This window comes from Novosphingobium sp. BF6, from assembly GCF_058273105.1.
Window position 1 is genome coordinate 1,279,343 of record NZ_CM177775.1, and the last position, 53,326, is coordinate 1,332,668.

Annotated in this window: 62 protein-coding genes and 2 tRNA genes (2 of these 64 cut by a window edge); 31 read left to right on the plus strand and 33 right to left on the minus strand. The window is 64.7% G+C overall.

What is annotated here, in order from left to right; genetic code table 11:
* From AC4D6D_RS06345 to rpmE, 6 genes are all read left to right on the plus strand, one after another.
* Positions 1-1,046: the 3' portion of a 1-deoxy-D-xylulose-5-phosphate reductoisomerase gene (locus tag AC4D6D_RS06345; protein ID WP_491327212.1), read on the plus strand. It extends 106 nt beyond the left edge of the window; the window shows 1,046 of its 1,152 coding nt (coding positions 107-1,152); its start codon lies off the left edge, out of view; its stop codon occupies positions 1,044-1,046.
* Between the two features lie 31 nt (positions 1,047-1,077).
* On the plus strand, positions 1,078-2,463 hold the full coding sequence (gene rseP, locus AC4D6D_RS06350) for an RIP metalloprotease RseP (RefSeq protein WP_491326942.1): 1,386 nt from the start codon (positions 1,078-1,080) through the stop codon (positions 2,461-2,463).
* Between the two features lie 172 nt (positions 2,464-2,635).
* Entirely contained in the window at positions 2,636-5,284 is a 2,649-nt protein-coding gene (bamA, locus tag AC4D6D_RS06355) for an outer membrane protein assembly factor BamA (RefSeq protein ID WP_491326943.1), read from the plus strand.
* Complete coding sequence (locus AC4D6D_RS06360) at positions 5,284-5,886, plus strand: OmpH/Skp family outer membrane protein (protein ID WP_491326944.1); 603 nt, start codon at positions 5,284-5,286, stop codon at positions 5,884-5,886. Before bamA ends, AC4D6D_RS06360 begins: the two co-directional genes overlap by 1 nt.
* Before the next feature lie 21 nt (positions 5,887-5,907).
* Positions 5,908-6,360 carry a 3-hydroxyacyl-ACP dehydratase FabZ gene (gene fabZ / locus AC4D6D_RS06365; RefSeq protein ID WP_491326945.1) on the plus strand — a complete coding sequence of 151 codons (453 nt, stop codon included), beginning with the start codon at positions 5,908-5,910 and terminating at the stop codon, positions 6,358-6,360.
* A gap of 122 nt (positions 6,361-6,482) precedes the next feature.
* Positions 6,483-6,710: a 50S ribosomal protein L31 gene (rpmE, locus tag AC4D6D_RS06370; protein ID WP_147219326.1), complete on the plus strand. Its 228-nt coding sequence runs from the start codon at positions 6,483-6,485 to the stop codon at positions 6,708-6,710.
* 69 nt (positions 6,711-6,779) lie between these two features.
* Here rpmE and AC4D6D_RS06375 read toward each other — a convergent pair whose 3' ends face one another.
* A complete protein-coding gene (locus AC4D6D_RS06375; RefSeq protein ID WP_491326946.1) occupies positions 6,780-7,172 on the minus strand; it encodes a PilZ domain-containing protein in 393 nt (130 codons plus the stop codon).
* 139 nt (positions 7,173-7,311) lie between these two features.
* Between AC4D6D_RS06375 and AC4D6D_RS06380 the strand changes: the two genes are divergently transcribed.
* A complete protein-coding gene (locus AC4D6D_RS06380; protein WP_147219330.1) occupies positions 7,312-7,866 on the plus strand; it encodes a superoxide dismutase family protein in 555 nt (184 codons plus the stop codon).
* A 34-nt stretch (positions 7,867-7,900) separates the two neighbouring features.
* Here the strand turns inward: AC4D6D_RS06380 and AC4D6D_RS06385 are convergent, their stop codons facing one another.
* On the minus strand, positions 7,901-8,533 hold the full coding sequence (locus tag AC4D6D_RS06385) for a prolyl hydroxylase family protein (RefSeq protein WP_147219332.1): 633 nt from the start codon (positions 8,531-8,533) through the stop codon (positions 7,901-7,903).
* A gap of 177 nt (positions 8,534-8,710) precedes the next feature.
* Between AC4D6D_RS06385 and AC4D6D_RS06390 the strand changes: the two genes are divergently transcribed.
* The 10 genes from AC4D6D_RS06390 to AC4D6D_RS06435 all read left to right on the plus strand — a co-directional run bounded on the left by AC4D6D_RS06390 (position 8,711) and on the right by AC4D6D_RS06435 (position 17,276).
* Positions 8,711-8,787, plus strand: a tRNA-His gene (locus tag AC4D6D_RS06390).
* A gap of 107 nt (positions 8,788-8,894) precedes the next feature.
* The gene (gene ccmC / locus AC4D6D_RS06395) at positions 8,895-9,623 is read left to right on the plus strand and encodes a heme ABC transporter permease CcmC (RefSeq protein WP_491326947.1); all 729 of its coding nucleotides are present in this window, start codon (positions 8,895-8,897) and stop codon (positions 9,621-9,623) included.
* Between the two features lie 55 nt (positions 9,624-9,678).
* The gene (locus AC4D6D_RS06400; RefSeq protein ID WP_491326948.1) at positions 9,679-9,819 is read left to right on the plus strand and encodes a hypothetical protein; all 141 of its coding nucleotides are present in this window, start codon (positions 9,679-9,681) and stop codon (positions 9,817-9,819) included.
* Between the two features lie 2 nt (positions 9,820-9,821).
* Positions 9,822-10,292 carry a cytochrome c maturation protein CcmE gene (gene ccmE / locus AC4D6D_RS06405; RefSeq protein ID WP_491326949.1) on the plus strand — a complete coding sequence of 157 codons (471 nt, stop codon included), beginning with the start codon at positions 9,822-9,824 and terminating at the stop codon, positions 10,290-10,292.
* 10 nt (positions 10,293-10,302) lie between these two features.
* The gene (locus AC4D6D_RS06410; RefSeq protein WP_491326950.1) at positions 10,303-12,294 is read left to right on the plus strand and encodes a heme lyase CcmF/NrfE family subunit; all 1,992 of its coding nucleotides are present in this window, start codon (positions 10,303-10,305) and stop codon (positions 12,292-12,294) included.
* Positions 12,291-12,845: a DsbE family thiol:disulfide interchange protein gene (locus tag AC4D6D_RS06415; protein ID WP_147219340.1), complete on the plus strand. Its 555-nt coding sequence runs from the start codon at positions 12,291-12,293 to the stop codon at positions 12,843-12,845. Before AC4D6D_RS06410 ends, AC4D6D_RS06415 begins: the two co-directional genes overlap by 4 nt.
* The gene (locus tag AC4D6D_RS06420) at positions 12,842-13,276 is read left to right on the plus strand and encodes a cytochrome c-type biogenesis protein (protein WP_491326951.1); all 435 of its coding nucleotides are present in this window, start codon (positions 12,842-12,844) and stop codon (positions 13,274-13,276) included. The genes AC4D6D_RS06415 and AC4D6D_RS06420 overlap by 4 nt, the downstream gene beginning before the upstream one ends.
* Complete coding sequence (locus tag AC4D6D_RS06425) at positions 13,273-13,962, plus strand: tetratricopeptide repeat protein (protein ID WP_491326952.1); 690 nt, start codon at positions 13,273-13,275, stop codon at positions 13,960-13,962. Before AC4D6D_RS06420 ends, AC4D6D_RS06425 begins: the two co-directional genes overlap by 4 nt.
* Positions 13,963-14,066: 104 nt before the next feature.
* Positions 14,067-16,037, plus strand: coding sequence for a potassium transporter Kup (locus AC4D6D_RS06430; RefSeq protein ID WP_147219344.1), 1,971 nt, complete (start codon positions 14,067-14,069; stop codon positions 16,035-16,037).
* A 96-nt stretch (positions 16,038-16,133) separates the two neighbouring features.
* Positions 16,134-17,276: a glycosyltransferase family 2 protein gene (locus tag AC4D6D_RS06435; protein WP_491326953.1), complete on the plus strand. Its 1,143-nt coding sequence runs from the start codon at positions 16,134-16,136 to the stop codon at positions 17,274-17,276.
* A gap of 39 nt (positions 17,277-17,315) precedes the next feature.
* Here the strand turns inward: AC4D6D_RS06435 and AC4D6D_RS06440 are convergent, their stop codons facing one another.
* The 6 genes from AC4D6D_RS06440 to AC4D6D_RS06465 all read right to left on the minus strand — a co-directional run bounded on the left by AC4D6D_RS06440 (position 17,316) and on the right by AC4D6D_RS06465 (position 23,770).
* Positions 17,316-17,969: an inner membrane-spanning protein YciB gene (locus tag AC4D6D_RS06440; protein ID WP_491326954.1), complete on the minus strand. Its 654-nt coding sequence runs from the start codon at positions 17,967-17,969 to the stop codon at positions 17,316-17,318.
* Positions 17,969-18,910, minus strand: a complete 942-nt coding sequence (ftsY, locus tag AC4D6D_RS06445; protein ID WP_147219350.1) for a signal recognition particle-docking protein FtsY — start codon at positions 18,908-18,910, stop codon at positions 17,969-17,971. The genes AC4D6D_RS06440 and ftsY overlap by 1 nt, the downstream gene beginning before the upstream one ends.
* Positions 18,907-20,085 carry a MiaB/RimO family radical SAM methylthiotransferase gene (locus AC4D6D_RS06450; RefSeq protein WP_491326955.1) on the minus strand — a complete coding sequence of 393 codons (1,179 nt, stop codon included), beginning with the start codon at positions 20,083-20,085 and terminating at the stop codon, positions 18,907-18,909. The genes ftsY and AC4D6D_RS06450 overlap by 4 nt, the downstream gene beginning before the upstream one ends.
* Complete coding sequence (dapF, locus tag AC4D6D_RS06455) at positions 20,082-20,900, minus strand: diaminopimelate epimerase (protein ID WP_491326956.1); 819 nt, start codon at positions 20,898-20,900, stop codon at positions 20,082-20,084. The genes AC4D6D_RS06450 and dapF overlap by 4 nt, the downstream gene beginning before the upstream one ends.
* Before the next feature lie 101 nt (positions 20,901-21,001).
* Entirely contained in the window at positions 21,002-22,720 is a 1,719-nt protein-coding gene (locus AC4D6D_RS06460; RefSeq protein ID WP_491326957.1) for a putative bifunctional diguanylate cyclase/phosphodiesterase, read from the minus strand.
* 114 nt (positions 22,721-22,834) lie between these two features.
* Positions 22,835-23,770, minus strand: coding sequence for an isopenicillin N synthase family dioxygenase (locus tag AC4D6D_RS06465; protein WP_491327213.1), 936 nt, complete (start codon positions 23,768-23,770; stop codon positions 22,835-22,837).
* A 142-nt stretch (positions 23,771-23,912) separates the two neighbouring features.
* Between AC4D6D_RS06465 and AC4D6D_RS06470 the strand changes: the two genes are divergently transcribed.
* From AC4D6D_RS06470 to AC4D6D_RS06480, 3 genes are all read left to right on the plus strand, one after another.
* Positions 23,913-24,326 (plus strand): EVE domain-containing protein, encoded by a 414-nt coding sequence (locus tag AC4D6D_RS06470; protein WP_491326958.1) that lies wholly within the window; start codon positions 23,913-23,915, stop codon positions 24,324-24,326.
* Positions 24,327-24,457: 131 nt separating this feature from the next.
* Positions 24,458-24,640 carry a CsbD family protein gene (locus AC4D6D_RS06475; protein ID WP_491326959.1) on the plus strand — a complete coding sequence of 61 codons (183 nt, stop codon included), beginning with the start codon at positions 24,458-24,460 and terminating at the stop codon, positions 24,638-24,640.
* Between the two features lie 258 nt (positions 24,641-24,898).
* Positions 24,899-25,033 (plus strand): hypothetical protein, encoded by a 135-nt coding sequence (locus AC4D6D_RS06480; protein ID WP_491326960.1) that lies wholly within the window; start codon positions 24,899-24,901, stop codon positions 25,031-25,033.
* A gap of 5 nt (positions 25,034-25,038) precedes the next feature.
* On the opposite strand, the gene AC4D6D_RS06485 is transcribed toward AC4D6D_RS06480, so the two are convergent.
* A complete protein-coding gene (locus tag AC4D6D_RS06485; protein WP_491326961.1) occupies positions 25,039-26,352 on the minus strand; it encodes an MFS transporter in 1,314 nt (437 codons plus the stop codon).
* A gap of 177 nt (positions 26,353-26,529) precedes the next feature.
* Between AC4D6D_RS06485 and pgsA the strand changes: the two genes are divergently transcribed.
* Positions 26,530-27,123 carry a CDP-diacylglycerol--glycerol-3-phosphate 3-phosphatidyltransferase gene (gene pgsA, locus AC4D6D_RS06490; protein ID WP_147219367.1) on the plus strand — a complete coding sequence of 198 codons (594 nt, stop codon included), beginning with the start codon at positions 26,530-26,532 and terminating at the stop codon, positions 27,121-27,123.
* Positions 27,124-27,392: 269 nt separating this feature from the next.
* Positions 27,393-28,460 carry an MFS transporter gene (locus AC4D6D_RS06495; protein ID WP_491326962.1) on the plus strand — a complete coding sequence of 356 codons (1,068 nt, stop codon included), beginning with the start codon at positions 27,393-27,395 and terminating at the stop codon, positions 28,458-28,460.
* A gap of 199 nt (positions 28,461-28,659) precedes the next feature.
* Here the strand turns inward: AC4D6D_RS06495 and AC4D6D_RS06500 are convergent, their stop codons facing one another.
* The 3 genes from AC4D6D_RS06500 to AC4D6D_RS06510 form a co-directional block, all read right to left on the minus strand.
* On the minus strand, positions 28,660-29,556 hold the full coding sequence (locus AC4D6D_RS06500; RefSeq protein ID WP_334183634.1) for a hydrogen peroxide-inducible genes activator: 897 nt from the start codon (positions 29,554-29,556) through the stop codon (positions 28,660-28,662).
* A complete protein-coding gene (gene rnd, locus AC4D6D_RS06505; RefSeq protein ID WP_491326963.1) occupies positions 29,553-30,785 on the minus strand; it encodes a ribonuclease D in 1,233 nt (410 codons plus the stop codon). Before rnd ends, AC4D6D_RS06500 begins: the two co-directional genes overlap by 4 nt.
* A gap of 81 nt (positions 30,786-30,866) precedes the next feature.
* Complete coding sequence (locus AC4D6D_RS06510) at positions 30,867-31,121, minus strand: hypothetical protein (RefSeq protein WP_491326964.1); 255 nt, start codon at positions 31,119-31,121, stop codon at positions 30,867-30,869.
* Positions 31,122-31,286: 165 nt separating this feature from the next.
* Between AC4D6D_RS06510 and aspS the strand changes: the two genes are divergently transcribed.
* The 4 genes from aspS to mltG all read left to right on the plus strand — a co-directional run bounded on the left by aspS (position 31,287) and on the right by mltG (position 35,980).
* The gene (aspS, locus tag AC4D6D_RS06515; protein WP_491327214.1) at positions 31,287-33,071 is read left to right on the plus strand and encodes an aspartate--tRNA ligase; all 1,785 of its coding nucleotides are present in this window, start codon (positions 31,287-31,289) and stop codon (positions 33,069-33,071) included.
* A 232-nt stretch (positions 33,072-33,303) separates the two neighbouring features.
* Positions 33,304-33,540 carry an acyl carrier protein gene (locus tag AC4D6D_RS06520; RefSeq protein WP_007013838.1) on the plus strand — a complete coding sequence of 79 codons (237 nt, stop codon included), beginning with the start codon at positions 33,304-33,306 and terminating at the stop codon, positions 33,538-33,540.
* Positions 33,541-33,726: 186 nt separating this feature from the next.
* A complete protein-coding gene (fabF, locus tag AC4D6D_RS06525) occupies positions 33,727-34,986 on the plus strand; it encodes a beta-ketoacyl-ACP synthase II (RefSeq protein ID WP_147219376.1) in 1,260 nt (419 codons plus the stop codon).
* 19 nt (positions 34,987-35,005) lie between these two features.
* Positions 35,006-35,980 carry an endolytic transglycosylase MltG gene (gene mltG, locus AC4D6D_RS06530; RefSeq protein WP_491326965.1) on the plus strand — a complete coding sequence of 325 codons (975 nt, stop codon included), beginning with the start codon at positions 35,006-35,008 and terminating at the stop codon, positions 35,978-35,980.
* 34 nt (positions 35,981-36,014) lie between these two features.
* On the opposite strand, the gene AC4D6D_RS06535 is transcribed toward mltG, so the two are convergent.
* On the minus strand, positions 36,015-36,425 hold the full coding sequence (locus AC4D6D_RS06535; RefSeq protein ID WP_491326966.1) for a sugar transporter: 411 nt from the start codon (positions 36,423-36,425) through the stop codon (positions 36,015-36,017).
* 106 nt (positions 36,426-36,531) lie between these two features.
* On the opposite strand from AC4D6D_RS06535, the gene AC4D6D_RS06540 reads away from it, so the two are divergent.
* The gene (locus AC4D6D_RS06540) at positions 36,532-37,074 is read left to right on the plus strand and encodes a 2'-5' RNA ligase family protein (RefSeq protein ID WP_491326967.1); all 543 of its coding nucleotides are present in this window, start codon (positions 36,532-36,534) and stop codon (positions 37,072-37,074) included.
* Between the two features lie 109 nt (positions 37,075-37,183).
* Positions 37,184-37,260, plus strand: a tRNA-Met gene (locus AC4D6D_RS06545).
* Here the strand turns inward: AC4D6D_RS06545 and AC4D6D_RS06550 are convergent.
* The 10 genes from AC4D6D_RS06550 to AC4D6D_RS06595 all read right to left on the minus strand — a co-directional run bounded on the left by AC4D6D_RS06550 (position 37,217) and on the right by AC4D6D_RS06595 (position 44,262).
* A complete protein-coding gene (locus tag AC4D6D_RS06550; protein WP_491327215.1) occupies positions 37,217-38,878 on the minus strand; it encodes a recombinase family protein in 1,662 nt (553 codons plus the stop codon). The genes AC4D6D_RS06545 and AC4D6D_RS06550 overlap by 44 nt on opposite strands.
* 63 nt (positions 38,879-38,941) lie before the next feature.
* Positions 38,942-39,142 (minus strand): hypothetical protein, encoded by a 201-nt coding sequence (locus AC4D6D_RS06555; protein ID WP_491326968.1) that lies wholly within the window; start codon positions 39,140-39,142, stop codon positions 38,942-38,944.
* A 2-nt stretch (positions 39,143-39,144) separates the two neighbouring features.
* On the minus strand, positions 39,145-39,384 hold the full coding sequence (locus AC4D6D_RS06560) for a DUF2312 domain-containing protein (RefSeq protein WP_021235545.1): 240 nt from the start codon (positions 39,382-39,384) through the stop codon (positions 39,145-39,147).
* Between the two features lie 17 nt (positions 39,385-39,401).
* A complete protein-coding gene (locus AC4D6D_RS06565) occupies positions 39,402-39,863 on the minus strand; it encodes a hypothetical protein (RefSeq protein WP_491326969.1) in 462 nt (153 codons plus the stop codon).
* 43 nt (positions 39,864-39,906) lie between these two features.
* Complete coding sequence (locus AC4D6D_RS06570; protein ID WP_491326970.1) at positions 39,907-42,627, minus strand: toprim domain-containing protein; 2,721 nt, start codon at positions 42,625-42,627, stop codon at positions 39,907-39,909.
* 32 nt (positions 42,628-42,659) lie between these two features.
* Positions 42,660-42,875, minus strand: a complete 216-nt coding sequence (locus AC4D6D_RS06575; protein WP_491326971.1) for a hypothetical protein — start codon at positions 42,873-42,875, stop codon at positions 42,660-42,662.
* Entirely contained in the window at positions 42,872-43,078 is a 207-nt protein-coding gene (locus AC4D6D_RS06580; protein WP_491326972.1) for a hypothetical protein, read from the minus strand. The genes AC4D6D_RS06575 and AC4D6D_RS06580 overlap by 4 nt, the downstream gene beginning before the upstream one ends.
* Before the next feature lie 109 nt (positions 43,079-43,187).
* The gene (locus tag AC4D6D_RS06585; RefSeq protein ID WP_491326973.1) at positions 43,188-43,490 is read right to left on the minus strand and encodes an ogr/Delta-like zinc finger family protein; all 303 of its coding nucleotides are present in this window, start codon (positions 43,488-43,490) and stop codon (positions 43,188-43,190) included.
* Between the two features lie 2 nt (positions 43,491-43,492).
* A complete protein-coding gene (locus tag AC4D6D_RS06590) occupies positions 43,493-43,981 on the minus strand; it encodes a hypothetical protein (RefSeq protein WP_491326974.1) in 489 nt (162 codons plus the stop codon).
* A complete protein-coding gene (locus AC4D6D_RS06595; RefSeq protein WP_491326975.1) occupies positions 43,978-44,262 on the minus strand; it encodes a carph-isopro domain-containing protein in 285 nt (94 codons plus the stop codon). The genes AC4D6D_RS06590 and AC4D6D_RS06595 overlap by 4 nt, the downstream gene beginning before the upstream one ends.
* An 84-nt stretch (positions 44,263-44,346) precedes the next feature.
* Between AC4D6D_RS06595 and AC4D6D_RS06600 the strand changes: the two genes are divergently transcribed.
* From AC4D6D_RS06600 to AC4D6D_RS06610, 3 genes are all read left to right on the plus strand, one after another.
* Entirely contained in the window at positions 44,347-44,883 is a 537-nt protein-coding gene (locus AC4D6D_RS06600) for an XRE family transcriptional regulator (protein WP_491326976.1), read from the plus strand.
* A gap of 225 nt (positions 44,884-45,108) precedes the next feature.
* On the plus strand, positions 45,109-45,639 hold the full coding sequence (locus AC4D6D_RS06605) for a DUF2939 domain-containing protein (protein WP_491326977.1): 531 nt from the start codon (positions 45,109-45,111) through the stop codon (positions 45,637-45,639).
* Positions 45,636-45,827 (plus strand): hypothetical protein, encoded by a 192-nt coding sequence (locus AC4D6D_RS06610; protein WP_491326978.1) that lies wholly within the window; start codon positions 45,636-45,638, stop codon positions 45,825-45,827. Before AC4D6D_RS06605 ends, AC4D6D_RS06610 begins: the two co-directional genes overlap by 4 nt.
* A 45-nt stretch (positions 45,828-45,872) precedes the next feature.
* Here the strand turns inward: AC4D6D_RS06610 and AC4D6D_RS06615 are convergent, their stop codons facing one another.
* The 10 genes from AC4D6D_RS06615 to AC4D6D_RS06660 form a co-directional block, all read right to left on the minus strand.
* Positions 45,873-46,565, minus strand: a complete 693-nt coding sequence (locus AC4D6D_RS06615; protein ID WP_491326979.1) for a hypothetical protein — start codon at positions 46,563-46,565, stop codon at positions 45,873-45,875.
* Between the two features lie 37 nt (positions 46,566-46,602).
* The gene (locus AC4D6D_RS06620) at positions 46,603-47,613 is read right to left on the minus strand and encodes a contractile injection system protein, VgrG/Pvc8 family (protein WP_491326980.1); all 1,011 of its coding nucleotides are present in this window, start codon (positions 47,611-47,613) and stop codon (positions 46,603-46,605) included.
* Positions 47,610-48,023, minus strand: coding sequence for a phage tail protein (locus tag AC4D6D_RS06625; protein ID WP_491326981.1), 414 nt, complete (start codon positions 48,021-48,023; stop codon positions 47,610-47,612). Before AC4D6D_RS06625 ends, AC4D6D_RS06620 begins: the two co-directional genes overlap by 4 nt.
* An 11-nt stretch (positions 48,024-48,034) precedes the next feature.
* Positions 48,035-50,557 (minus strand): phage tail tape measure protein, encoded by a 2,523-nt coding sequence (locus AC4D6D_RS06630; protein WP_491326982.1) that lies wholly within the window; start codon positions 50,555-50,557, stop codon positions 48,035-48,037.
* The gene (locus AC4D6D_RS06635; RefSeq protein ID WP_491326983.1) at positions 50,558-50,698 is read right to left on the minus strand and encodes a GpE family phage tail protein; all 141 of its coding nucleotides are present in this window, start codon (positions 50,696-50,698) and stop codon (positions 50,558-50,560) included.
* 8 nt (positions 50,699-50,706) lie between these two features.
* Entirely contained in the window at positions 50,707-51,057 is a 351-nt protein-coding gene (locus tag AC4D6D_RS06640; RefSeq protein WP_491326984.1) for a phage tail assembly protein, read from the minus strand.
* Between the two features lie 82 nt (positions 51,058-51,139).
* Positions 51,140-51,652, minus strand: a complete 513-nt coding sequence (locus AC4D6D_RS06645; RefSeq protein ID WP_491326985.1) for a phage major tail tube protein — start codon at positions 51,650-51,652, stop codon at positions 51,140-51,142.
* Between the two features lie 40 nt (positions 51,653-51,692).
* On the minus strand, positions 51,693-52,865 hold the full coding sequence (locus AC4D6D_RS06650; protein WP_491326986.1) for a phage tail sheath subtilisin-like domain-containing protein: 1,173 nt from the start codon (positions 52,863-52,865) through the stop codon (positions 51,693-51,695).
* 15 nt (positions 52,866-52,880) lie between these two features.
* Entirely contained in the window at positions 52,881-53,228 is a 348-nt protein-coding gene (locus AC4D6D_RS06655; RefSeq protein ID WP_491326987.1) for a GPW/gp25 family protein, read from the minus strand.
* Positions 53,228-53,326: the 3' end of a phage baseplate assembly protein V gene (locus tag AC4D6D_RS06660; protein WP_491326988.1), read on the minus strand. It continues 456 nt past the right edge of the window; 99 of the gene's 555 nt are visible here — the last part of the coding sequence; the start codon falls outside the window, past its right edge; the stop codon is at positions 53,228-53,230. Before AC4D6D_RS06660 ends, AC4D6D_RS06655 begins: the two co-directional genes overlap by 1 nt.

Sequence of the window (53,326 nt, forward strand, 5' to 3'; positions counted from 1 at the left end):
ACAGCAATGTCGCCGAACTGGCGAAGCTGGCGGTGGAATTCTCCGCCGAACTCGCCGTCGTCGCCGACGAGGCGCGGCTTCCCGAACTGCGCGAGGCGCTCGGCGGAACCGGCATCGAGGCTTCCGGCGGCGCTGCGGCGCTGGTGGAAGCGGCGGCGCGCGGTGCCGACGTTACCGTCGCGGCGATCGTCGGCTGCGCGGGCCTCGCGCCGACGATGGCCGCGATCGAGCAGGGCGGCATCATTGCGCTGGCCAACAAGGAAGCGCTGGTCTCGGCGGGCGAAGTGATGACGGCGGCGGTCGAACGCCACGGCGCCACCTTGCTGCCGATCGATTCCGAGCACAACGCGATCTTCCAGTGCCTTCAGGGTAACAGCCTCGACCATGTCCGCTGGATCACGCTCACCGCCAGCGGGGGTCCGTTCCGCGACTGGTCGCTCGACCGGCTGACCTTGGCTACCCCCGCGCAGGCGATCAAGCACCCGAACTGGGACATGGGCGCGAAGATCAGCGTCGATTCGGCGACGATGTTCAACAAGGGCCTCGAACTGATCGAGGCGCATTACCTGTTCCCGGTCGGCCTCGACAAGCTCCGCATCATCGTGCACCCGCAGTCCGTCGTCCATTCGATGGTCGAGTACCGCGACGGGTCCACATTGGCGCAGCTAGGGCCTTCCGACATGCGCGTGCCGATCGCCTCGGCGCTGGCCTGGCCGGAGCGGATGGACACCCCCTGCGCGCCGCTGGATCTCGCCGAAATCGGCGAACTGACCTTCCGCAAGCCCGACGAAGTGCGCTTTCCCGCCACCCGTCTTGCGCGCGAGGCGGCGGAAGCGGGCGGCGGCATTCCCGCCGTGCTCAACGCCGCCAACGAAGTGGCGGTGGCTGCCTTCCTCGGCGGTCAGATCCCGTTCACGCGCATCGCCGCACAAGTCGAGGACGTGCTCGGTGCCTACTCACCGCCCGCGCCTGCGAGCCTGTCGGACGTACTTGCGGTTGACGGCGAGGCGCGAGCAAGGGCAAGCATGCTGGCCGGGACCGCGTAGCGAACGCGGTCCGAAGAGGATTCCCTGAATAGTGACCGCATCGCCGAACCTTTTAACGACGATTTTCGCGTTCCTGCTGGTACTCGGGCCGCTCGTACTGATCCACGAGCTGGGCCACTATCTGGTCGGGCGGCTGTTCGGCGTGAAGGCGGATGCCTTCTCGATCGGCTTCGGCAAGGAGATCGCGGGCTGGACCGACAAGCGCGGCACCCGCTGGAAGCTCTCGATGCTGCCGCTGGGCGGCTATGTCCAGTTCGCGGGCGACATGAACCCGGCCTCGGCACCCAGTGCCGGGGAAGACGGCCTGACGCCCGCTGAGCGTGCGAAGACTTTCCATGTGAAGCCGCTGTGGCAGCGTGCGTTGATCGTCTTCGCCGGACCGCTGACGAACTTCGTGCTCTGCGTGCTGATCCTGGCCGGTTTCGTCTATGCCCACGGGCGCCTGATCGCGGAGCCGGAGATCGTCGGCTTCTCGGAAACCTCTTCGGCCAAGGCTGCGGGACTTGAGATCGGCGACCGCATCGTCGCCATCGACGGCGACAAGATCTCCAGTGTCACCGAGATTCCCGAGCATACGGTCTACTTCCCCGGCAAGACAGTGAACCTCGCGGTCGAGCGCCAAGGGCGTACGCAGGTGCTGCCGGTCAAGATCGCCGGTGAAGAGGTCAGCGACGATTTCGGCAACAAGGCGAAGATCGGCGATCTGGGCCTCGATTTCGCGGTTCCGGTGGTCAGCGGGATCATGGACGGTTCTCCGGCGGATCAGGCTGGAATGAAGATCGGTGACCGGATCGTTGCCGTCGGTGAAACTCCGATCAACAGCTTCCGCGAAGTTCCGCCGCTGGTCATGCCCAGGGCCGGGCAGCGCACCACCGTCACCGTCATGCGCGGCGGCGAGGCGCATGTCCTGCCGCTCACTATCGGCAGCGCCGTGCAGACGGACGAGAAGGGTCAGTCCGTCACTGTCGGCCGGATCGGCGTCGAATCCGGATTCGGCCGCCTCGAAAAGGTCGGCCCGGTCCAGGCGCTGGGCATCGGTGTCGAGCGCAGCTTTGGCCTGATGGGCACGATCGTCACCGGAATCCGCCAGATCGTCACCGGCGACCGCTCGGTTCGCGAACTGGGCGGCCCGATCAAGATCGCCAAGTATTCGGGCGAGCAGTTCTCGCTCGGTTGGGAGCCTTTCGTAGGCTTCGTGGCGATGATTTCGATTAACTTGGCATTCATCAACTTGCTGCCAATTCCTGGGCTCGACGGCGGCCACCTGGCTTTCTATGCGGCCGAACTGGTCCGTCGGAAGCCTCTGGGACTGCGCAGTCAGGAATGGGCGATCCGAACCGGGGTGGCACTCGTGCTTGCCCTGATGCTGTTCGTCACGGTCAACGATCTGGCATCTCTCCCGATTTTCGGGGGATAGCCTGGAGAATTCATCAACCATCACATTTCCGCCGGGATTGGCTGCTTGATTGGACGTCGTCCATCGGGCAGATGGGCGCGATTGCCTGTCGATATGACGGGTAGCCTGGCGGGTCGGTCGAAGTCCTCGCGAAAGCGAATACGGGAATTTGCGTAGAATGATCGGATTGGAAATGGGTCGCAGCACTGAAGCTCGCCGTGCGCCGCAGCTTGCCATAGTGCTTCTGGGGACCACGATCCTCGCTGGAGCGCCCGAAATCGCGCTGGCGCAGACAGCCCCCGCCCCCACTGCGCCGGTTGCGGCTCCTGCTCCGGAAGCCGGTGAAACGATTCAGACGATCCAGGTCAAGGGGGCCGAGCGCCTCGAACCGCAGACCGTGCTCTCCTATATCCAGTTGCGCGTAGGCCAGCCTTACACCAAGGCTGCAGGCGACGCCGCGCTGAAGGACCTCTACGCCACCGAGCTGTTCTCGGACGCGCAAGTCGGCAACGAAAACGGCGTCGTGACCATCACGGTCAAGGAAAACCCGGTCGTCAACCGCATCATCCTCGAAGGCAACAAGCGCATCAAGGACGACAAGATCCTGCCGGAGATCAAGGTCTCTCCGCGCCAGATCTTCACCCGTTCCAAGATCCGCGCCGACGTTGCCCGCATCATCGAGCTCTACAAGCGTCAGGGCCGCTACGCCGCGACCGTCGAGCCGAAGATGGTCATGCTCGACCAGAACCGCGTCGACATCGTCTTCGAGATCACCGAGGGCGACAAGTCCAAGGTTCGTCAGATCAACATTCTCGGCAACGAGCATTTCTCGGCTGGCGAACTGCGCGCGCAGATGGTTACCAAGCAGGCCCGCTTCACGCGCCTGTTCAGCTCGGGCACCAGCTACGATCCCGACCGCATGGCCTTCGACCAGCAGAAGCTGCGCCAGTTCTACCTGACGCAGGGCTATGCCGACTTCCGCGTGGTTTCGGCCGTGGCCGAACTGACGCCGGACAAGAAGGACTTCATCATCACGTACGTGGTGGAGGAGGGTAAGCGCTACAAGTTCGGCGACGTGAAGGTCGAAAGCCAGCTGCGCGACTTCGACGGCGAGAAACTGGCGAAGAACCTGACGATCCATAAGGGTGACTGGTACGACGCGAAGAAGGTCGAGGACACTATCGAGGGCCTGAACGACACCGCCGGTGCGTTCGGCTATGCCTTCGCCGACGTGCGTCCGCAGTACGATCGCGACAAGGAAAACCTCACCATGGGGCTGACCTTCGTGATCCAGGAGGCGCCGCGCGTCTATGTCGAGCGCATCGACATCAACGGCAACACGCTGACGCAGGACAAGGTCGTCCGCCGCGAGTTCCGTCTGGCCGAGGGCGACGCCTTCAACTCGCTCCAGGTCAAGCGCTCGACCAACCGCATCAAATCGCTCGGTTACTTCCAGGAGAAGTTCGAGGTCGAGCAGAAGCCGGGCAGCGCCGAGGACCGCATCATCCTCGAAGCCAACCTCGAGGAAAAGCCGACCGGCGAACTCCAGCTTTCGGCCGGTTTTTCCAGCCTCGAGCGTTTCATCTTCCAGGCCTCGATCCGCCAGCGCAACTTCCGCGGCCGCGGCCAGACGATCGGTCTGTCGGGCAGCTATTCATCCTATTCCAAGTCGCTGGAAGCCAGCTTCGTCGAGCCGTACCTGTTCGACAAGAACGTGTCGCTGGGCGTGGATATCTATCGCCGCGACTACAACAGCTTCCAGTATCTGAACTCCAGCCGTAACACGACTTACGAGCAGTCAACCACCGGCTTCCAGGTTCGCGCCGGTGTGCCGCTGACTGAATACTTGACTGCGATCGGCCGTTATACGCTCAACTATGACAATGTGACGCTGGACAAGGGCACGTACTATTCTGTCGATCAGAATGGCAACTATACTTGCGATTCGCTCCGCGCTGGTCGTTATCTCTGCGATGCCATCGGTAAGCGCCTCAGTTCGATCCTCGGTGGATCGCTGATCTACGATAATCTCGACAACCGCATGCGCCCGACGCGTGGCGAAACCATTTCGGCCAACGTCGATATTGCTGGCCTGGGCGGCGACGTGAAGTATTATCGTATTCGCGGCAATGCGGCGAAGTATTGGCCGGTCGGCGGCGGCTTCATCTTCTCTATTCTGGGCGAGGGTGGCCTTATTAAGGGATGGGGCGGCAACGACATCCGCCTGAACGACCGCTTCTATCTGGGCGAGCCGGATATTCGCGGCTTCGGCATTCGCGGTGTCGGCCCCCGTGTGCTGCGTCAGTATTACACGGCAGATTCCAGCGGGGCCTATACTGTCAAGGGACAGGATTCCAACGACGCGCTGGGCGGGCGCTATTACTACAAAGCGCGCGGGGAGCTTGAGATTCCGCTCGGTTCCGGCGCCCGTGAAATGGGTCTGCGTCCTTCGATCTTCGTCGACGCAGGTGCCGTTTGGGCGATCAAATCGCCGCAGCTTAACGACAATTGCCATGAGCCGGGTTCGCAGGGATGCTTTGTGGGATCGCGTGATTCGAGCGGCAACCAGCTCTATACCCAGACGGCTGCAGACGGTACGACCTCAACCACGACGAGCGCGACCAACACGGTTACCGGCGGCGCCAATGTGGCTATCGGCAGTTACACCAACTTCACCGAAAGCTTCCTTGGCAACACCTGGAAGCCGCGCGTCGCCGTTGGTTTCGGCGTGAACTGGAACTCGCCTTTCGGGCCGTTCCGCATCGACATCTCCAAGGCGCTGCTCAAGTATGACGGCGACCGGACCAAGACCTTCACTTTCAACGTGGGAACTCAATTCTGATGAACATGCTTCTCAAGTCCGCCGCTCTCGCCTCGGGTCTGGCGTTTGTCGCTCTCGCCCAGCCCGCGCTGGCGCAGGCCGTGCCCGCGTCGAAGGTGGCCGTCGTCGATCTCGATCGTGTTGCGCGTGAGTGCAATGCCTGCAAGACGGCCAACCAGTCGCTGCAGCAGCAGATCCAGGCTTTCGAAGCCCGCCGCAACCAGCTCCAGACTTCGCTTCAGCCTGAAGCGCAGGGCCTCGAAACCGCTGTCAAGGCGCTGAACGGCAAGCAGCCCGACGCCGCGCTGCAGACCCGCATCCAGGCCTACCAGCAGAAGGAACAGCAGGCCGGCCAGGAACTGCAGGGCCAGCAGCAGCAGATCCAGCGCAACCAGGCCTATGTCGGCCAGCAGATCCAGGCGCAGCTCCAGAACCTCTACAAGCCCGCCATGCAGAAGCGCGGTGCCAACGCGCTCGTCGAAGTGGGCCAGACGCTCGCCTACGATCCGGCGCTGGACGTCACCACCGACGTGCTGACTGCGCTCAACGGCGCGCTGACCTCGATCAACACCACGGCACCGGCTCCGCAGCAGCAGCCGGCTCCGGCGGCCTCGGGCCGTTAAGGGCAGCGGCGGGTTAAAGCGATGAGCGATTCGACCGAGTTCGTCTACGACACCGCGAAGATCCTGGCGGCCCTGCCGCATCGCTACCCGATGCTGTTGGTCGACCGTGTGGTCTCGTTCGACGAGAACGAGATCCATGCGGTCAAGGCCGTGAGCTTCAACGAGGACTTCTTCCAGGGGCACTTCCCTGGCCGTCCGATCATGCCCGGCGTCCTCCAGATCGAGGCGCTGGCGCAGGCGGCGGGCATCCTGGCCATCGAATCGCTCGGGCTGGCCGGAACCGGCAAGCTCGTCTATTTCATGGCGATCGAGGAAGCGAAGTTCCGCAATCCGGTGACGCCGGGCAACCTGCTCGACCTGCGGGCCGGCTTCGTCCAGAAGCGTTCGCGCGTCTGCAAGTTCTGGGGCAAGGCCGCGATCGGCGACAAGGTGACTTGCGAAGTCAATTTCACCGCGATGATTGCTGATGCCTGATCGGGCGGGGGGAAGGCTCCGGCCGTCCCCTTGACCCTTGCTTTTTCGGGGGCTCCCGTGTAAGGGCGCCGCTTTCCCAAGCAGGCCGGTCGGAACCGGCCATATGCGAAGAGAGATACGACATGAAGGCCGATACGCATCCCGACTACCACATGATCACCGTTCAGATGACCGACGGTTCGACGTTCCAGACCCGCTCGACCTGGGGTAAGGAAGGAGACACGCTGGTTCTCGACATCGATCCGACGTCGCACCCGGCCTGGACCGGCGGCAAGGCCCAGCTGCAGGACGGCGGCCGTGTTGCCCAGTTCAACAAGCGTTTCGGCGGTCTCTCGCTCAAGAAGAACTGAGCGAAATCCGTTCACGAACACGAAGAAGGCGGTCCTTGCGGGCCGCCTTTTTTGTTGCGTGAAAACGTTTCAGGCTTCGAGGCCGAAATCCATCAATTCGCGCCAATCCAGCCGCTCGGGCGGAACCGGGCGCAGGAATTCCATCCCGGCGGTATGCCCGCGCACCCAGCGGACCACAGCTTCGAGTTTTGCAGCTTCGAGCTTTGCCGTTTCGGGGGCGATGCTGTCTTCAAGGCGAATGGAAACGAACGCGCCCTGGCGCAGCCAATCGGTGCGATCGTGGTTACCCGGGGCGCGTATGCAGCATCCGTGGGTGGATACGTCGGCCAGTTCGACTTTCATAACGCCGCCGCGCGCTGATTCCAGGTTTGCGGTATAGCGGGTCGTGTGACGATGTTCGCGGCGCCGCTCCTCGCTGCTCCGCGCCGGGCTGGGCATGAGCCTTGCGATCGGTGCTGTCACTGTGCGATGTCCCTGGCGTCCCGTTGAAAATTCGGAGCCTTTCTCCGTCAATAGGATTAACGGATTGTCACCGCGCCGCCGTCCCGGGCCCTCTATCCGGCCGCAATCGGGAATGCCGGCGCGCAGTTGGAGAAGCGTAATGACCCGTACCTTCCGCATCCTTGCCGCATGTGGCGCCGCCGCTCTGGCGACTGGTGGTCTCGCAGCGCAAGCGTCAGCCGAGGAAAAGGCGGCGCCTGCGTCGGTCCGCGCCGATGTCATCGGTCTCGACGGCAAATCGCTGGGCACCGTCACGCTTCAGGAGACGCCATCGGGTGTGCTCGTCGCCACCGACCTGAAGGGGCTGCCTCCAGGCGACCACGGGTTCCATTTCCACGAGAAGGGTATTTGCGAGCCTGCACAGAAGTTCACCACTGCCGGCGCCCATTTCGCCGGTGGCGGCCACATGCATGGCCTGATGGCCTCGGGTACGCCGCATGGCGGCGACATGCCGAATCAGCATGTCGGTGCCGACGGTACGCTCAAGGTGCAGGTGCTGAATACCGGGGTGTCGCTGGGGACGGGCGGGAAGTCGCTTGTCGACGCCGACGGCTCGGCCTTCGTCATCCACGCCGACGCAGACGACTATACCAGCCAGCCTGCGGGCAATGCCGGTGGTCGCATCGCCTGCGCGGTCGTCAGCGCGCCGCAGTGAGGTGAAGGGGGGGGCGATCGTTTGTCGCTCCCCGTCATCCCCAGGGGCGCTCGCGATACCACTGGGTGATGACGTACTTGAAGCCCTTGCGCACTTTCATGGCGTGATGGAGCGTAGCGCCGTTGAGCGCACCGTCGGGCTTCCGGTTGTTCCAGGCGATAAGCTTGCCGCGCTCGGGCTGGATCAGCTTGTCGATCACCTTGAAGCGAGTCGCGCCGCCAGCCTCGACATCGTTGAGATAGACCATGAAAGTCCAGGTCCGCTGCCCGGCCACCGAGCAGTACCTGTCGTAATCGGCGTTGTTTGGCTCGAAGTAATCGGTGTGCGCCTTGAACTCCTGTCCTACCTCATAGCGCTGTCCCTGGAGTGGTTCGGCATGGGCAAGGTCGATTCGCGAGAGGGCGGCAAGTTTGTCCGCCAGTGCCGCTACGGAGGGTTCGCTGCGGGAAAGATCGCAGGTCGAACTGGTGCGGAAGGCATCGTCTCCGTTGTAGTTGGCGATCGTCGAGGGGCGATGCTGTGCCTCGATCATCGCCACCAGCTCGTCGCATTCCGCGGCATCGAGGAAATCGCGCAGGACGAAGAGGTCCAGCCGCGAGGACGGGAAGCGCTGCACGCCGGGGTGCGAAAGCAGGATCTGGGGGGATGATTCGCCTGGAGCTGTCATGGCGTACCTTTAGCGGGGCGCGTCGGGCGGGAAAATTGCAGGAGTTTTCGCCAAATCCAATTTTTTGCTTTGCAAGACGGCAAACCTTGTGCAAAGGGCGCCCTCCGCACCGAGCGCTGCACAGCGAAACGGAGCGGACTTCGGAAGACATGACGTATGGCTCATGTTTCCCGTGTGGCGATTGTAGCTCAGTTGGTTAGAGCGCCGGTTTGTGGTACCGGAGGTCGTGGGTTCGAACCCCATCAATCGCCCCATTTCTCTTTTTTCTATCGCAATATCTGGCATTTGTCGGGTGAAAAGCCCCGTGCTTTGGCATAGGCTACTTGCTCCTTCCCTTGCGCACGATAGAACCCCTCCTGACATGCACGGCCTTGCCAATCCCGCTCGTTTCCTGCGCATCGCCCGCTGGCTGATGCCGCTCTGCATGGGGGCGGGATTCGTCCTAGCCTGCGGAGCGCTCGGCTGGGGGCTGTTCTTCGGCCCGGCCGAACGCCTTCAGGGCGAGACGGTGCGGATCGTCTACCTTCACGTACCGGCGGCCTGGCTCGGCATGGCGGGCTGGATGGGCATTGCGGCGGCCAGCTTCACCGAACTCGTATGGCGCCATCCGCTGGCGGGTATCGCCGCGCGGGCCTGCGCAGTGCCGGGGGCGGTGTTCACCGCCGTCTGCCTCGTCACCGGATCGCTCTGGGGCCGACCGGCCTGGGGCACGTGGTGGGTCTGGGACGGACGCCTGACCAGCATGCTGGTGCTGCTGTTCCTCTATTTCGGCTGGATCGCGCTCTCGCAGGCCAGCGAGGCTGCCGATGGCGGCCAGAACCGTGCTCCAGCGATCTTCGGACTGGTCGGTGCCGTGAACATTCCGATCATTCACTATTCGGTGATCTGGTGGAACAGCCAGCACCAGGCGCCGAGCATTACGGTCGGCAAGTCGGCGATGGCGGGGGCGTTCCTCTGGCCGCTCATGCTGGCGATGCTGGGGTTCACACTGCTCTTTGCAGGCTGCGTGCTGGCACGGATGCGGGCGATTCTCGCGAACCAGCAGGCCGAAGCGCGACTGCGGCGCAAAGCGCTGAGCGACGCCTGGTAGAGACGACAAGAAACGTGACAAAAATAACAGACAAGATGGGGCGAACGAGGATCCGATGCGCGAGGCGATGAACCCCTGGACCTTCGTGATCGCCGCCTATGTCGTGGGTCTCGGCGCCACTCTGGCGATGGTCGGCTGGTCGCTGCTTTCGATGAAGCGGGCCGAGAAGCGCCGCGACAGCGCGAGGAAGCGCTGAACATGAATCAAGCCGTGAAGGGTACGATCAAGGCCAAGCACCAGCGACTGGTGCTGCTGGTCGTCGCGCTCGTGGTGCTGATCGGCGCCGCGCTGCTCGCGGCCTGGGCGCTGCGCAACCAGGCCAGCTATTTCTACGTTCCGGCGGAGATCGTCGCCAAGCCCCCCGAGCCGGGACGCGGTGTGCGGCTCGGCGGCATGGTCGCGCGCGGCTCGCTCAGGACCGAAGCCGACGGCGTCACGATCGCCTTCGCGGTCGAGGACGGCAAGGCGCGCGTCCCGGTGCGTTTCAGGGGCATCGTGCCCTCGCTCTTCGTCGAAGGCTCGGGCGTGGTTGCCGAGGGCCACATGGGCGCGGACGGCACGTTCGTGGCCGACAATCTCCTGGCCAAGCATGACGAGAACTACGTGCCACGGGAAATGAAGGACATGAGCAGGGAGCAGGCCGAGCAGGTCATGCGCGAAACCAAGTGAGGCTGCTGCGATGATTGCCGAACTCGGTCTTGCTTCCCTCTGGCTCGCGGCCGCCCTAGCAGGGCTGCAACTCGTGGCCGGAGCCCTCGCGCTGACGCCGCGAGGGGGGACGCTGGCGGGAATCGTTCGCCCGGTCGCGGCCGTGCAGGGGGCGCTGGCGCTGATCGCCTTTGCCTGCCTGATAACGGTTTTCGCCACCACCGACCTGTCGGTGAAGCTGGTGGCGATGAATTCGCATTCGATGAAGCCGCTGATCTTCAAGATCGCCGGGACCTGGGGCAACCACGAGGGCTCAATGCTGCTCTGGGTCACGGTGATGGGCGTGGCGGGCGGCTTCGTGGCGCTGATCGAGAAGCGCCTGCCGGAACCGATGCTGCTGGCGACTCTGGCCGGACAGGCCTTCGTCAGCCTCGGCTTCTATGCCTTCCTGCTGGTCGCCTCGAATCCGTTCGAACGGCTCTTTCCGGTTCCCGAGGAGGGCAACGGCCTCAATCCGCTGCTTCAGGACCTCGGCCTCGCGTTCCATCCGCCGACGCTCTACCTCGGCTATGTCGGGCTGTCGGTGGCCTTCAGCTTCGCGATCGGCGCGCTCGTCACCCGGCAGGTCGGCCCGGCCTTTGCGCGGGCGATGCGGCCCTGGGTGCTGGGCGCCTGGATCTTCCTGACGGTGGGTATCACCGCTGGCTCCTACTGGGCCTATTACGAGCTGGGCTGGGGCGGCTGGTGGTTCTGGGACCCGGTCGAGAACGCCTCGCTGATGCCGTGGCTGGCGGCGACGGCGCTGCTCCATTCGGTCAGCGTGCTGGCCGCGCGCGATGCCCTGCGCGCCTGGACGGTCATGCTGGGCGTCGTTGCCTTCTCGATGTCGATGATCGGCACGTTCCTGGTGCGCTCGGGCATCCTCACCAGCGTCCATGCCTTCGCGGTGGACCCCGAGCGCGGCTCGTTCATCCTCGCGCTGCTGGCGATCAACATCGGCGGCGCGCTGACGCTCTTCGCGCTGCGTGCAGGCACCGTGACCGAGGGCGAGCGCTTCGCCCCGGTCAGCCGCGAGGGTGCGTTGGTGTTCAACAACGTCATGCTCTCGGCGATCCTCGGCATCGTCCTGTTCGGCACGCTCTATCCGCTGGTGGCCGAGGCGATGGGTGCGAAAGTCTCGGTCGGCCCGCCTTACTTCAACCCGATGGGCGCGCTTTTCGCGGTGCCGATGCTGGTGGTGCTGGCGGTGGGACCGATGCTGCGCTGGCGGCGCGATTCCTTTGCGCGTATCGGCAAGGCGCTGGTGATCCCGGCGATGCTGGTGGCGGCGGGCATGATCGCCATGGTCGCGGTCGGCGGCGTTGGCGTGTTGCCGACGCTCGGCTTCGCGCTGGCGCTGGGCCTTGGCTGGGCGAGCGTGCTGCCGCTGAAGGACCGCAACTTGCGCCGCACGCCGCTGCCGATCTGGGGCATGGTGATCGCGCATTTCGGGATTGCCGTCTCGCTCTTCGGCATGAGCTGCGAAAGCGCCTTCTCGGTGGAGAAGCTCGTTGCGGTGAAGCTCGGGGAGGTCACCGAGGTCGGTCCCTGGCAGGTCAAGCTTGACGCCGTCGAGCCGATGGCCGGGCCGAACTGGACCGCGCTCGAAGCGCGGCTGCTGGTGCGCTATGGCGATCACGGCAGGGTCGTGCAGATCGATCCCCAGTCGCGCAGCTTCTGGGCGCCGCCGCAGCAGACCAGCGAATCGGCGCTGCTGACCCGCTGGAACGGCCAGCTCTATGCCGTGCTGGGCGGTGAGGCGGATGCGAAAAACGGGACTAGCCGCTGGCAGCTCCGGCTCTGGTGGAAGCCGTTCGTGACGCTGATCTGGCTGGGCGGTCTCCTGATCGCGCTGGGCGGCGCGCTGGCGCTCGCGGGCCGGGTCGCCAGCGACGTGCGCCGCATCTTCGCCCGCGAGAAGATCGCCTATCGTCGCGGACGCATGGCACAGCTGGATAGCGGGCAAGAGGGAGGACAGCCGTGAGCGATCCATCGCGTCCGAAGGCACCGCGTTGGGCGATCTGGTTGCCGCTTGTCCTGTTCGTCGGTTTCGTGGCGCTGGTCATGATCGGCCTCTATCGTCCCGCCGACAGGACGGTGACGAGCGCGCTGGTCGGCAAGCCGATGCCTGCCTTTTCCTTGCCTGCCGCGCTGCCGGACCGTCCGGGGCTGGCCGGCGCGGACATCGCCAATGGACGGCCCCATCTCGTCAACATCTTCGCCTCATGGTGCATCCCTTGCCGGGTCGAGGCGCCGCAGCTTGGCGCGCTGGCCCGCGCGGGCGTGCCGATCGTGGGCATTTCGGTGCGGGACAGCGCCGAGGACTTGCAAGGCTTCCTCAAGGACAACGGCGATCCTTACCAGCGGATCGGTGCCGACGACGACGGCAAGGTGCAGCTCGCACTCGGGTCTTCGGGCGTTCCAGAGACTTACGTGATCGATGGCAAGGGCCTGATTCGCTACCAACACATCGGCGAGATCCGCCCCGAACATGTGCCGATGATTCTTGAGAAGTTGAAGGAGGCGGGACAGTGAACCGGTCAGTGCATCGGTCTCTGGCCGCACTGCTGCTCGCCTTGGGGTTCTGCCTCGCCGCGCCTCTGGCCGCGCAGGAGGAGCAGTCGACCGCGCCTTACGCCTATCGCCAGCTCGACGATCCGGCGAAGGAGGAGAAGGCGCAGGCGCTGATGGAGAGCTTGCGCTGCCTCCAGTGCCAGGGCCAGTCGATCGCCGATTCGGATGCCCCGATCGCCGGGTCGATGCGCTCGCTCGTGCGCGAACGGATCGCGGCGGGGGAGGAACCCGAAGCAATTCGCGGCTGGCTGATCGATCGCTACGGCGACTACGTCAGCTATGCGCCGCAGCTTACCACGCTGACATGGCCGCTCTTCGCGGTGCCGCTGGTTCTGGTGGCGCTGGCGGGGCTGCTTCTGCGGGGGCGCTTCCGCCGGGGAGATCCGCGATGACCTGGGCCTTCGTGACGCTGATGGCGATCCTCGCCTTCGCGGCCATCGTCTTCCTGTTCAAGGCGCCCAAGGGCGGCCGCGAGGCCGTGGCCGCCGCACTGATGCTCGGCGTCGCTGGCTATGCCGCGCAGGGCAGACCGGGCGAGGCAGGGGCGCCGAAAGCGCAGGCCGAGGCGCAGAACCCCGCTGCCGGGCAGTTCTTCGTGGAAGCACGTGCCAAGCTCAACGGCGACGGCATTCCGACCGGCAACCGCTGGGTCGTCATTTCCGACGGCCTCGCGCGCAACGGTCATTACAGCGACGCCGCGCAGCTTCTGCGCGGCGCGATCGAGGACAATCCCAAGGATTCCGAAGCCTGGGTGGCGCTCGGCAACGTGCTGGTCGCCCATGCCGAGGGCGTGCTGACGCCGCCGGCGCTCTATGCCTATCGCCAGGCGGCCAAGGCCGATCCCAAGGCGCCGGGGCCGCCCTATTTCCTCGGCCTCGCCATGGCCCAGTCCGGGCAACTGGACCAGGCGCGGGCGCTCTGGGTCGATCTGGTCAAAAAGGCGCCGGAGGATGCGGATTGGCGGCTGCCGGTGGCGCAGCAGCTACAGCGGCTGGATGCCTTCATTTCCAGCCAGTCGGGCCAAAAACCCCAGGCCGAATCCGAACCCGAATCCCAAGCCATGCCGTCAGGCCGATGAACCTTCGGCTAACGGTCGTTGCTAGGCTCCTTTCATGCTGCTAACGGCGGGCGCTTGTTGCGGGGGCGAATGTCGACGCGGCAAAGCCATTACGGGGCGCTGGAATGAGTGATACAGGTTCGGACACGGCTGTCGTCCCGACGGTGATCGATCCGGCAGAGGGGCAACAAGCCCCTGCCGCACAAGGAAATGGTTCCGGGCACGGCTCCGGGAACATCACCAAGCTGGCATTGGGCGCGGTGGGTGTCGTCTTCGGCGACATCGGCACCAGCCCGCTTTACGCTTTTCGCGAAACGTTTGTCGGCCCGCATCCGCTGGCGATCGACGAACTGCACGTTCTCGGTGTCGTCAGCCTGATCTTCTGGTCGATGACGCTGGTGGTTTCGGTGCAATATGTCGGCGTGCTGATGCGCGCGGACAACAAGGGGCAGGGCGGCAGCCTTGCCCTCGTCGCGCTGATCTCGGGCGTGATCCGCAAGAGCCGGTTCGGCCCCCTAGTGGTGCTGCTGGGGGTCTTCGCGACGTCGCTGTTCTACGGCGATTCGATGATTACCCCGGCGGTCTCGGTGCTCTCGGCGGTCGAGGGTCTCACCGTCGTCGAATCGCGCCTCGCGCCGCTGGTCCTGCCGATCGCGCTGGTGCTGCTGATCGCGCTCTTCGTGATCCAGAAGAGCGGCACCGCCAAAGTCGGCGCGCTGTTCGCGCCGGTCATGGTCGTCTATTTCTCGGTTCTCGCGATCCTGGGCATCTACCATCTGGTGCAGATGCCTTCGGTGCTGGTGGCGCTGAACCCGTGGTACGCGATCCAATTCTTCCTGACCGACAAGATTCTGGGGTTCCTCGCGCTCGGTTCGGTCGTGCTGGCCGTCACCGGCGCCGAGGCGCTCTATTCGGACATGGGCCATTTCGGCCGCGGCCCGCTGCGCCTCTCGTGGTTCGCCTTCGTCATGCCCTGCCTGCTGATCAACTATTTCGGCCAAGCGGCGATGATCCTCGGCCTCGACGATTCGGCGGCGCTCGATGCGATGAAGAATCCCTTCTTCAATCTCGCGCCGGAAAACCTGCGTCTGCCGCTGGTGATCCTGGCGACTTGCGCCACGTTCATCGCCAGCCAGGCGGTGATCTCGGGCGCGTTCTCGATCACCCACCAGGCGATGCAGCTGGGCTTCATCCCGCGTCTCTCGACCCGCCATACCAGCGAGCACGAGGTCGGCCAGATCTACATTCCCTTCGTGAACTGGGCGCTGATGACCGGCGTGATCGTGCTGGTGCTGGTGTTCCAGAACTCGTCGAACCTCGCCTCGGCCTACGGTATCGCGGTGACCGGGGCGATGCTGATCGACACCTGCCTGATGGCGGTGCTGGTGATCGTGCTCTGGCGCTGGAAGCTGTGGCTGGCGGTGCCGGTGATCGTGACCTTCTTCGTGGTCGACGGCGCCTATTTCGCCGCCAACGCCACCAAGGTGCCGGACGGCGGCTGGTTCCCGCTGCTGATCGGCGGCATCGCCTTCACCCTGCTGACCACCTGGAACAAGGGCCGTCGCCTGATGCGCGAGCGCATGACCGAGGCGGCCCTGCCGCTCAACGTCTTCGCCAAGAGCGCCCACGGCTCCGCCGCGCGGGTGCCGGGCACGGCGATCTTCATGGCCTCCAGCAATGCGGGCGTGCCTTCGGCGCTGCTGCACAACATCAAGCACAACAAGGTGCTGCACGAGCGCGTGGTGGTGCTGACGGTCGAAGTCCAGGACGTGCCCTATGTCGAGCCTGCCGAGCGCTATTCGGTGACCGACCTCGGCCAGGGCTTCTACCGCATGAACTTGCGCTACGGGTTCATGGAAGAGACCGACATTCCGGTGGCGCTCGCCCATGCCGATTTCTGCGGCGGGGCCTTCGAGATGATGAAGACCAGCTTCTTCCTCTCGCGCCAGACGCTGGTTCCGTCCGCCAAGCCGGGAATGGCGATCTGGCGGGAAAAGCTCTTCGCGTGGATGATGCGCAATGCCGCCAGCGCCATGGAGTTCTTCCGCCTGCCCACCAACCGCGTGGTCGAACTCGGCAGCCAGCTCGAAATCTGATCGTTCCTCTGGTCGAGTGCAGAGCATGGCTTTAAGGCGCGCGCTGCCGGTGCGATTCGCAAGTGATCACGTCCGGCATTTGCGGGGGCAATTTCGATGATGGGGATGAATGCGGGCGTGGCCGGTGACGGCCATGCCGGTTGCGTGGGCGCGCGTGCGTCCGGCGAAGCGCCGGACCGGCCGTGGCTCAGTATTCTGGTGCCGGTCTACAATGTCCGGCCTTTCGTGGAAGAGTGCCTGGCCTCGATCATCGCGCAGATGGCCGGGCAGGCCGGTGTCGAACTCGTCATCGTCGATGATTGCTCGACGGACGGTTCGGCGGACTTCTGCCGGCATATCCTGGACGGCTGCGACATCGACAGCCGCCTTCTGCTGCACGAGGGCAATCGCGGCATCGGCGTTACGCGCAATACCCTGCTGGAAGCGGCGCGGGGCGACTACCTGTGGTTCGTCGATTCCGATGACATGCTGCTGCCCGGAGCGATTGCGGGGCTGCGCAATGTGGTTCTGGCGCATGGCCCCGATGTCGTCCTGTGCGACTACGTGCGGGAGAAGGGCAGGCCCTTCGCGACGTTTTGCGGCAGGAGCGGCGTGGAGAGCGGCGTGCCGATGCAATGCACCGAGACGCTGATTGCGGGCACTTTTGCCCGGCGGCGGCTTCATGCCTGGTCGAAAGTGTGGCGGCGGGACCTGTTCGGCGATGTGATCCGCTTTCCCGAAGGCGCCCGTTTCGAGGATGTCGCGACGGTGCCCTGGCTCCTGCTGGGGGCGAAGAGCTTCGTCTACATGGCCCAGCCGTGGATCTACTATCGCACCCGCAAGACCAGCATCATGGCTCAGCTGAACTGCCGGGGCCGGTTCGACCGCTGCGGCAACGACGAACTTGCGGTGGCCCTGCAAGGGTTCAGCCGGGCGCTGGCGCAGCGACTGCCGGAAGCACGGACGGTTGTAGACAGCGCGGTGGCCGAGTTCTGGGCGCGGGAGTTCGTGAAGATCGTCAAGCGCCTTGCGCGATCAGGGGGCATCGGAATGCAGGGCAAGGGCTGGAGCGCATTCAAGACCGAAGCCCGGCGTTATCGGGAGTTGATGGAAGTCTCGTCGCCGCAGAGTTTCGACGCGGTGATGCGCGCCTATCTGCGCAAGGGGCGGTTCGTGCGGGGCGGGGCGCTTGCCCTGTCGCTGGCGGTCGCCATGCCGCGTCGGATTTCGGTGAATGCGGAGCTAAGTCCGGAAGCTTGAAAGCGAAGGGGGCCGAATGGTCCGGCCCCCCTCATTGCCTCAGTCGTGCGGCGGGTTCTCGATCACTTCTTCCTTGGCCGCCTCGCCCATGCCGTGCTTCAGCACCATCGGCAGCTGCGAGAACGTGAAGACGAACGAGAGTACGGTGAAGCCCCAGAGCTTGGCTTGAAGCCAGGTGTCGAAGCTGACGGTGAAGACCAGCGCGGTGTTCAGTACCGCCAGGAGGACGAAGAACCAGGCCCAGTTGCGCGAGAGCTTCATCCAGCCTTCCTCGTTCAGTCCTTCGAAGGCCGACTGGAGCAGGTATTTCAGCATGGGCTTGCCGCGCATCAGGCCGAAGAACAGCACGCCCGCGAACATCAGGTAGACGGCGGTGGGCTTGATCTGGATCCAGAAGGCGTCGTGGAACACCACGGTGAGCGCGCCGAAGCCGACGATCAGTACGGTGGTCAGCCAGAGCATCGGCGAGATATGGCCTAGGCGCCATTTCGACACGCCGAGCGCGATCACGGTCGCGACCATGAAGGCGATCGTGCCCTTGATGACGGCGGAAACGGTGCCGATCGTATCGCCTTCGCCCGAGGGGGAGAAATGGCGATAGGCGAGGAAGAAAACCAGCAGCGGGCCGAAATCGACGACGAGGTTGACCCAGCTGGACTTGGGCTTCTGGGCAGGAGCGGTTTCAGCGTTCATCAGGCGATCCCTGCGATCACGCGGGCCAAGAGGTCCGGGTTGAAGGGGCGCAAGTCGTCGATCTTCTCGCCGACGCCGATGGCGTGGATGGGGAGGCCGTATTGCTCCGCCGCAGCGACCAACACGCCGCCGCGCGCGGTGCCGTCCAGCTTGGTCATGATAAGGCCGGAAACGCCCGCCACTTCCTTGAAAATCTCGATCTGCGAGAGCGCGTTCTGGCCATTGGTGGCATCGAGCACGAGCACCACGTCATGCGGCGCCTCGGGATTGAGGCGGCCCAGCACGCGGCGGATCTTGGACAGTTCGTCCATCAGTTCGCGCTTGTTCTGGAGGCGACCGGCGGTGTCGACGATCAAGGCGTCGATGCCCTGATCGGTCGCGGCCTTGACCGCGTCGAACACGATCGAGGCGGGATCGCCGCCTTCGGGACCCTTGACGAGCGGAATGCCGAGGCGGTCGGCCCAGACGCCGAGCTGGCCGATCGCGGCGGCACGGAAGGTGTCGCCCGCCGCCAGCATGACCGAATAGTCCTGCTCCTGGAACAAGTGCGCGAGCTTGGCGATCGTCGTCGTCTTGCCCGAGCCGTTGACGCCGATCACCAGGATCACCTGCGGGCGCGGGAAGGCCACGACGTCGAGCGGCTTGGCGACAGGGCGCAGGATCTCGGCGATCTCGCGGGCGACCACTTCCATGATCGCGCGCTCGTCGGCGTCACGCTCGAAGCGTTCGTCGGCGAGGCGGGCGCGGATGCGGGCGGCGGCGCGGGGGCCGAGGTCCGACATGATAAGCGCATCCTCGATATCGTCGAGCTGAGACTCTTCCAGCCTGGTCTTGCCGACGATGCCGGAGAGGTTCTCGCTCAGGCGTTCGGAGGTCTTGCGAAAGCCGCCGAACAGGCGGTCGGACCAGTCGCGCTCAGCCTGCTGGCCTTCGGTACTCATGATTCCAGTATTCCTTCGACTACCCTTGCGGGCGTAACGCGGATCAGCGTGCCGGGCTGCGCATCGGGGGGCAGGCGCACGGCAGCGAAGTTTTCCGCATGGCCTTTCGCGCCTCTTTCGGCAAGCACCGATAGCGGCTGGCCGATAAGCCCGGTGAGCCAGCCTGCCCGGATTTCGGCGATCCGCGCGCGCAGCTCAGCGGCGCGGGCCTTGATCGTGGCGGCATCGACTTGGGGCATGCGCGCCGCCGGGGTGCCGGGGCGCTGCGAATAGGGGAAGACATGGCCGTGGACGACCTGCAATTCCCCGAGGATGGAGAGATTGGCGGCTTGGGCTTCTTCGTCCTCGGTCGGGAAACCGGCGATGAGGTCGGCACCGATGGCGATTTCGGGACGGCGCGTGCGCAAGTCGGTGACGAGCCGCACGGCATCGGCGCGGCTGTGGCGGCGCTTCATGCGCTTGAGGATCAGGTCGTGCCCATGCTGGAGCGAGAGGTGGACATGCGGCATGACCCGCGCCTCGCCCGCCAGCAGTTCGAACAGGGCCTCGTCCACTTCGGCGCCGTCGATCGAGGAGAGGCGCAGGCGTGGCAGGGCCGGGAACGTCGCGAGGATCGCCTCGCAGAGCGCGCCGAGGCGGGGCGCGCCGTCAAGGTCGCCGCCCCAGGAGGTAAGGTCGACGCCGGTCAGCACGATCTCGTTCACGCCTGCGTCCAGATGGACCGCCACATCGTGGAGCACTTCGGCAATGCTGCGCGAGCGGCTGGCACCGCGACCTTGCGGGATTACGCAGAAAGTGCAGGCATGGTCGCAGCCGTTCTGCACTTGCACGAAGCCGCGCGTATAGGCGCGGCGTTCGACGGGGGCAGGGATGACGGGGACGTTCCAGGCACGCGGGTCGAGCTTGGCGGTGTTGGGCACGAGGCCATCGACCTCGGGCATCGCCGCGAGCATGGCACGCTCGACTTCGGCGGCGCAGCCGGTGACGATCAGGCGGGCCTCGGGACGCTCCTTGCGGGCGCGGCGGATCGCCTGGCGGGTCTGGCGCACGGCTTCGGCCGTGACCGCGCAGGAATTGACGACCACCAGGTCTTCCGCGCCGCGCAGCAGGCCGCGCAGCGTCTCGCTTTCGGAAATATTGAGGCGGCAGCCGAGCGAATGGACTTCGACGGTCAATCTGGAATCCCGTAGTCCGCCGCGTCGAAGGAGCCGCGGAACGATTCGGTGGCGGGACCGGTCATGACGATCTCGTCGTCGCCGCGCCATTCGATGGTGAGCGGGCCGCCGGGCAGGGTGACGGTGACCTTGCGATCGACGAGGCCGCGCTTCATCGCGCCGATGGCGGTGGCGCAGGCGCCGGTACCGCAGGCACGGGTGAGACCGGCGCCGCGCTCCCAGACGCGCAAGCTAATGGCATCGCGGGCGGTGACGGCGGCGACATTGACGTTGATGCGCTCGGGGAACAGCGGATCGGTCTCGATCAGCGGGCCGAGGCGGGCCATGTCGATGCGGTAGGGATCGTTCACGAAGAAAATTACATGCGGATTGCCGACATTGACGGCGATGGGATTGACCAGCTCTTCCCAGGCCACCGGCATCGCGTGGGTGTCCATCGGGTAGCCGAGCGGGATCAGGTTCCAGTCGAAGCGGGGCTTGCCCATCTCCACGCTGATGCCGCTGTCCGTCGGCGTCGTGGCGACCATGCCGCCGAGCGTCTCGATGCTCGCGGGGCGGCCGTGGAGCAGGCCGATGGCGCGTGTGGCATTGCCGCAGGCTTCCACTTCGCTGCCGTCGTTGTTGAAGATCCGCATGCGGAAGTCGCCGCGATCGGACGGGGCGAGGACGATCAGCTGGTCGCAGCCGATGCCGGTATGGCGGTCGGCCAGCGCGGCGGCGAGCGCCGCGTCGACGACCGGCAGCGCGCCGGTGCGTCCATCGAGCACGACGAAATCGTTGCCCAGCCCATGCATCTTGGTGAAATCGATCCGCATGGCGCGCGATTTATGCGCTGCGGGGCGTCAGGTCCAGAGGAATGGCACAATCGCAGGCCGGGTAGGAATTGCAGTCGTTCCCGCGCCGCCGATCAGCTTTCCTATCGTTGCGCCCTCGCGGAAGGAAGCGGGGCCTCCGCCCGCGCGCGGGCCGCCGGGCTTTCGGGCGATGCGCTCTGGAAGTCGGCCTCGGGGATCTGCGGGTGGGCAAGCAGGCCATGTTCGCTCAGCCACTCGGCAATTTCGGCTGCCGGGCGTGGCTGGCCGTAGAGGTAGCCCTGTCCCTTGATCTGTTCGTATTGGCGAAGGTGCGAGAGCACTTCGCTGCTCTCTATGCCTTCGGCGGTGACCGGCAGGTCCAGTCCCTTGCCGAGCATGGCGATGGCATGGACGATGGCGGCGCTATCTTTGCTGCCCGTCAGGTCCGACACGAAGCTGCGGTCGATCTTGATGCGGTCGAACGGCAGGCTGCGCAGCATGGCGAGCGAGCTGTAGCCGGTGCCGAAATCGTCGAGGCTGACCTTGATGCCCTGGTTCTTGAGGCTGACGATCAGGGTGCGGACTTGCGCGAGGTTCCGGTGCAGGCAGGATTCGGTGATCTCGATTTCCAGCCGGTGCGGCGGGAAGTTCGCCTCCAGCAGCAGCTTGAGCAGTTTCTGGGCGAACCAGGGATCGCGCAATTGCAGCGGCGAGATGTTTACCGACAATGTGAGGCGCGCGTCCCATCCCCTGGCGTCTTCCAGCGCCTGTGCGATCAGGCTTTCCGAAAGCGCGGCGATGGCGCCGATTTCCTCGGCCACGGGAATGAAGATGTCCGGCGCGACCAGGCCGAGCTGCGGCGCGTTCCAGCGCGCCAGCATTTCGAAGCCGGTGAGTTCGCCGGTCCGGAGATCGATCTGCTGTTCGTAGAACGGCACGAATTCGCCGCGTGCGATGCCCTGGCGGATGGCCTGTTCCAGCGCGGTGCGGGCGCGCATCTCCGCGGCCATCGGCGCTTCGAACCAGGCGAAGCTGTTCCGGCCCTGTCGCTTGGCGTGGTACATCGCCATGTCCGCCCTTTCGAGCAGGGCGGCGGCGTTGCTGCGGGCTTCCTCCCCATCGACGATGCTCGAACCGGCGAGACCGATCGAGGCGGTAACCTCGACGCTGATCGTATCGACCATCGCGCTCCGCCCGATCGCCTCGACCAGCGCTGCGGCGATGCGGTCGATCCGCTCGGTGCGGCTGCCGTCGCATTCGAGGGCGATGGCGAATTCGTCTCCGCCGATGCGGCTGATCAGCGCCTGGATGGGCAGGCAACCGGAAATCCGCCGCGCGCATTCCTGAAGCAGGCGGTCGCCGACCGTGTGGCCGTTGCAGTCGTTGACCTGCTTGAAGTTGTCGAGGTCGATCATCGCCAGCACCACGTCCCTGTCACGCGCGGCGGAGCGGCGGATGAGATCGTCCACCGCACGATGGAAGCTGCGGCGGTTGAGGAAGCCGGTGAGCGGATCGGTCTCGGCGAGACGGCGGGCCTGCCGCTCCGCGCGCTTGCGCTGGCGGATTTCTTCGCAAAGCTGGCGATAGCGGCTCCAGCCGAAGATGATGATGGCGATGTTGAGCAGGAAGGCGTTGAGCAGGAAACGGTCGGGACCCGGTCCCTTGCCGGCCAGCGATTTCAGGACGGCGGGACCGATCGCCGCGCCGGTGGTGACGAACAGCAGGATCGCGGCGGTGACGATGCCGAGAGCGACGACATCGACCTGACGGCCGCTGTCGCTTTCGACATTTTCCGTTTCGGCGCCATTCTCTTCGAATTGCGCGGTCCCGCTTGTCGTCACTGAAGTTCCCCCGGCTGTCCCCGGAGGAGTGCTTAGGCGCAGCGGGCTGAAATATTGGTTAAATCGCGGAGGGAAACGCGCCTTCGGTTCCCGTGATCCGAAGGCGCGCAGGCATTACATCTTCAGGCCGATCTCGCGCAGACGCTCCTGGAGATAGTCGTCGGCGGTGATGCTGACGGGGTAACGGTCCGGGTTTTCGTCCGTGATGCACTGGTCCAGCGTCTTGAACGGGAAGTAGCTGCGCAGATGCAGGAAGAACGGCATCGAATAGCGGCTGTGCGCGGCGCGGTCGCCATCCGGATTGCGGACGCGGTGAGTGGTCGAGGGCAGGACGTGGTTGGTCAGGCGCTGGAGCATGTCGCCGATATTGATGACCACCGCGCCTTCGGGCGGCGCGACCGAGAGCCATTCGCCGTTCTTGCCGAGCAGTTCGAGGCCCGCTTCCTGCGCGCCGAGCAGCAGGGTGATGAGGTTGATGTCCTCATGCGCGCCCGCGCGGATCGCGCCGCCGGCGCCTTCGGCGACCGGCGGATAGTGCAGCAGGCGCAGCACCGAATTGCCGTCCTCGATCGCCGGATCGAACCAGCGGGCGTCGAGGCCGAGGTAGGTGGCGATGGCGGAGAGAATCTCGGCACCGGCCTTGTCGAACTGGGCGTAGAGTTCGGTGAAGGTCTCCTGGAAGCCTTCGACTTCGCCCGGCCAGACGTTCGGCGGCATCGAGGCGGCGAGCGGCGAGCCATCGGGAAGGTCGCGGCCGATGTGCCAGAATTCCTTGAGGTCCTTCTCGGTCGCGCCCTTGGCGACTTCGGTGCGGAACGGGGTATAGCCGCGCGCGCCGCCCTGGCCGGGGATGAAGTGGCTGCGCTTCACATCGTCGGGCAGGGCGAAGAATTGGGCGGTCAGCTCCCAGGCGCGGTCGATCAGGGCCTGGTCGATGCCATGGTCGCGGACCATCGCGAAGCCGAAAGTGCGGAAGCTCTCGCCGATGCGCTGCGAGAACTCGGCGCGGTCGGATTCGAGGCTGAGGACGGGGATCTGGGCAAGGTTCATCATGGTCTTCCAACAAGGCTCGGCGGGTTGTGACCGGTGCTCCGCGAAGAGCGCCGAATCACCGATGTTGTTTCCGCCGATTGAATCGTTATGCCGCCCCCATATAAGTTTATTGCCGTAAGGCGAAATCGAAAGGCACGAGATGGCGAAGCGCTACTGGCTCATGAAGTCCGAACCGGACGCCTATGGCTGGAAGGACCTCGTGTCGGAAGGCGAGGGCACCTGGGACGGCGTGCGAAACCACCGCGCGGCCAATAACCTGCGCGCCATGCAGGTGGGGGACGAGGCGTTCTTCTACCATTCGAACATCGGCAAGGAGATTGTCGGGATCGTCACCATCAGCCAGTCCGGCCTGACCGATCCCAGCGATCCCGAGGGCAAGTGGGCGGCGGTGAAGGTCAAGCCGCTGCGCAAGCTGGCGCGTCCCGTGACGCTGGCCAAGATGAAGGCCGATCCCCAACTCGCCGATATGGAGATGCTCAGGCTTTCGCGCTTGTCGGTCGCCGAAGTGACGCCGCAGGATTGGGACTATATCCTCTCGCTGGCGGGCGCCTGAGGCCGTTGGCTGAATTTTGTCGCCCTCAGGCCACGTTCCGGCGCAGGGGGCGGCAACTTCCGCGCGGGCTGGCGGGTTCTCTCGGTGTGCAAACGGTGGATTTCCGCCGGAACCGAGAAGGAGCAACGATCATGGGCGAACTGAAGGACACCATCAAGGGTCTGGGTAACGAGATCGCAGGCAATGCCAAGCAGGCCCTCGGCAAGGCCCGCAACGACCCGGCCCAGCAGGCCGAAGGGAAGATCCAGGAGAAGAAGGGCGAGGTCCAGCAGGGCGTCGGCAAGGTCAAGGGCGCGCTCGGCGACCGGATCTGACGTTCCTTTCAAGGAAACATCCCGCAAAGGGCCGCCTTCGGGTGGCCCTTTTTCGTTTGAGAGCAGAGACTTGTTAAATGTTCTTCATCCGCCGCTATGTTCGTTTCCGTCCCGGATCGGGATGCCTCTTTCGGGCGAGTGGTCAAAGGTAAACGAAGTCTTAAGCTGGGCGCCATGTCTCGACGCGCCAGCATCCTCGCTCACGGAAAGGCCGGTCATCCGTTCCGGCGGTCCTTGCCCCGTCACGTCTGCCGCGGAGTGAAGTCGCCCTCGGTGGAGGCTGCGGAGGATGCGCGGGCCAAGGCTTATTGGCAGATGAGCGGCGGCGACTGGCGGCGCTTTCTCTCTACCTATTGCGCGGCGCTTGTCGTCGTAACGACCTTCATCGCCTGAGGATGTCAGGGTCGCTTGGCGGCCCGCTCGGCGCGGTAGAGCAGGAGGCCGAGCCAGGCCGAGGCGACGCAGCACAGCGCCACCACCATGAGCTGCGTAACGACCGCCAGCCCCAGCAGCGACATCAGCCCCGTGGCGATGGCGCCGACGACCATGGCGCCGGAATTGACGATATTGTTGGCGGCGATGGTGCGGGCGGTCTGCGACTTGTCCACGAACGTCGTCAGGAAGGCGTAGAGCGGCACCACGAACATGCCACCGCAGACGGCGATGCCGAGCAGGGTCAGCAGCAGCGGGATCGCCAGCGGCTGGACCACGAACGTCCCCACGTTCATCAGCGCTTCCGGCCCGCCATGCGGCGGCCAGGAGGCGCAGACTTCCTGGAACGCCAGCAGGAACAGCCCCATGCCGATCACTGAAAGCGGTGACCAGCGCGCCGAAACAGTGCCCTTGAGCAGCGCGTTGATCGCCACCGAGCCGATGGCGACGCCGACCGAGAACATCACCAGGAACAGGCTGGCCACTTCCTTGCTGGCGTGGAGCATGTTCTTGGCAAGCGGCGGGAAGTGCACGAAGAGCACTGTGCCGATCGCCCAGAACAGGCTGATCGAGCAGATCGCGAGGTAGACCCGGCGATCCTTCATCGTCGTGCGCACGAGATTTATCGAGGAGCGGATGACGTGGTAGTCGATCGGCTCCGGCTTGCCCTGCGGCGGTGCGGGGGGAACCTGTCGGCCCGCGAAATAGCCCACGGCGGCGATCGCCACGACCATGATCGCGGCGGTGTCCACGCTGATCCAGCCTGCGACGATCGTGCCCGCCAGAACCGCGATATAGGTCCCCGCCTCGACCAGTCCGGTGCCTGAAAGCACTTCGCCGTCCTTCAGGTGCTGCGGCAGGATCGCGTACTTGATCGGGCCGAAGAAGGTCGAGTGGATGCCCATGGCGAAAAGCGCGAGCAGCATCAGCGGGATTGCCACGGCGTGCAGCGCAATGCCCTGCCAGGCGAGGGCGAGGCCGGTGCCGCCCACCAGCATGATGACGATCTCGCAGAACTTGACGATGCGGATGATCCGCGACTTGTCGCGCATGTCCGCCATCTGCCCGGCCAGCGCCGAGAGCAGGAAGAACGGAATCACGAAGATGCCCGAAGCCAGCGCGCTGAACCGCGCCTCGGCGGCTTCCGAGTTGTAGACGCCGTAGACCACGAACAGGACCATGGCGTTCTTGAACAGGTTGTCGTTGAACGCGCCAAGCAACTGGGTGACGAACAGGGGCAGGAAACGCCTGGCCCGGATGAGTTGGGTCGTCGTTGTCATGTCGGAGAAATTCGGCGGCCTCGCTTCATCATGGGGGCGACACTTAATGCGGTAAGGCGAGGGCACAAGCCCCGTAAGCCGTTTTTTGCCGAATGGACGGAACAGGCAGCAGACAAGAACAGCGCGATTCACAAGCCAATTCTCGAATCGAAGAATCGCGGCTATGGGCAAGGGAACATGCTGACCTTGCCGAATATCCTCACCCTCTCGCGCATCGTGGCGCTGCCGCTGCTGGCCTTCCTGCTCTGGTGGCCGCGATGGGAGTTCGGCTACGGCCTGGCCTTCGGTCTCTACTGCCTGATGGGCATTACCGATTATTTCGACGGCTATCTCGCCCGGTCGAGCGGCACGGTGTCGAAACTCGGCGTGTTCCTCGATCCGATCGCCGACAAGATCATGGTCGCGACGGTGATTCTGGTGCTTACGGCGCAAGGCATCCTCACCGGGCCTTACGTCGGCGACATGCATGTCATCGCCGGGCTGATCATTCTCGTGCGCGAGATCGCGGTTTCCGGCCTGCGCGAGTTCCTCGGCGGGTTGCAGGTCTCGGTGCCGGTCAGCCGCCTCGCCAAGTGGAAGACGACTTTCCAGATGATCTCGCTCGGCGCCCTCGTGCTCGGGGCGGCAATGCCTTGGTGGAATGTCGATCTCGGCGCGCTGGAGGTCAATGTGCCGCATACCGTGGGCCTGACTACGCTGTGGGGCGCGGCCGTCCTGACGCTTATCACCGGCTGGGACTATCTGCGGGTCGGCCTGAAACACATGGACTGAGCGCGCCTTCGCGCTCACATTGCTGAATTGCGAAAATTGCAGGCGGGTTTGACCTCGTTGCGTTTGGTACAATCGCCCGCACCCGGCAGAGGGCGGCCCATGGGGGCATCATCAGCAAGGAAAATCCCATTACCGCGCCCCGTTCCGTTTCCGCTGCCCCACTTCCAAGCCACGTCAACGGCAAGGAACGCCCCTTCGGCCGGGCGCTGGTCTTCGCGCTGGCCGCTTCTGCGGGGCTGACGGTCGCCAACATCTACTACGGCCAGCCGATGCTCGGCCTGATGGAGCGCGACTTTTCGGGAGCGGCGATCACCTATGTCCCCACCGCGACCCAGCTCGGCTATGCGGCGGGTCTCTTGCTGTTGGTACCGCTCGGCGACCTGCTGGAACGCAAGCGCCTGATCGTGACGCAGTGCATCGCGCTTTCGGTGGCGCTGGCCTTGGTGGCCATCGCGCCGACCGGCGGCACTGTGCTCGCCGCCTCGCTGCTGGTCGGACTGCTCGCTTCGGTCGCGCAGCAGATCGTTCCGCTAGCGGCCAACCTCGCGCCCGAGGACAAACGCGGTGCAGTCGTCGGCACGGTCATGGCGGGTCTGCTCTGCGGCATCCTCCTCAGCCGCACGCTGGCGGGCTTCGTCGGCGGCGCCTTCGGCTGGCGCGCGATGTTCTGGCTGGCCGTGCCGCTGGCGCTGATGACCGCGGGACTCATGGCCTGGCAATTGCCCCGTAGCCACCCGCATCGCGGCGGGCTGGGTTATCTCGGCCTCATGGCGTCGTTGCGCGACCTCTGGCGCGAGTTTCCCGCACTGCGCCTCGCTACTCTCACCCAGTGTACCCAGTTCGGCGTGTTCAGCGTGTTCTGGACGATCCTTGCGCTGCACTTGCAGGAGCCGCGCTTCGGCCTCGGCTCGCAAGTGGCGGGGCTGTTCGGCGTACTGGGCGCCGCAGGCGTGCTGGCCGCGCCGATCGCCGGCCGCATCGCCGACCGCCGCGGGCCGCATCCGGTAATCGTCGCAGCCAGCGCGATGACACTGGTGTCGTGGCTGGTCTTCGGGTTCTGGACCTCGATCGTCGGGCTGATCGTGGGCGTGCTGCTGCTCGATTTCGCGATCCAGGCGAGCCAGATCTCCAACCAGAGCATCATCTACGCCCTTCGCCCGGAAGCGCGCTCGCGAATCAACACGGTCTACATGGCCTCGATGTTCCTCGCCGGGGCCGCCAGTTCGGGCGCGGCGACGGTGGTCTGGCATAGCTGGGGCTGGACCGGGGTTACGGTGCTGGGGGCTGGGATCGCGGCGCTCGGGCTGGGTTTGCAGACGCTGCGCGTTAAAAAGTGAAGGGGAAGACCGGGGGATGATCCCCCGGACCCTCGGAATGTCTACGCTGCGCGCTACCCAACTGTAGTGAGCTCCCTGCGGCGCAGCCATTAAGTCTCCCGACGCCGCCATGAGTGCGCAACGGATAGGTCGCACTCGACCTCGACAGTAATGGGGGTGCAGGGGGGCTATGCTCCCCTGCTTCTACTTTTCTTGAAAACTACCCAGCCCGAAGCTCATCCGCGAGCAGCCGAAACTCCTCCGCACGGGGCGAGTTCTTGCGCCAAACCAGAGCGATCTCGCGATTGGCATTGGGCGAGAGCAGCGGCCGGGCGACGACATTGGTGCCGTTGAGGATGCCTGCGTCGATCGCCATTTCCGGCAGCATCGTCAGGCCCAGCCCGTTGTCCACCATTTGCACCAGAGTATGCAGCGAGGTGCCGATCATCGTTGCCGAGGCACGCAGTTCCGGGCGGTTGCAGGCCGCCAGCGCGTGGTCCTTCAGGCAGTGCCCGTCTTCCAGCAGGAGGAGGCGGTGCTCGTCGATCACTTCCGGGCCGACTTCGGCGGGCGGATTGCGCGGATCGTCGCTGGGGAAGGCGACGAAGAAGGCGTCGAGTTCGATCGTCTCCTTGTCCACTTCGCCGGTGGCGTAGGGCAGGGCAAGCAGCACGCAGTCGGCGCGGCCGTGGTGCAGCGATTCGATCGCGGCCTGGCTCGGTTCTTCGCGCAGGAACAGCTTGAGGTTCGGGCGCTCGCGGCGCAGGCGCGGGAGCATTCGGGGCAGCAGGAACGGCGCGATCGTCGGGATCACGCTCATGCGCACTTCGCCCGAGAGCGGCTTGCCGCTGGACTGCACGAGGTCTGAGAGTTCCTCGGTCTCGCGCAGGATGCGGTGGGCCTTGGCGACGACGGCGTTGCCCAGCGGCGTGAAGCGCACTGCGCGCTTGGTGCGCTCGACCAGCGTGACGCCGAGCAGGGCCTCCAGATCGCGCAGGCCTGCCGAAAGCGTGGACTGCGACACGAAGCAGGCATCGGCGGCACGGCCGAAATGCCCGTGTTCGTGCAGGGCGACGAGGTACTGAAGCTGCTTGAGCGTGGGCTGGTAGACGGTCACTCGTCCCCCAGGGCCTCGTCCGGGGCTGCGTCCGGCGCTGCCGTGTCTTCGGTTGCGGCGTCTTCCTCGACGCGGGTCATCTTGAGCTTGCCGTTCTCCACCGCGAAGGCGAGCTTGCCTTCGACGAGGGCGAGGGCGTCGCGACCGAAGACCTCATAGCGCCAGCCTTCGAGGATCGGCAGCTTCTTGCGTACGCCGGCGGCCAGCAGTTCGAGGTCCTCGCTGCGGGCGAGCAGGCGGGCGGCCACGTCGATCTCGCGCGCGCGGATCTTGAGCAGTAGCTTGAGCAGGTCGGCGACGAGCGAGCCTTCCTTGCCCAGCGGCGCGCCCTTGGGCGTGCGAGGCGGGAGTTCGTCGTCGGTCAGCGGCTCGGCCTTGGCGATGGTGTTCATCAGGCGCTTGCCGATGTCGTTGTCCTTCCAGCCTTGCGAGAGGCCGCGGACCTTGGCGAGGTCGGCCTGCTGCTTGGGCGGGTGGCTGGCGATATCGGCCAGCGTTTCGTCGCGGGCGATGCGGCCGCGCGGGATGTTCTTGCCCTGGGCCTCGATCTCGCGCCATTCGGCGATCGCCTTGAGGCGGCCGAGCATGGCGTGATTGCGGCCCGCCGCCTTGATCCGCTTCCAGGCCTGGGCGGGATCGTTGCGGTAGTGCTCGGGATCGGCGAGCTTTTCCATTTCCTGGTCGAGCCATTCGCCGCGCCCGGTCTTGATCAGGCGCTTGAGCATCTTGGGGAAGATCTTGGAGAGGTGGGTGACGTCGCCGATGGCATATTCGATCTGCCGCTCGGTCAGCGGGCGGCGCGACCAGTCGGTGAAGCGGGCGCCCTTGTCGATGGTGAGGCCCATCCACGATTCGACGAGGTTGGAATAGCCGATCTGTTCGGACTGGCTGATCGCCATCATCGCGATCTGGGTATCGAAGATCGGGTGCGGTGTGCGGCCGGTGAGGTTGAAGATGATCTCCACGTCCTGACCGCCCGCGTGGAAGACCTTGAGGACCTCCTCGTTGGCGGTGAGCAGGTCGAGCAGGGGCGTCATGTCGAGCCCCTGTGCGAGAGGGTCGATGGCGGCCGCTTCCTCGGTATTGGCGATCTGCACGAGGCAGAGTTCCGGCCAATAGGTGTTCTCGCGCATGAACTCGGTGTCGACCGCCACGAAATCGGATTTCGCAAGGCGTTCGCACAGCGCGGCGAGGTCTTCGGTCTTCGTTATCAGCGGGTGGATTTTCATTTCGACCGTCGCGGTAACGCGAACCGGGCGGGGGATCAATGTTTCCGGTCCGTCATATTCTCCGACAAATGCCGAATTTGCCTATTTTTTGCGCAACAGGCCGCCGAAGACCCGGTTCAGGAGGCTCGGTGTGGCCTCCGCTGCCAATTCGGCGATGCTTTCCTGCGTCACCAGGCGGCGGCGCAGCTGGGTGCCGGTCGTGTGGAGTCCCGGTGGCGGCAGATGCCAGGCTTCGGGGCCTTCGTCGGCCGCACGGGGGCGGTTTCCAGAAGAATCGCCCGCCCGAGCTGTTTCCTCGGCGGCTTCCGAAATCTGCGCATTGTCCATGTGATCCATTGGCGAAACCCGTTTTGCCGCAGGGCATAAGCCTGCAATGGTTTATTTCGGGTTATCGACGCGGGCTTGGGGCGATCCCCGATTCGAAACTGGAAATCGCCGCGCCACTCGACTAGGGGGCACGGCTTGCAATTCCATTCAGCCGAGAAGAAGCCCGAGCCCGCCATGACTCATCCCTATCGCTCCCACACCTGCGGCGCCCTGACCGCTGCCGAGGTCGGCCAGACCGTCCGCCTCTCGGGCTGGGTGCATCGCAAGCGCGATCACGGCGGCGTTCTCTTCGTCGACCTGCGCGACCACTACGGCATGACCCAGGTCGTCGCCGATACCGACAGTGCGGCGCTGGAACTGCTTGATTCGCTGCGCGTCGAATCGGTCGTGACGATCGAGGGCACGGTGAAGGCCCGCACCGAATCCACGGTGAACGCCAACCTCGCGACCGGTGAGATCGAGGTCTATGCCCGTTCCGCCACGGTGATCAGCCGCGCCGAGGAGCTGCCGATGCCGGTGGCCGGCGAGCAGGAATATCCCGAGGATATCCGCCTGCGTTATCGCTTCCTCGACCTGCGCCGCGACACGCTGCACGCCAACATCGTCAAGCGCACGAAGATCATCTCCGACATGCGACGCAAGATGGAAGGCATCGGCTTCACCGAATATTCGACGCCGATCCTGACCGCTTCCAGCCCCGAAGGCGCGCGCGACTTCCTGGTGCCGAGCCGGATCCACCCCGGCAAGTTCTACGCGCTGCCGCAGGCGCCGCAGCAGTACAAGCAGCTGCTGATGGTCGCCGGTTTCGACCGCTACTTCCAGATCGCCCCCTGCTTCCGCGACGAGGATCCGCGCGCGGACCGTCTGCCGGGCGAGTTCTACCAGCTCGACCTCGAAATGAGCTTCGTAACCCAGGAAGAGATCTGGGAAACGATGGAGCCGGTGCTCCAGAGCGTCTTCGCCGACTTCGCCGAAGGCAAGCCGGTAACGCCCGCTGGTGAATTCCGCCGCATTCCGCACGCCCAGGCGATGCTGGACTACGGTTCGGACAAGCCGGACCTGCGCAATCCGCTGATCATCAAGGACGTGACCGAGCACTTCGTCGAATCGGGCTTCGGCATCTTCGCGGGCATCGTCGCCAATGGCGGCACGATCCGCGCGATCCCGGCGCCGGGCGCTGGCGCTGGCAGCCGCAAGTTCTTCGACGACATGAACGTCTGGGCGCGCGGCGAGGGCTATTCGGGCCTCGGTTACATCAACATCAAGGACGGCGTCCCCGGCGGCCCGATCGCCAAGAACCACGGCGAGGAAAAGACCGCCGCGCTGATCGAAGCGCTGGGTCTCGGCCCGAACGACGGCGTGTTCTTCGCCGCGGGCAAGGAAGAGCAGGCTGCCAAGCTTGCCGGTCTCGCCCGTATCCGCACCGGCGAACAGCTCGACCTGATCGACAGGGACCGCTTCGAGCTGTGCTGGATCGTCGACTTCCCGTTCTATGAATGGGACGAGGACAACAAGAAGGTCGACTTCGCGCACAACCCGTTCTCGATGCCGCAGGGCGGCATGGAAGCGCTGGAAGGGCAGGACCCGCTGACGATCAAGGCGTTCCAGTACGACCTCGTCTGCAACGGCTATGAAATCGCCTCGGGTTCGATCCGCAACCAGTCGCCGGAACTGATGGTCAAGGCCTTCGAGATGACCGGCCTGACGCAGCAGGACGTGGAAGACCGCTTCGGCGGCCTCTACCGCGCCTTCCAGTACGGCGCCCCGCCGCACGGCGGCATGGCGGCCGGTGTCGACCGCATCGTCATGCTGCTTTGCGGCGCGCAGAACCTGCGCGAAATCACGCTGTTCCCGATGAACCAGCGCGCCGAGGACCTGCTGATGGGCGCGCCTAGCCCGGCCGAGTCCAGGCAGCTGCGCGAACTGCACATGCGTGTGGTGGAACCGCAGAAGGCCTAAAACATCGTTGCAGTCTCCGGCGGAACCGTTATTCCGCCGGGACTGTCTTCTCACGCCAGCCTCGGCGGTGGTCCGGAAATAATTCGGAAACATGGCCGGGGCGTGGGTAAATCGGGATATGGCGCTTCGGCGTCGCGATCCTATCTTGTGTGCGAGGCTTGCCAGCGCGCTGCCCAGTCTTTAGGGCGGCAGGCGAGATTCCACACCTCGCGAATTTTTGAAGGGGTTTACAATGAGCGATACCGCCGATCGGGTTAAGAAGATCGTCGTCGAACACCTGGGCGTCGAAGCCGACAAGGTGACGGAAGAAGCAAGCTTCATCGACGATCTGGGCGCTGACTCGCTCGACATCGTCGAGCTGGTCATGGCGTTCGAAGAAGAATTCGGCGTCGAAATCCCTGACGACGCTGCCGAGAAGATCAGCACCGTCTCGGATGCGATCAAGTACATCGAAGAGAACAAGGGCTGAGCCCGGCTTTTCGGCCTTTCTCGCGACTTCCGGCCCCGTGCCGGATCGCGGGCGGCTGTGATCCCGGTTCATAACCGGATTGAACTCGACAGGCTCGACCTCTAAGGGGGCGGGCCTGTTGCCGTTTCTGCGTGTCGGTTTGCGCCGTTCGCATTTTCGGCCAAATTGCTTTTTCGGAGAGCATGAATGCGTCGTGTTGTCGTCACCGGACTTGGTCTTGTCACCCCCCTGGGTGCTGACGTCGAGACCACCTGGGCCAACATCCTTGCCAGCAAGAGCGGGGCGGGCCCGATCACCAAGTTCGACGTCTCGGACCAGAAGTGCACGATCGCCTGCGAAGTGAAGCCGGCCGACCACGAATATGGCTTCGACGCCGGCAAGCGTGTCGATCACAAGATTCAGCGCCAGGTCGATCCCTTCATCGTCTTCGGCATCGATGCCGCAGGCCAGGCCCTCGAAGATGCGGGTCTCACCGACATGAGCGAGGAAGACAAGCTCATGGCCGGCTGCTCGATCGGTTCGGGCATCGGCGGTCTGCCGGGCATCGAGAGCGAATCGCTGGTGCTGGACCAGAAGGGTCCGGGCCGCGTCTCGCCGCACTTCGTCCATGGCCGCCTCATCAACCTGATCTCGGGCCAGGTCTCGATCAAGTACGGCCTCAAGGGTCCGAACCACGCGGTCGTCACCGCCTGCTCGACCGGCGCCCACTCGATCGGCGACGCTGCGCGCATGATCAAGGATGGCGATGCCGACATCATGCTGGCGGGCGGCGCCGAATCGACCATCTGCCCGATCGGCATTGCCGGCTTCGCGCAGGCCCGTGCGCTCAACACCAGCTTCAACGACCGCCCCGAACAGGCCAGCCGTCCCTATGACAAGGACCGCGACGGTTTCGTCATGGGCGAGGGCGCGGGCGTTCTCGTGCTCGAAGAGTACGAACACGCCAAGGCACGCGGCGCGAAGATCTACTGCGAAGTGATCGGCTACGGCCTCTCGGGCGATGCCTATCACGTCACCGCTCCGCATCCGGACGGCGACGGCGCCTATCGCTCGATGGCGATGGCGCTGAAGAAGGCGGGCATGACCCCTGCCGACATCGACTACATCAACGCCCACGGCACCTCGACGATGGCCGATACCATCGAACTCGGCGCCGTGCGTCGACTGTTCGGCGATGCTCTCGGCACCGTTTCGATGAGCTCGACCAAGTCGGCCATCGGCCACCTGCTCGGCGGCGCCGGTGCGGTCGAATCGATCTTCTGCATCCTGGCGATGCGCGATCAGATCGTTCCGCCGACCCTCAACCTCGACAACCCGGACGAGGGCTGCGAGGGCGTCGATCTCGTGCCGCATGTCGCCAAGAAGCGCGAAGTGCGCGCGGTGCTGAACAACTCGTTCGGCTTCGGCGGTACCAACGCCAGCCTGGTGATGCGCAAGATCGACTGATCGACAAGGATACGGGGCGATGATGTCGCGGCGCAAATGGATACTCGTCGCGGCCATCGGCCTGGCGGCGGTGATCGCCTTGTGGTCCTTCGTGGGCGGCTGGTACGGTTCCGGCCCGCTGGCGAAGGACCAGCACTTCATTGTTCCCAACGGCGCGAGTCTCGCCGCCGTTGCGGAGCGGCTGGAGGAGAAGGGGGTGATCCGCTCGGCCAGCGGCTTCGCCCTGCGCGCCCGCGTCTTCGGCGGCGGCAGCGCGATCAAGGCGGGCGAATTCGCCATTCCCGCCCATGCCAGCCCCTCGCGCGTGCTGGCGATCCTTTCCAGCGACGAGGTGATTCGCCGCTTTGTCACCGTGCCGGAAGGCATGCCCTCGATCATGGTCTATGAGCGTCTCAAGGCGCAGGACCAGCTGAGCGGCGATGTCGCGATGCCGGGCGAGGGCACCGTCCTGCCCGACAGCTACGCCTTCGAGAACGGCGAACCGCGCGCGGTGGTGCTTCGCCGGATGCAGGCGGCGATGACCGCCACGCTCAAGGAACTGTGGGACAAGCGCGCGCCGAACCTCGTCGTCAAGACGCCGGAGCAGGCACTGATCCTCGCCTCGATCGTCGAGAAGGAAACCGGCAAGCCTTCCGAGCGCCGCATGGTGGCCGGGCTCTACTCGAACCGCCTCAAGCAGGGCATGCTGCTCCAGGCCGACCCGACGATCATCTATCCGATCACCAAGGGCAAGCCGCTGGGCCGCCGCATCCTCCAGTCGGAAATCCGGGCGGTGAACGACTACAATACCTACACGATGGTCGGCCTGCCCAAGCACCCGATCACCAATCCCGGCCGCGAATCGATCGCCGCCGTGCTCGACCCGGCCAAGACCGACGCGCTCTACATGGTCGCGGACGGCACCGGCGGCCACGCTTTCGCGGACACGCTGGCGCAGCACAATGCCAACGTAAAGAAGTGGTTCGCGATCCGCCGCGCGCGCGGCGAGATCTGAAGAGGCCGAGATCTGAAGAGGAATGGGGCGTTCGCTACCTGAGCGTCCCGTCCGCCCGCTTGCGCTGCGCGTAGATGGTCGAGGCGAGCGCGATCCCCACGATCGCCAGTGGGAACAGCGCCGAGGAAGGCCCTTTCGCGCCCAGCATGTCGAAGCCTAGGAAGCTCCAGCCGAACTGGATCACCACGGCGACGAAGGACAGCGCGAACGGCGCCCATGCCCAGCCGCGCCTCAACAGCAACAGGATCGCGCCGAGCGTGCCGCTGGTCACCGCCACGGCATAGGCGCCCCAGGCCCATCCCGGCATCTCGCGAAAGGCTTGCGCCTGCACCGGGTCGCGTGCGGCGATCTCGTCGATATCGGCGCTGGCCTGCATCAGGTAAGCGGCGTCACCAAGCAGGTTCCACAGCAGGATGAGAACGGCGATGATCCAGAACTTGCGCATGCCCGCTCCTTTCGCACAGGACGGTTTTTCAGGCACTTTGCCGGAGCGGCGGGGTTCTGGCAATTGACCGCTCGGGCGAGGGCGGTGAGCCTAAAGGAGCAGGCACATGAACCGCGAAGGCGAAATTCTCGCGACCGAGCGCAAGCCCGGCGCGCCGCTTCTGGTCACGGCCGAACTGCCGCCCGACGTACTCGGTTGGGCGGATGGCCTGCGCCGGGCGCATTACCCGCCCGAACGCAATCGCCTGCGCGCCCATGTCACGCTGTTCCACGCACTGCCGCCTGCGGTGGAAGGCGAACTCGTGGACGTCCTCGCCGATCTGGCCCGCACCCCGCCGCCGCGGGCGCGAATCGACGGACTGATGAAGCTGGACAACGGCACGGCGCTTTCCGTCGAATCGCCGGAGATGGTGGACCTCCACGCGGTAATTGCCGAGCGCATGCACGGATTGTTGACCGATCAGGACAGCCGGCCGCTGCGGCTTCACATCACGATCCAGAACAAGGTCCCACCTACCGCGGCCCGCGCGCTACAGACTCAACTCGCCCCGGCCCTTGTGCCGCGTATGTTTCGCTTCCGAGGCTTCGGCCTCTATGCCTGGGAGGCGGGATTATGGCGCCCGATCCGCCTTTTGTCTTTTCGCGGCTAAAATGCTTTTTTGGGTGTTGACCGATCCCAACCTTGCCCCTAGAGGACGCCACCTGCCCGGCAGCGATGCCTGGCACCGGATCGAGCCACCCACGCGGCGGCCTTGGTTTGGCGGAGTAGCTCAGCTGGTTAGAGCAGCGGAATCATAATCCGCGTGTCGGGGGTTCGAGTCCCTCCTCCGCTACCACCTGCAACATACCTTCACGCTCCATCGGGGCCTCGCCGGTAGCGAGACTCACGACGTTTTCGAGCCTTCCTTCCAAATCGATGTGCAATCCGCGGCCGTTTTCCTTCGGTGTGAGGATGACCGCGTCTATCAGCGTACGCAGTGCAGACCGGGCCGTTCGGGCGCTTTCCTCTTCGCCATTCAGGTGCCGGGTAATGTCCTCGACCGCGTTGCGGTATGCTTCGGCGATGGCAGGGTGAAGGCTGATGACTTGGGCGGCGCTCGCTGATCCGATCGCTTCGGTCAGCTGCTCGCGTTCAGCCTTGGCGCGCTGAAGCGCGGCCACGATTTCAGGGACGTCGGCGGCACCGGCGGCGATCGCGCTGACGAGGTTCGATATCTGCTTTTCCAGTTCGTCGATCCGCTTGCGGTTGGTCGCGGCGGCTTCGAACGCTTCCCGGTCAAGTCGTGCGCGATGCTGGTTATACGCCTTCACGACCAGGCTGACGCGCTCGGGACTGAGAAGCTCTTTCCGCAAGCCTCCAAGCACACGGGATTCCAGCACATTGCTGTCGATCGTACGGCGATTCGTGCATGTTCCGGCACGGCGTGTATTGGCGCAGCCCCACTTCTCGCTGCCGATCACCACTATGGCGCCGCCGCACTGGCCGCATTTGACGAGACCGGAAAGCAGGCGCTTCGGTCGCCGCTGTTTGTTGAAGTCCCAGTTCTCTCGCAGGGACTTTCGCTGACGAACTGCGTCCCAGCTTTCATCATCGATGATGCGGAGGTCGGGCACGGCTTGGCGCTGCCATTGCTCAGGCGGGTTCACGCGCGGCACGCGCTTCCGCGTGTCCGGATCGCGTACCATCGTCGTCCGGTTATAGACGAGCTGTCCGATATAGATTTCGTTGCAGAGCAGTCCGTTGCCGCGCACGGCGTCGCCGTTGATGGCGCTGACGTTCCAAGTCCGGCCGGAAGGGGAGGGGATGCCTTCCGCGTTGAGCCGCCGGGCGATCGCAAGCGGCGATTCGCCCGCGATGTATTCGGCATAGACGCGACGAACGATATCGGCCTGATCGGGATCGATCTCGCGCAGGCCGCGCTCGGCCTCGCCGCGAGAATCCAGGCGATGCACCTTTCGATAGCCGTAGACGATATTGCCGGGTGTGCGCCCAGCGGCGACCCGTCCGCCCTGACCGCGCTTGATCTTGTCGGCCAGATCTTTTCGGAACAGACTGGCCATCGTGCCCTTGAAGCCGATCTGCAGTTCGTCGATCGGGCCTTCCGATAGCGTAAATATGCGTGCGCCCAGGAAGCGAACTCGCTTATGAATGCCAGCGAGATCCTCCTGGTCACGAGAAAGGCGGTCGATGGCTTCGGCCAATACCTGGTCGGCGCCACCGGCCTTGATATGCTCGATAAGGGAATTGAGACCGGGGCGGTCGCGCACGGCGCCGGACATCGCATAGTCCGAAAAGACGGCCGTAACCGTCCATCCTTCCCGCTCAGCGCGCTCCGTGCAAACGCGGACCTGATCCTCGATCGAGGAGTCCTTTTGCAGCTGGCTGCTGAAACGGGCGTAGATCGCCGTGCGCATTCGAAACTTCCTTGGTGCGATTAGCCACTGATTCGGCATGGTGCTGCCGCGCTAGAGAGTGCGCAATGGCGATGGCAATCGCATCAAAGGCCTCAGAAAAGTTCACTTGTTGGCGGCATCCTTCGCGCTGGAGAGCGCGTGAACAATGATGAAAGGTATCGCGATCAGCGCGGCGATCAGAAACAGGGCACGAGAGGCACCCTTGATCGCAAGGCTGGCGCGGCGCCTTCGGGTCGTGACGGGCGCGCAGGCGCGGCACGTGCAGCCGATCGGGTGGACTGCGTTCGGGTTGCGAGCGACCACGGTCAGTCGATCCCCAGCGCAGCTTTGTAGGTATCGACGATGTTTTCCATCTCGTGACGGTCGTCGGGGCGCATTCGGCGGATCGCGACGATCTGCTTCATGCACTTGACGTCGTAGCCCTCGGCCTTCGCCCATTTGTATCGTTCACTGACATCGCTACGCATGTCGCGAATTTCCTCTTCCATCTTCTCGATGGCTTCGATGTGGTTGCGCAGGCTGTCTGCGGCTGTGCTGCTGGACATGAGATGCTCCTTGGTGCTCAGGCGGCGATCTGGTGGCCGCCGTGGGGCGTGTTGGTGGGGTGGAAGTTCGGCAGGCGCGGCTTGAACAAGGGTCGGCGCAGCTGTTCGCAGCGGGTGCAGATTTGCGGGTCGGCGTCGGACCATGTGCAGTCGAAGCCTTCGGCATCGAGTTGCGCGGACCACTCGTCCCATCCGCATGCCAGGCAAAGGCGCGGGTGCATGTCGGGCGGGGTGTCGCAAAGCTGGCGGTAGACCGTCAGGTTGAGCCGGAACGAGCGGGACATGTCCCACAGGAGCTTCACCCGGAAGCCGACCGTTTCGATCCGGTGCATGTTGCGCTCGACGTCGGCCCGGTGCTCCTTGCGGTGCCAAAAGGGCCGGGCGGCCTGCTCGATCGACAGGCCAGCGGCCTCGCGGCGCATCCGGATATAGTCCCATGGCATCACCGTCGGCGTCGGGGCTTTGGGTTCGTCGATCATGGACAGAAGGGAGGGAACGCTATGCATGTTCGTCCTTTCGATTTCAGGAATTGGAGGCGGTCGCGCGCGAGCGGTCGTGGAAGACCCAGCAGCGGACCGGGGGGACGCCGTCGTTCCGGGAATTGACGGCGGTCTGTTCGATGAAGCGGCGCGACTTCGAGGTTTTCAGCGCGCGGATCAGTTCGGCATGGGTGGGCAGCGCCAGGCGCTTTTCAGCGCAGCGGGCCTCCATCTCGTTGAGGCGGACCGCGATCATGCCCTCGGCATGGCGGCGATGGTGGTTGATGTGGCCGGAAAGGGCGGCAGGATCCTCGTTCTCTTCGAGGTAGTCGAACCGCTCCCAGAACAGGCTGACGATCGGGTCTTCGCTGTTGACGGCAAGCTGCCGGTCGGTGGCCATCTCGACGATGAACTTGGCCGTTGCCGCCTGCTGGTCATCGGTGAGCGGCAGCAGTGCGCGCATGGCGTCGAGGAACGCGAGCAACTGGCCGTGGGTCTTCGCCAGACGGTTGGTGCGGATGCCCGGCATGGCCAGCAGTTCGTCCTCGTACTGCGCGAACGCCTGCCGGAACCGGGCCATGATCTCATTCTCGCGCTTGGCAGCGTGGACAATGAACCCAGAGACCTTCTCGATCGGCCATTGCTCAAGCCGCTCGGCCGAGGCCTTAGTGTCCGCCGACCAGCCCGCCATGTCGAAGCCCAGCGACATGATTCGTTCGAGCACCGCTCGGCTCGCATTGACCGGCTCGTTCTGCTCGATGACGATCGCGCCCCGGAAGGGCGGTTCGAACGTCTCCATGCCGCCGTTTTTCACGCCGCGCGAACGGACGGTGCGCCCGTTGTACGCGGTCTTGAGTTCTTCCCACTCGAACTTGCGGGCGTGGCTGGCCTCTTCCCGGCGGTCGCCCTCGATCAGAACGACGGGCAAGTTGCCAACCTTGCCGAGGTTGCGCGCCATGGCGGCGGGCGTGGCCTTGGCCGGGTCGAAGCCTTCGTAGTTTTCGCGGCCCAGCAGCTTCCAGAGGAACTCGACCAGCGTGGTCTTGCCGGTGCCGGGCAGGCCATGCATTTCGAGGAACGGGAAGCTCTTCATCTCGGCGCGGACCTGCTCGGCGAAGAGCGAGCCGAAGAAGAAGGTCAGGCAGACGAGGCCCTTGGCACCGTATGCCGTCCAGAGGTCGGCAAGCCAGCTGGTGTCGAGTTTGTCCGCGTCGTAGTCGATATCGAGCAGGCGCTCGGACGTTCCCAGCTTCAGCGCCTGCTTGCCGATCTGGAAGAAGTCGTCGTCGTTCGGCTTGAACACGCGGCCGTTCGACACGGCCAGCTGTCCGAAGACATATGCCTTCGCCTCCCGGCAGTAGCCGGTGAAGCCGAGCGGGCGCACGTCCGGGAGGTCCGGTGTCTGGTGCTGCAGCATGCGCGTCAGCTGCTGGGCGTTGCCGGTCCAGACGCCGCCGAAGGCGAAGAGGCGATCTTCGAAGTTCGAGGCCTTGCGCAGCTGGGGTGCGGTGAAGTCGCCCTTCACTGCCGGACGCTTGCCGCTGGGGTAGCGGATGTTCAGGAAGAACTTGGTCTCGTCCGTCGCCTCGTCCCGCTGCCGGTAGAGAACGCGGAAGGCGCAATTGGCGATTTCCTCGACGGCCAACGCTTCGCGGGAGGCCTCCATGCGGATCTTGGCCTCTTCCTCGCTGTCGATTTCCTTCAATTCACGGGTACGTCCACGCCGGTACTCGTCGATCTTCTCCTGCACGATCGAGACGTCGATCGCACACCAGTATGTCCGGTTGCCGAAGTTGAAGTGGAAGCTGTTCCAGCGGTGCTTTTCCCAGATCAGGTAGGCTTTTTCCTGCGCCGTCTCGGCGAGGAGGACCTGCCCGTGCCAGAGGTATTCGGCGCGGTGCTTCTCGCTCAGGCGCTCCAGCTGGAGCAGGTCGTTCCAGTCGAATTCCTTGCCGGTCTCGTCCTCGCCCATGGGCAGCGCGGCGGAAGCGTCCCAGCGATCCTTGCGGGCCAGCTTCACATACTCCCGGTTGCCCTTGGTGCCAGCTGGGCCGACGTCGAAGGCGAACACGATGCGCGGACTGCGGTGCGGCCTGTCAGATGCAGCGATGTGCGTCCGCAGCTGCTTCAGAAACTCGCCGGGGTAGTTGTTGCTCGACATGGTGGACCCGGCGCGCTGGCCCGCCTGTTCCAGCGCCCATGCGTTGAAGATACCTTCGGCGAACCAGATGCTGGGCGCGTCGGCGAAGTCCTCCATGGAAACGTCGGGCCGCGACCAAGCCTGCCCCTTGTACGGCTTACGCGGCGCGAAGTGTGCCTTGCGGTCGAATCGGCCGGGCTGGTCGATCAGGCGCTCCCACCAGCTGCCGCCGGGCAGCGGGAACCGAACGGTGGCCGAGCCGATGTTGCGGGTGTCGTCGCGGAAATACTCCTGCGAGTAGGCGTCGCGCATGCCCATGAGGTTGAGGCCGCGGGCATCGGTGAGGTAGGCGTCAGCCGCCGCATTGGGGTTCTGCGCCGTCTTCTTGAAGCGCTTCGACCACGTATCGAAAATCTCGGGATAGAGATCGCGGATAGAGTATTCCCACCCGCAGCGGTTGGCCCGGCCGCACTTGAGCACCCAAGGGCTTTCGGAGCGGGTGTAGACCTCGCGCCCGTCGCATTCGGGGCACTTGCCGCCTTGCAGCCACTCGCCCTGGTCCTTCTTCCACTGGAAGTCGGTCTTCAGGAGCGGCATCAGCTCGCGGCGAATATCATCTCGCATTTGCATGGGAAATTCGGGTCTTTCGGCAGGAATCAGGCGGGCGACACGGCTTCGCGCGGGTAGACTTCGACTTCGGGAAGCCTGCCGCTGCCGCGCCAGACTTCGACGAAGCCCCGGCGCTGATGGCGCATGACGCTGGGGGTGAGGACGAGGCCGGTCTCGATGGCGGACACCCAGCCATTCGGCGTCCAGCGCTCCGACGAGACGATCACCGACTGACCGATGAAGAACGGGGGCCGTGCGCTCATGCTGGCACCATGATCCAGAGGACGGTGAAGGCGGCGAGCAGGACCGGCGTGGCGGCGGTGAGGATTAGAAAGTCGTTCCGGACCTCGCGGGGCGCGGTGCGCCAGAGATCGCACCAGACGGCGAGAGTGGAAGGCTTCACGTCAGGCCGGACAAGCCGGGAGACGTGAACCGTGCGGAACTGGCTGGACGGGATGTGCAGCATGGGATGGCTCCGGTGGAGTGCGGGAAAAAGGCAAAGCGGGGGCGTTCCCGGAAGCGAGCCGGGTTGAAGGCATTCGGAAGTGTCAGGTCAGGCCAGCGCGGCCTTCAGGTCAGGTGCCGGCGGCGCTGGTATCCGGGGCAGGGGCAGGGCCGTTGTCGTTGTCGGCCCGGTCGTTGGCGGCCGGGCGCCACTGCGTCATCGGAAGGGTGTGCAGCGGGTTCGGGTAGCTGCTGGCGCGGACAGTGCGGACCGCCTTCATCTCGACGACGAACCGGTGACCGCAAACGTCCGGGTTCCGGCAGTCGTAGTAGACCTCCCGGAATGTCTCGCACGACTTGCCGGTAGACCGCGCGAATGCGCGACCGCCGCAAGCCGGGCAGGTGACGTGTGGAAGTTTCGCATGACGTGACATTGCTAGATGTGCCCCCTAGCTTCGGCCCCGGCGCCATTGCCGGGCAGAAGTGCTTTCAGCCGACCGAGAAGGCGCGGAATGACCGCGTCCGCTTCTTGGGTTTCGGCAATGGCGCGGTAGATTTCGGCGGGCGTCGAACCCGGCTGAAGCGCCTGGATACAGTGGCTGATGGCGTCGCCGGTTTCGCGCGACAGAAGGGCGATGTCCTCTGCAAGCGCTGTGCGGCAGGCGACAGGATCGACAGCGGCAACGTCCATCTGCAGCATGTAGCTCGCGAGGATCGGCGCCATCGCGCCGCCAGCGGCCACATAGGCCCGGTCCAATGCGATTGCCTGATCGAGGGTCGGGGCGCCGTGTCTGTCGCTTTCGCTCCAGTGGCGAATGGTGCGAACGGACCGGCGGGTGATGCGGGCGGCGGTCTGCCATCCGATGACGCCAGCCACGGTGGTGATCGCGAGCGAGAAGCTGAGCGGGGCGCGGGTCTTGGTCATTGCCCGTCGTCCGAGCGTTGCGTTTCAGCCTGTCGAGCGCAAGCGACGTCTGCTGTCGCGTTCGCTACATCATCGGCAGAACGACCAAGGGGGAAGACCACGTGTTCGGCGGTGAGCGGCACACCAAGGGCGATGCCCTTTTCGAGAACCTCGGCCTGCTTCTGAGCAGGAATGTGGCCAGCGCGCTTCCATGCCATGACTTTGCTTGGGCTTTCACCAAGCGCGCGAGCCATCGGGCGGATGCCGCCGAATAGGTCGAAGATTGAGGTGAGCCGTTCCATAGAACAAGCGTGTCCAAAATATTAGGACGTATGTCAACAGGGAATTAGAGCATCAAGCGTCTAAAAGTTTTGTACGACAGCGGAATGCCGTCTGCAGCCATCCTTTTAAAAGCACTGCGCGAATCGTCGCGCCCGAAGCTATCGATCCGTCGCGCGGCGGATATCCTTGGGATGGGCCATTCGAGCTACGGCTTCTACGAGAACCCAAACCTCTTCAAAAAGCCGTATTTGCCGCTTGATTTGGCGAGGCGGATTGCGACGGCTTTCGCCGAATACGGCATCGACCCCGCTGAAGTTATGAAGCTGGCTGGTCTCAATGAAGTTGAGGCTGAGCCAGAGGCTCGGGCGGTCGAGGCCGCGCGGCCGAGCGTGCAATACATTACCATGCAGGTTGCACTGCCTAGTGAAGCAGCGCTCCGTGAGATGTTCGCCAAGCTGCTCGTTCTTGTTCCTGAAGGGGCGTCCAGGGACGAGACTGCTGAAATTCTCGCTCGATGGCTTCCATCTGGCTTTGCAGGGATCGGACCCTATCTGCCCGATCCGGGTGCGGCCTCGTCGCTTGCAAGCGACGTTCCTCCTCGATCTGCCGCCACAGACGATCACGAATCGCCACGACCGTAGCGCAGCCTACGCTGCACATCGGGCAGCCAAAATCGCAGCCCGGCGTCAGTCGCAGCACGTCCCCACTCACTCTGTTGCACCTCTGCGTGTTCCTGATTCGTTCTACTACTGGCGATGACAAATCGTGTAGGAAAGAGGCAATCGCCTCGGGCCGAAAAATTTCGTGTAGACAGGCAGATAGGTGGCGGCTTAGCCCCGTTCAGGATTTCTGAACGGGGGGCTCAGATGAAAAGGTTTGTTCTCGCGGGCGTTGCCGCGATCGTTCTCGCTGGTGGCGGTTGGTACTGGCTGTCACCGGGGCTGGCCATGAAGGGCCTGAAAGATGCCGCCTTGGCTGGCGATAAGGAAGAGCTCCGCGATCGCGTCGATTTCCCGGCGATCCGTGAATCGATGAAAAGTCAGATGCGGGCGATGATGGTCGCCGAGATGGCCAAGGAAAAAGACAATCCCTTCGCGGCCATGGGCATGGCGTTCGCAGGCGCGATCATCGACCCGATGATCGACGGCATGATTTCACCGGACGGCATCAAGGTGATGGTCGAAAGCGGGAAGATGAAAAATCCCGACAAGTCTGCTGCGGAACAGACCAAAGGCGAAGAAACCGACTGGGCGATTGAACGCCGTGGCTTCGACCGTTTCACCGCACATCCGAAGGCGAAGGAAGGCGAGAAGGTGCCGACGCTTGTCTTCCAGCGCGATGGGCTGGGATGGGATCTCGTCGATATTGAAGTCCCGCAGTCGAATGCAACTTCATGAGCGGCATCAGCCCTGAACGTTGGGCCGAAATGGCAGCCGAACTCAGGGAGTCGACCTTACGCCAGCGTGAGGATCTTGAAGCCAGGGTGGCTGAGGCTGAAAGTGCGGGCAGGAAGTCCGAGGCGACCAAACTGAAAAAGCTGCTGCGAAAAGTACAAAAGCTGATCAATGACTATGGATGGAGCTAAAAATGGCAGATAGTGATCGCGAGTATTCATACCGACCAAGGCCTTCTACAGGCGGAGGAGACGGCGCAAATTCGCAGCCTTCGCCCGCACCCGCACCTTCCACGCCGCCTCCTTCGCAGCGGGGGAAGTAAGTCGGATCGCAATCCGGCTTATTCGTTCCTTGGGGATGTAGGTCACCAGATTGCCCCATTGAGGGTCGAACACTCCGGTGACCTCGTCCGCGGGCTTTCCCGGCCCCTCAGACCGGTCGACATACATCAGAACGTCGCCTGTCGTGCCAAACGTGTATGGACCATGTGGCATATCGCGAACGCGCTCGGCGTTAGAGCAATAGTAAGTCCAGCCATCGTTCGTTTCGACCGTCAATTGGGTGGGGCCATTCTTGCTGTCTTCATGCAAGCAGTCCCAAGCGGCTAACGTATCGTCAGCCCACGAGTAATTGAATTTACGAGCAACAGACCTCACGAACCCACGGACCACGATGCGCCAGAGAAGCCCAGCAAAAATGCTGGAGCAGAATGCTAATACACCCTGCCATCGCGACGATATTTCCAGCGGCGTGTTGATTACGAAAAGAGCCACCAAGCCAAACGCTAGTGACAGAAACACAGTATCGGTCGCTTTATGCGCGTATCGAATGCCCATGTACGCTATCAGATATGCACAGAAGCCGCTTGCAAGCGTGACCTGAAGAGTTGCGGGCAACTCCACAATCTTTTTGATGATTTCTGGGTCCATCAGCGTCTTTCCTATAACCATTTGATCCTTAGCGACTTTATGGTGAGGTCTCCATACGGATTTCGGTTTGATAGCCGCCACGATTGTCCAAGCGGTGGGTGACCTCTGAAATCAGCCACGTCGTCGCGTCGATCTCATCCTTAAAGCCTGATGCACTGACGCGGGCTTCGGGCATGGCATCCGGCCTGCCCAGTGCGAGCCGGATATCGAATGTCGCCGGGGCGCGCTTCAGGCGGTCGCGCTCGGCGACGGCGGCGCGTTTGGCGGACGCTTCGTCCGGATAGACCTTTCGGATCTTCTTCGCGCCGTCCTCCTTGCCTACGGTGAAGGATTTGCGCTTCGCGGCCTTCTTGTCGTGCCAGCTGGCAGTAACGCCCTGCTGGCCGTCGCGCTTCTGGCGCTGCCAGTTGTGGCCATCGCCGCTGGCCTTCGTGATCGAGAGGGTGGGCAGGGCCTTGCCGGTGCTGGTCTGCCCGGCGCCCTTCGGCGCGAAGATCAGGTTCTTGTCCTTGATCGTGGCGACCGCGTCGTGTTCGCGGCCGAGGCGGCGCAGGAAGGCGATATCGCTTTCCCGGCTCTGGCTGATCGAGGGCAGCGCGATCGAGGCGAGCGACGCGGTGATGCGCGCGGCCAGCCCGTTCCGCCCGGCGATATCCCGCAGTACGGCACCGAGCGTCGTCTTCTTCCACGATTGCGACCGGCGGTTGCGGATCGCGCTGGTGAAATCCGCCGCGCGCGCCTTGATCGTGATCTGGTCCGGGGGACCGCTGTGCTGGACGTCGTCCACCTTGAAGCTGCCCTTGTCGATCAGGCCCACGGTGACGTCGCGGCCCTGCTTCCAGCCCAGCTGCAGCTTGAGCACGGCACCTTCCTTGGGGATCGCGAGCATGCCGTCCGTATCGCTCAACACTATGTCCAGCTGATCTGCTTCGTCGCCGCGTTTCTCCGACAGGGTGAGTGAGACCAGACGGGGATTGATGCGGTCGGACAGGTCCTTGCCGTCGAGCGTCACGCGCCAGTCGGCCATATTGTTGATGGCGTCGGTCATGCCGCAGCTTCCGTGGCGTTGGTTGGCGCGGGGTCATCAACGCGCAGGAGGTCGATACCGAAGTCGATCCGGCGGGGGGTGCCGTCCGCCATCATCACGGCATGGCGCTCGTCGATCGCGGTGAGGACGTAATTGCCGAATACCCTGCCGTTGCCGCTGACCAGCGGCAGCGCTTCGCCCGCGTCCGCCATTTCGCGCAGTTCGTCGAGGGAGACGCGGCCGTCCGCGATCTCGGTATAGACCGCGCCGGAAAGGCTGATCGTCTCATCGCCGGGGCCGACGAACTGCGTCGCGTCGCGCGCGCCGACGCGGCCCGAGCGGGCGTGGCGCCAGTCGGTCTTGCGCTGCAATTCGTCGGGGCCGAGCGTGCCGATCTCGAACAGGAACATGCCAAGGGCAAGCAGATGCATGGTGGGATTCCTCAGTCGTCGCCGAAGCCGCGACCGCGCCGCTCGCGCTCGATCTGCTCGATCGCCTTGCGGACCTCGTCGGCAATGTCCTGGCCTTGGGCGCCGCCGGTGACTTCGATCTTGATGCTGTAGGAGATGGAGACCGGCGCCGATGCCGCGCCAGCTGCGCCGGTCTGCGCCGCTGCCGGTGTGACGGCCAAGGCGGTTCCGGCGGCACCCGCCGCAAGCGCGCCCGCCATCTGCCCGGACATGGCATTGAGGCGCGGCACCAGCCCATCGGCCGAGAAGGCGCTGGCCATCCAGCTCCCGAGCTGCCCGACGCGTTGCAGCGGCCCCGCCGTGTTGTCGGCAAGGCCTTCGTCCAGGCCAGCCATGACGAAGCCGCCGAGGCTGGCGAAGACGCGCGAGGGCGAATGGATGCCGAGCACCTCTTTGAACCAGCTGACCGCCGAGTTGGCTGCGCCGACGATCGTCGATTTCAGCGCCGACAGGCGGCCGGTGATGCCGTTGATCAGCCCCTGCATCAGGTCGCTGCCCGCCTGTGACAGGCGCGACGGCATGGAGACGCCCAGCCAGTTCATCAGCGCGGCGAAGCCAGCATAGAGCAGGCCCATGGGCGAGAAGTTGACGAGCATGGCGGCAATTCCCGCGATGCCGCCGTTGAAGTAGCCTTGGATCTCGGTCCAGATGCCGCTGAACCACGTCGTGATCGCGCCCCAGTTCTCGTAGATCAGATAGCCCGCTGCCGCGAGCAGACCGATGCCCAGCACGATACCGGCGACGATGCCGATCAGCGGCAGCATGCCGATGCCAAGCGCCGTGGCGGCGGCCGACAGCACGGCGAACGGGGCGACAAGACCGGCAAGGATGATGGCGCCGCCGCCCATGATGAGGAACAGTCCGGCGAAAAGCGCAGTGGCGAAGGCAAGGGCGCGGGTCAGTTGGGGGTGCCGTTTCGCGAAGTCCGCGATGCGGCCCGCCCATGACGACATGTAGTCCGATGCCGAGGCGATCATGGGCAGCAGCTGATCGCCCACGGTGGTCGAGAGATCCTTCGCCTGAATTCGCAGCCGCTTCACCTTCTCCGCGCTGTCGAGCATGCGGTCGGCGAAGTCGGTGTTGACGGTGCCGTCGGCGCCGAGCGCTTCGGCGCGGATGCTCTGGTACTCCTGAAACGCCGACATGAGCGGGCGCAGGGCCTGCTGCACCTGCATGTCGCCGAACAGGCTGGATAGCTTCGCCTGGTCGCCGCCGGTGGCCTGCTGGGTCAGGCGGACGATCTCCTCGATCGGGCTGCGACCTTCCTTGGCGGCCTTCTTCATCGCGGCGGGAATGTCGATGCCGAACTTCTTGAAGTTCTTGATCGTGTCCCCGGCGTTGATTTTGGAGAGCAGGTTCTGAAGGTTGGTCGCAGCTCCAGCGGAATCGCCCGCGCCCTTGCGGGTGATCTGAAGCGCGGCGGCGAGATCCGCGACGGCCGGGATGCCCTTGGAACCGAGGCTCTGCATGCTGGCGGTCAGTTCGGGGAAGTACTGCGCCATGTCCTTGACTTCGAAGGCGCCGCTCTTGCCCGCCTGGGCCATCACATCGAGCGCCTTGCCGGTCTGGGCGATCGGCACCTTCAGGTTGTCGTAGGAGGCGAAGGTCGCGCGGCCGAGGTCGTCGATTTCCGCCTTGTAGGCGGTCGCCGCGCGCCCGATCGGCGTCATCATGGCCACGGCCTGCTGCGCGCCGAGACCGAAGCCGGTGAGCGTGTCCACGCCCTTCTGCAGATCGGAAGGCAGCTGGTTGACCGCCAGCGCGGCTTTGCGCAAGTCAAGGCCCATCAGGCGCCCGGCCTCGCGGCTCTGGTTCACCTTCTGGTTGATGTCGGTCATCACCGACTCGAATTCCATGGCGTCCTGCGCGGCACCTTCCAGCGGCCGGGCGACGACCAGGCCGGTGCCGATCGCGGCGGCGCCCCCAGCAGCGAGACCGGCGGCCGAACCCTGCACCTGCGAGAAGCGCGATCGGGCAGCGGAGAAACGGCGCTCCCGGTCGGAGACTTCCTGAAGGCGCCGATCCTGATTGTGCAGGCTGTTGTTCGTCCGCTCTATCTCGCTGCGCAGGCGGCGTTCCTCGCCCACGAGGTTGCGGGTCGAGACACCGGCCGCCGCGAGACGGCTGCGGACCTCGGTCAGGCGGGTTTCGTGCTGACGATGCTGCGCGGTCAGGCGCTCGGCGTCGCGGCGGGCGCGATCGAACTCGATACGCATGTCGCGGGTGGGCTTGGCCGTTGCGGCCATGGCGCGGCCGAGTTCGGTCGCACGGGCGCGCGCCAGCTCCATCGCGCGCTCGCTCTCGCGCATGCCCTGTTTCAGCTGGCGGAACTCGCCGACATCGGCCTGCGCGCGTTGCAGGCCTTTCAGCTGGTCGCGGGTGGCCTTCAGGGTCTGCGCAAGCCGGGTGGAACCCGAGGCAGCGTCCCGCATCGGCCGGGTGAGCCGGTCGGCGCCCTCCATGAGCACCCGGATGCGCAGATTCCTGTCAGACACTTATCGTTTCCCGCGTTTCGGTGAGGTGTCGGTGGTTCCGGCGCGTTTTTCGGCTTTCGCGCGCCAGACCATCAGTTCGGCAAGGGACCATCCGTCCATCTCGGACGGCGGCCAGCTGAAGACGCTAGCGATATCCGCCATGGCGTCGGTTACGTCCGCTGGGAGAGATCCTGCTTCGCGCCCTTCGGCAGCAAAAAATCCATGATCTCGCTGCCGAGCTGGGTGAGGTCGGCGGGATCGAGGTTTGCGATATCCTGCTTCGACAACATCGGATCGGTGATGCGCGGCAGGAGCGTTTCGAGCGCGCCGTATTCGAGATTGAGGAGCGCCGACAGCGAAAGATTGCGCAGCGAGCCGGACTTGGGCTTGCGGACGAGCACAGTCTCGATCGTGGTTTCGCCGCGCGTGAACGGCGCGTCGAGCGTGACGGTGCGAACCTCCGGGGCGGCAGCGGTGGCAATGGCGGTCGATGCGGCCAGATTGGCCTTGGCACGGGTCATGAATTGTCTCCGGGGGAATGGAAGGCTCAGCCTTCGTGCTTTCGAGTAGAAATGCGGCCCGGCGCGCGGCCGGGCCGGGGGATCAGAACATGCCGAGGGCGTTGCGGCGCGCGGCGAGCAGGTCGATGCCGTTGACGACTTCGACCATGTTGAGCGGGTCGATCTCGATCTCGGTGCGGCCATTCCAGACCAGCTTGTAATAGGCGACGGCCATGGTGGCCTTGAAGTCGCCGACCTCGCCGGTCTCCTGATCGCCGAACTCGATCTCCGAGAACCGGCCGCGCAGGATCACTTCCACCGTGTCGATTTCGGCGGTGTCGTCGCGCTGGTAGTTTCCGGCGAAGCGCATGTAGACGCCGTCCACGGTGGGCGTGCCCCACTGGCGGATGATGTCGCGCATCGGCCCGACGAAGGTCATGGAAGCCTCCATGGCCTCCTGCCCCATGTCGAGCGAGACGGCGCCGCTCATTCCGGCGCCGCGATACTCCTCCATCTTGCGGGTGAGGTTGGGCAGGCCGACCGTCTTGGCATCACCCTGGTAGTCATTGCCTTCGTTGAACAGCATCTGGTCCTTGAGGACGCGGGGGAATCCCATGGCTGGCTCCTATGTTCGAAATGGGGAAAGGGCGGCCGGATCAGGCCGCTTCGGCCAGCTGGTTCGCGAAGTCCGCAAAGTAGCTGTCGGTGATGCGCTGGTTGAAGCCGAGGTCTTCGAGCGGCGGCGGCACGGTGTAGTCGTAGTCGATGCGCAGCTTGCCCGCCTGGAGGCTGGCAGTGCTGTTGTTCGCCTCGTCGTATTTGGCGTTGAAGCCCAGCACGATGCCCTGCGACTTCAGCTGGCGGCCGAAGCCGTTGACGGTCTCGACGATGTCCTTCGCCAGCGCCGGGTTCAGCGGTTTGTCGATCGCCCAGAGCATGCCCGCGACCACGGTATCGGCGAGCAGTTGGGCGACGCGGACGGTGCTCTCGAACGCGAACAGCGGATCGTCCGAGCAGGTGCGGTTGCCCCAGAAGCGGAAGCCGTCATCGGTGCGGACAAGCGCGGTCACTTCGGACGCGTTGAGGAGGTTTGCCTCGCTGGTGTCATCCTCGATATCCCAGCGGATGGGCTGGCTGATGCCGACGACGCCGCTGACGGCGACGTTCGAGAGCGTCTTGTGCGGGCCGTTTTGGGTGTCGATCAGCGCGCGCAGGCCCATGGCATAGGCGGCGGCATAGCCGGTGACGTTGGCGCTGGTCGCGGTGTCGAACAGCAGGAAGTCCGGCATCAGCAGCATAAGTTCGCGCGCGGAGAAGTTGGCGCGGTAGAGCAGAGCGGCGGCAACGGTGTCGCCGATCGCACGGGCATAGGCGAAGCCGCGCAGCTTCTTGGCGACAGTAACAAGCGCGGTGGTGACGGCCTGCGTTTCGAGACCGGGGGTGCCGAGGATCTTCGGCTTCACGCCCAGCTGCGACTTGGCGTCGAGCAGGGCCTGCATGCCGGTTTTCTTGCCATCCGCCGTGGTGGTGCCGATGACGTTGCTGGTAGTCTCGGCGGCGTCGGCGCCTTCCTCGACGCGCACGACGACTACGACGGCGCGGGTCTGGTCGGCAATGGCGCGCAAGGACTTGGCCAGCGTGCCGTCCGTGCCTGCCTTGCCGATCGCGGTCTCGATGTCGGTGACCAGAGCCGGGGTGTCGAGCGGAAACGTGGTGGCATCGGCGTCGGCGCTGGTGGCGACCAGGCCGATGATGGAGGTGGAGACAGCGGTGAGCGTTCGGGCGCCGTCGCTGATCTCGGTGAGGGTAATGCCGTGTTTGAAGGCCATGAACAGGATCCTTAGTTAGAGAGAGACGGGCACGAGAAGACGGGAGCGGGCGTTCGACGCGGTGCCGGTGCGCCGGGTGTCGAGGACGACGACGGCGGAGCCGCGCGTGGCACCGGCCATGAGGCCGACCTGATCCAGGCGGATGCGGTCTTCCCAGCGGGTGAGTGCAATGACGGTGGCCGCGTAGATCCGCAGGATGTTGGCGCGGGTCATGGGCTGGTCGATCAGGTCCGGCACCAGCGAGCCGAACTCGCGGCGGCCTACGCAAGAGCCGATGCGGGTGCGCAAGATGATTCCGGCGGACTGGCGGATGTCGTCGACGCCTTCGATCAGTTCGCCGGTGGTTTCGTCCATGGCGGCCATCAGACAGGCGCTCCACTCTGCGCAGATCCTGGGGCGACGCCGGTGTGCTTGTGGCCCTTGAGGCTGATGCCGCCACCGATGACGTCTTCCGATGCCTC

Bases quoted from the DNA above. Each gene is read 5' to 3' on its own strand.
- bamA (WP_491326943.1), top strand. From the start codon at position 2,636: ATGGGTCGCAGCACTGAAGCTCGCCGTGCGCCGCAGCTTGCCATAGTG.
- AC4D6D_RS06360 (WP_491326944.1), top strand. From the start codon at position 5,284: ATGAACATGCTTCTCAAGTCCGCCGCTCTCGCCTCGGGTCTGGCGTTT.
- fabZ (WP_491326945.1), top strand. From the start codon at position 5,908: ATGAGCGATTCGACCGAGTTCGTCTACGACACCGCGAAGATCCTGGCG.
- rpmE (WP_147219326.1), top strand. From the start codon at position 6,483: ATGAAGGCCGATACGCATCCCGACTACCACATGATCACCGTTCAGATG.
- AC4D6D_RS06380 (WP_147219330.1), top strand. From the start codon at position 7,312: ATGACCCGTACCTTCCGCATCCTTGCCGCATGTGGCGCCGCCGCTCTG.
- AC4D6D_RS06385 (WP_147219332.1), bottom strand. From the start codon at position 8,533: ATGACAGCTCCAGGCGAATCATCCCCCCAGATCCTGCTTTCGCACCCC.
- ccmC (WP_491326947.1), top strand. From the start codon at position 8,895: ATGCACGGCCTTGCCAATCCCGCTCGTTTCCTGCGCATCGCCCGCTGG.
- AC4D6D_RS06400 (WP_491326948.1), top strand. From the start codon at position 9,679: ATGCGCGAGGCGATGAACCCCTGGACCTTCGTGATCGCCGCCTATGTC.
- ccmE (WP_491326949.1), top strand. From the start codon at position 9,822: ATGAATCAAGCCGTGAAGGGTACGATCAAGGCCAAGCACCAGCGACTG.
- AC4D6D_RS06410 (WP_491326950.1), top strand. From the start codon at position 10,303: ATGATTGCCGAACTCGGTCTTGCTTCCCTCTGGCTCGCGGCCGCCCTA.
- AC4D6D_RS06425 (WP_491326952.1), top strand. From the start codon at position 13,273: ATGACCTGGGCCTTCGTGACGCTGATGGCGATCCTCGCCTTCGCGGCC.
- AC4D6D_RS06430 (WP_147219344.1), top strand. From the start codon at position 14,067: ATGAGTGATACAGGTTCGGACACGGCTGTCGTCCCGACGGTGATCGAT.
- AC4D6D_RS06435 (WP_491326953.1), top strand. From the start codon at position 16,134: ATGATGGGGATGAATGCGGGCGTGGCCGGTGACGGCCATGCCGGTTGC.
- AC4D6D_RS06440 (WP_491326954.1), bottom strand. From the start codon at position 17,969: ATGAACGCTGAAACCGCTCCTGCCCAGAAGCCCAAGTCCAGCTGGGTC.
- ftsY (WP_147219350.1), bottom strand. From the start codon at position 18,910: ATGAGTACCGAAGGCCAGCAGGCTGAGCGCGACTGGTCCGACCGCCTG.
- dapF (WP_491326956.1), bottom strand. From the start codon at position 20,900: ATGCGGATCGATTTCACCAAGATGCATGGGCTGGGCAACGATTTCGTC.
- AC4D6D_RS06465 (WP_491327213.1), bottom strand. From the start codon at position 23,770: ATGAACCTTGCCCAGATCCCCGTCCTCAGCCTCGAATCCGACCGCGCC.
- AC4D6D_RS06470 (WP_491326958.1), top strand. From the start codon at position 23,913: ATGGCGAAGCGCTACTGGCTCATGAAGTCCGAACCGGACGCCTATGGC.
- AC4D6D_RS06475 (WP_491326959.1), top strand. From the start codon at position 24,458: ATGGGCGAACTGAAGGACACCATCAAGGGTCTGGGTAACGAGATCGCA.
- AC4D6D_RS06485 (WP_491326961.1), bottom strand. From the start codon at position 26,352: ATGACAACGACGACCCAACTCATCCGGGCCAGGCGTTTCCTGCCCCTG.
- pgsA (WP_147219367.1), top strand. From the start codon at position 26,530: ATGCTGACCTTGCCGAATATCCTCACCCTCTCGCGCATCGTGGCGCTG.
- AC4D6D_RS06495 (WP_491326962.1), top strand. From the start codon at position 27,393: ATGCTCGGCCTGATGGAGCGCGACTTTTCGGGAGCGGCGATCACCTAT.
- rnd (WP_491326963.1), bottom strand. From the start codon at position 30,785: ATGAAAATCCACCCGCTGATAACGAAGACCGAAGACCTCGCCGCGCTG.
- AC4D6D_RS06510 (WP_491326964.1), bottom strand. From the start codon at position 31,121: ATGGATCACATGGACAATGCGCAGATTTCGGAAGCCGCCGAGGAAACA.
- aspS (WP_491327214.1), top strand. From the start codon at position 31,287: ATGACTCATCCCTATCGCTCCCACACCTGCGGCGCCCTGACCGCTGCC.
- AC4D6D_RS06520 (WP_007013838.1), top strand. From the start codon at position 33,304: ATGAGCGATACCGCCGATCGGGTTAAGAAGATCGTCGTCGAACACCTG.
- fabF (WP_147219376.1), top strand. From the start codon at position 33,727: ATGCGTCGTGTTGTCGTCACCGGACTTGGTCTTGTCACCCCCCTGGGT.
- mltG (WP_491326965.1), top strand. From the start codon at position 35,006: ATGATGTCGCGGCGCAAATGGATACTCGTCGCGGCCATCGGCCTGGCG.
- AC4D6D_RS06535 (WP_491326966.1), bottom strand. From the start codon at position 36,425: ATGCGCAAGTTCTGGATCATCGCCGTTCTCATCCTGCTGTGGAACCTG.
- AC4D6D_RS06540 (WP_491326967.1), top strand. From the start codon at position 36,532: ATGAACCGCGAAGGCGAAATTCTCGCGACCGAGCGCAAGCCCGGCGCG.
- AC4D6D_RS06550 (WP_491327215.1), bottom strand. From the start codon at position 38,878: ATGCCGAATCAGTGGCTAATCGCACCAAGGAAGTTTCGAATGCGCACG.
- AC4D6D_RS06560 (WP_021235545.1), bottom strand. From the start codon at position 39,384: ATGTCCAGCAGCACAGCCGCAGACAGCCTGCGCAACCACATCGAAGCC.
- AC4D6D_RS06565 (WP_491326969.1), bottom strand. From the start codon at position 39,863: ATGATCGACGAACCCAAAGCCCCGACGCCGACGGTGATGCCATGGGAC.
- AC4D6D_RS06570 (WP_491326970.1), bottom strand. From the start codon at position 42,627: ATGCGAGATGATATTCGCCGCGAGCTGATGCCGCTCCTGAAGACCGAC.
- AC4D6D_RS06575 (WP_491326971.1), bottom strand. From the start codon at position 42,875: ATGAGCGCACGGCCCCCGTTCTTCATCGGTCAGTCGGTGATCGTCTCG.
- AC4D6D_RS06580 (WP_491326972.1), bottom strand. From the start codon at position 43,078: ATGCTGCACATCCCGTCCAGCCAGTTCCGCACGGTTCACGTCTCCCGG.
- AC4D6D_RS06585 (WP_491326973.1), bottom strand. From the start codon at position 43,490: ATGTCACGTCATGCGAAACTTCCACACGTCACCTGCCCGGCTTGCGGC.
- AC4D6D_RS06590 (WP_491326974.1), bottom strand. From the start codon at position 43,981: ATGACCAAGACCCGCGCCCCGCTCAGCTTCTCGCTCGCGATCACCACC.
- AC4D6D_RS06595 (WP_491326975.1), bottom strand. From the start codon at position 44,262: ATGGAACGGCTCACCTCAATCTTCGACCTATTCGGCGGCATCCGCCCG.
- AC4D6D_RS06600 (WP_491326976.1), top strand. From the start codon at position 44,347: ATGCCGTCTGCAGCCATCCTTTTAAAAGCACTGCGCGAATCGTCGCGC.
- AC4D6D_RS06605 (WP_491326977.1), top strand. From the start codon at position 45,109: ATGAAAAGGTTTGTTCTCGCGGGCGTTGCCGCGATCGTTCTCGCTGGT.
- AC4D6D_RS06610 (WP_491326978.1), top strand. From the start codon at position 45,636: ATGAGCGGCATCAGCCCTGAACGTTGGGCCGAAATGGCAGCCGAACTC.
- AC4D6D_RS06615 (WP_491326979.1), bottom strand. From the start codon at position 46,565: ATGGACCCAGAAATCATCAAAAAGATTGTGGAGTTGCCCGCAACTCTT.
- AC4D6D_RS06620 (WP_491326980.1), bottom strand. From the start codon at position 47,613: ATGACCGACGCCATCAACAATATGGCCGACTGGCGCGTGACGCTCGAC.
- AC4D6D_RS06625 (WP_491326981.1), bottom strand. From the start codon at position 48,023: ATGCATCTGCTTGCCCTTGGCATGTTCCTGTTCGAGATCGGCACGCTC.
- AC4D6D_RS06635 (WP_491326983.1), bottom strand. From the start codon at position 50,698: ATGGCGGATATCGCTAGCGTCTTCAGCTGGCCGCCGTCCGAGATGGAC.
- AC4D6D_RS06640 (WP_491326984.1), bottom strand. From the start codon at position 51,057: ATGACCCGTGCCAAGGCCAATCTGGCCGCATCGACCGCCATTGCCACC.
- AC4D6D_RS06645 (WP_491326985.1), bottom strand. From the start codon at position 51,652: ATGGGATTCCCCCGCGTCCTCAAGGACCAGATGCTGTTCAACGAAGGC.
- AC4D6D_RS06650 (WP_491326986.1), bottom strand. From the start codon at position 52,865: ATGGCCTTCAAACACGGCATTACCCTCACCGAGATCAGCGACGGCGCC.
- AC4D6D_RS06655 (WP_491326987.1), bottom strand. From the start codon at position 53,228: ATGGCCGCCATGGACGAAACCACCGGCGAACTGATCGAAGGCGTCGAC.